Origin of the sequence: Nocardioides sp. JQ2195, assembly GCF_012272695.1 — a bacterium.
GTDB lineage: Bacteria > Actinomycetota > Actinomycetes > Propionibacteriales > Nocardioidaceae > Nocardioides.
This window is the reverse complement of sequence record NZ_CP050902.1, coordinates 1,536,994-1,594,052: the sequence shown is the minus strand read 5'-3', so window position 1 is coordinate 1,594,052 and position 57,059 is coordinate 1,536,994. Positions and strand designations below refer to the sequence as shown.

The window sequence follows — 57,059 nt, the reverse complement described above, 5'->3', positions numbered from 1 at the left end:
TCACCACGGCCTCGGCGCGCGACGTCCGCTCCTGGTCCGTCGCGGTCGAGTCGTCCACCGCGGCGATCTTGGTGGCGATGTCCTCAGGCACCCCGCCGGGCAATGTCGTCGCGCCCTCGAGGAACCACTTCAGGTTCACGCCCGGCTCGAGCCCGGGGTACGACATGAACATGAACGCGCCGGGTCGCTTGCTCTGGGAATAGCCGCCGGCCGAGAGCTGCCGAATGTCCATCAGCTCCAGGTCGATCTTGATTCCGACCTCCGCCAGGTCTGCCTGGATGATCTGCGCAGCGTCGGGGAACGGCTCGTAGTTGGCCACGTAGAACGTGCCCGCGTCCACGCCATTGGGGTGTCCCGCCGCGGCCAACAGCTGCCTGGCCTTCTCGGGGTCGTAGTCGTAGGTCGACTCGAGTGACTCGTCGAAGCCCTTTACCACCGACGCCATCGGCTGCACCCGGGCCGTCGTGGTGGGCACCAGCGCTTCGACCAGGGGCTCGCGGTTGATCGCGTAGTTGACCGCCTGCCGCACCCGCACATCGTCGAACGGCTCGACGGTCTGGTTGAGATGGAGCGCTGCGGTCGTGGAGGCGTTCTTCAACGGGCGGACCTTGAGGGTGCCCTGGTCGATCCCCGACTGCAGCTCCCTGATGTCCCCGTTGGAGAGCACCACGTCGACCTGACCACTGCGAATCGCGGCGTAGGCAGCCGGCGTCGCGCGCACCGCAATCTCGATCTTGGCGACCTTGCCGGTCTGGGGATCCCAGATGCCACCCTCGTCCGTACGCCGCTTGTAGGTGACCCGCTCGCCGGGCCGGAAGCTGTCGATCACCCAAGCACCGCTGCCGACCGGCACGGTGGTCAGGTCCGGGTTGTCGAGTGCCTTCTCGCTGATCATGATCCCCGGCGCAGCAGCGGAGATGGCACCGAGAACCGCGCGGCTGGCCGCAGCGAGCTGCAGGTCCACGGTGTGATCGTCGATCACCTCGACGCTCTTGATCGTCGAGGCCAGGTCCTTGCTCACCGGCTCCTTCTGGTAACGCTCGATGTTGGCCTTGACGGTCGCGGAGGTGAACGGAGTCCCGTCGGAGAACTTCACGTCATCGCGCAGGTTCAGTCGCAACGAGGTGCCGTCCTTGGAGAAGGCCCACTTCGTGGCCAGCATCGGAAGGTATTCGCCGTCCTCGGAGATCTGGAGCAGCCGGTCATAGACGGGCCAGGTGTTGGAGAGCATCGCCGTCGACCCTGGGGTCGCCGCCGGGTCGAGGCTCTGGACCCCGGCGTACGTGAGCCGCAACGTGGCGTTCGGGTCGGCCTCTCCACTCGCGGGAGAGCTGCCAGCGGACCCGCAGGCGCTGAGCAGGAGCGCGCCGACCCCGAGAGCAGCGCCGAGTGCAGCACGGAACCTTCTGGTCCTGGGCAGGTTGTGTGGACGTGACAACGGGATGCTCCTTCGTGAGTCGGTCACCGGGACGTGGCAGTGACCGGGGAGACGTGGCAGTGACCGGGGAGAGGTGGGTGACGTCTCCGCTCTGGGGACCCGCAACCCACCGCGCCGGTGTTCGCGAACCTAGCGACACCAGCGCTCGGCCAGCCCTGCATCCCGGTCAGCGGGAGTGCCCCAGGGCTCAGTCAGCCTGTGCGGCGAGACCGGCCCGTTCGATCCCGGCGACTGCGGCCATCTCATCGTTGTCGGAGGTGTCGCCGGTGACGCCGACCGCACCCAGCAGGATCCCCTCGTCGTCACGCACGAGCACTCCGCCGGGGACCGGGACGAGCGCGCCACCGATGGACGACGCCGCGGCCGCGATGAAGTAGGACTGCTGCTCTGCCCGTGCCATCAGGGCCCGCGACCCGACGCCCAGGGCGAGCGCCCCGTGTGCCTTGCCGAACGCGATCTCAAAACGCTTGTTGGACGCACCGTCCTCACGCTCGACGGCGAGGACATGACCACCCGCGTCGAGCACCACCACGGTGAGGGGCTTCAGGGCGGCGTCGGCGCCGGCCGCGCGTGCACCAGCGATGATCGTGCGCGCGGTCTCCAGGGTGATGCTCATGCTTCGGTCCTCTCGAGTTGCTGCTTGCGGGCCACGCGGCTGGCGTGCAGGACGGGTTCGGTGTAGCCACTGGGATGCTCGGTCCCGCGCAACACCAGGTCGCGGGCGGCGAGATAGGCCGACCCGTCGAACGACGGCGCCATCGGCACGTAGTCGGGGTCATCGGCATTCTGCTCGTCGACGACGCGGGCCATCCGCTCCAGAGCCTCCTCGACCTCGTCGAGGGAGACCACACCGTGGAGCACCCAGTTCGCGACGTGCTGCGAGGAGATCCGGCAGGTGGCGCGATCCTCCATCAGCGGTGTGCCGTGGATGTCGGGCACCTTGGAGCAGCCGACGCCCGCGTCGACCCAGCGCACGACATAGCCGAGGGTCCCCTGGAGATTGTTCTCGAGCTCCGAGCGGCGCCGGTCGGCCGACCACTCCCCCGGCCTGCCGACAGGGATGGTCAGCAGGTCGGCCAGGGCAGCACGGTCACGGTGGCGGAGCTCGCGCTGCCGCGCCCACACGTCGACCTCGTGGTAGTGCAGGGCATGAAGGGTCGCGGCGGTGGGCGAGGGCACCCAGGCCGTGCTCGCACCTGACAGTGGGTGCGCGACCTTCTGCTCGAGCATCTCGGCCAGGTTGTCGGGCGCGGCCCACATGCCCTTGCCGATCTGGGCGCGGCCGGTGAAGCCGCAGGCGAGACCCGCGTCGACATTGGCGTCCTCGTAGGCCGAGATCCAGGGCTGGGCCTTCATCTCCGCCTTGGGGACCATCGGGCCGGCCAGCATCGAGGTGTGGATCTCGTCGCCGGTGCGGTCCAGGAAGCCGGTGTTGATGAAGGCGACCCGGTCCTGCGCGGCCCTGATGCAGGCCCTGAGGTTCACCGATGTACGGCGCTCCTCGTCCATGATGCCGAGCTTGACCGTTCGTGCCGCAAGCCCCAGAGCCGTCTCCACCCGGTCGAACAGGTCGCAGGTGAAGGCGACCTCGTGCGGGCCGTGCAGCTTGGGCTTGACGACGTACATCGATCCCGCACGCGAGTTGCGCAGGTCGGAGTGGCCGCGCAGGTCATGGGTGCTCCCGAGGCCGGTGACGAATGCGTCGAGGATACCCTCGGGAATCGCGTTGCCGTCGCGGTCGAGGACCGCGTCGGTGGTCATCAGCAGGCCGACCTGGCGGACGAACAGCAGCGCGCGTCCTGGCAGGGTCAGCGTCTCTCCTGCCGGGGTGGTGCAGGTCCGGTCCGGGTGCATCGTCCGGGTGAAGGTGCGACCGTCCTTGGTCACCTCCTCCGCGAGGCGACCCTGCATCAGCAGCAGCCAGTTGCGGTAGCCGAGCACCTTGTCGCCCGAGTCCACGGCGGCCACGGAGTCCTCCAGGTCCATGATCGCGCTGACGGCAGCCTCGAGCAGCAGGTCCTTCACCCCGGCTGGGTCCGTGGCACCGATGGGGTCCGTCCGGTCGACCTGGATCTCGACGTGCAGGCCGTGGTGGACGAGCACGATCGCGGTCGGCGACTCCTCTGCGCCACGGTGCCCCACGAACTGCTCCGGTTCCGCGAGCCGTCCGACCCGGTCGCCGACCGAGATCCGCAGTCCGTCGGCGTCCGCCGCATACGCCGTCACGTCCACGTGCGACAGTCCATCCGCCAACGGGAAGTGTGCGTCGAGGAACGCACGGGAGCGACTGATCACCTCGGCGCCGCGACGGACGTTGTAGCCCGCGCCACGTTCGCGCCCCTCGGTCTCGGGGATCACGTCGGTGCCGTAGAGCGCGTCGTAGAGCGAGCCCCAGCGGGCGTTCGCGGCATTGGTGGCGAAGCGTGCGTTGAGCATCGGCACGACCAGCTGGGGGCCAGCCTGGAGGGCGACCTCCGGGTCGACACCTCCGGTGGTGATCTCGAAGGGGTCCGGCTCGTCCTCGAGGTAGCCGATCTCGCGCAGGAACGCCTCGTGGGCAGACGGGTCGGTCGTCACGGTGCCGGACTGGCCCGGTGCCCTGTGGTGGTCGTCGATGGCCGCCTGCAGCTCTGCCCGTCGCAGCAGGAGCTCCCGGTTGCGTGGCGCGAGCTCGTGGACGGCGGCGTCCAGTCCTGCCCAGAAGGACTCGGAGGAGACCCCGGAGCCCGGCAGGGCGTCCTCCTCGATGAACCGGTGGAGCGACGCATCAATCTGGAGAGTCCCGATCCGGACCCGGGCTGGCGTGGTCATGCGACCCCTTGCAATTTCGTATCGTGGAAGTTTATTTTCGTCACATGGAATCTAGGCGGGCCCTCGACCGACCGTCAACCGTCCGTCCCAGCGGCCCGCCAGCACCTCGACCCGCGACCGGAGGGGTGCAGTCGGTGCACCGCGCGCTGGACCTGGTCGAGATCGTCGCCGCGGCCGGAGGACGGCTGTCGATCGGCGAGGTCGCGACCGGGTCGGGCCTCCCGGTCCCGACGGTCCACCGCCTCCTGCGCACTCTTGTCGACCGCGGCTACATGCGCCAGCTGGCCAGCCGGCAGTACGCACTGGGCTTCCGGTTCGTCCCGCTGGGCACCACCACCGCGGCCCTGGTCGGCACCGACGCCGAGGCGGTCCTCACCGGCTTGGTCCGGGCCCTCGGTGAGTCGGCAAACGTCGCCGTGCTCTCCGGGGACCGGGCGGAGTACGTCGCCCAGGTGCCCTCCGCACACTCGATGCGCCTGTTCACCGAGGTGGGCCGTCAGGTCGAGCTGCACAGCACCGGCGTCGGCAAGGCCATGCTCGCCCAGCTCGACGACTCGCAGATCGACGGCATCGTGCGGCGGGCGGGGCTCGCCGCACGCACCGAGCACACGATCACCGATCGGCAGTCGCTCCAGGAGGCCATCACATGGGTCCGCGAGCGCGGCCATGCCATGGACGAGCAGGAGCAGGAGCTGGGGGTCCGGTGCGTGGCAGTGGGCGTGCCCGGAGACCTGCCCACCCGGATGGCCGTCTCGATCTCCGGTCCGTTGACCAGGATGAGCGACGAGGTCATCGCGCGAGCCGTTCCCCTGCTGCATGCCGGTGCGGTGCAGCTGGCCAGCGAGATCGGCGCAGCGCACTGACGTCACGCTGCGAACCGCAGCCTACCGGCGGCCGTCGTACGACTTGATTCACCGAGGGCGTGAGGGAGCCGCGATCCCGATGGACGGGATCGCTCACGGGACCGGTCAGACGAACCGATAGACAGCGGGAAACGACAAGGGAGTGGCAATGACGACGAACAAGATGTGGGACGACTTCTGTGACCAGCTCCGCGATGCAGGCCAGGCACTGCAGACCGAGTCGGCGCCGCAGAACCCGCTGGACCAGGCCGAGGGAGTCCGCTACCTGATCCGGCTGCTCCGCAACGGGACGCTCACCAGCCTCGAGCACAACGATCCGCGGTATCCGGTCTTCACCAACATCCTCGACCCGAACCTGCGCTGCAAGATCGGCGCGGACAACCCCGACAACATCTACATGAGTGCCAAGGTCTCACCCGAGCACCGCTACCGCGTCAGCGGAACCCCCGGCAACTCGACCGTCTTCAGCATCGGGTCGAAGAGCAAGCGTGACTGGAGTGCTGAGACCCAGGTCTCCCACGGCGAGATCGACGTCCACTCGCTCCCCCTCGACGAGAACGGGCGCTTCAGCTTCGTGGCCAGCAAGGAGCGACCCGACTCGGGCGCCTGGCTGCCGATCCCCGAAGGAACCGACAAGCTGACCGGGCGACAGAGCTTCGTCGATCACCCCAACAACGTTCCGGCCCAGATCACCATCGAGGTGCTCGACGAGCAGTTCCCCTTCGAGCCTCTCGACGTCGACCAGTTCGCGGACCAGCTGCGGGCCGCCACCCTCCAGGTGAGAGGCATCGCCGGGATCTTCGCCGAGTGGACACGGCTGTTCATGACGCGGCCCCACGAGCTCCCTGACTGGGGCCAGGAGCGTTTCCTCAACGCGGGCGGCGACCCGAACATCTGCTACCTGCACGGTTACTGGAACCTCGCCGACGACGAGGCCTGGGTGATCGAGACCGAGGTGCCCGACTGCGAGTACTGGAACTTCGTGCTGCAGAACTGGTGGATGGAGTCGCTCGACTACGACCGGACCAACACCCACCTGAACAACTTCACGGCGAAGCCGAACGTCGACGGCACGCTCACCATCGTGGTTGCGGCCAAGGACCCTGGCTTCGGCAACTGGCTCAGCACGGCGGGCCACCGGGAGGGCACCGCACTGCTGCGTTGGGTGAAGGCCGATCGGCACCCCATTCCGACCTGCAGGGTGATCAAGATCTGATCGGCGCCCTTCGGGGTCCCGGTGATCAGGATCCTCTCCGGGACTCCGAACCGCGGCCCTAGAGTTCCGGACATGACGATTACGCTGGAAGACAAGATCGCCGTCATCACCGCGGCGGGGCACGGCATCGGGCGAGCCAGCGCCCTCGAGTTCGCCGCGGCCGGTGCGACGGTGGTCCTGGGCGACCTGAACGGCGACACCGTGAAGGCCGTCGCCGCCGAGGTCGAGGCTGCCGGCGGCCGGGCAGTGGCCATGCAGTGTGACGTCACGTCAGCCGAGCAGGTCGGTGCTCTCGTCCAGGCCGCCAAGGACACCTTCGGGCGGCTCGACATCCTCTTCAACCACGCGGGTGGATCACCCCAGGGGCCCCTGCACGAGGTGACGGTCGAGGACTTCCACCACATCGTCGATCTCAACCTCGGCTCGATGTTCTTCGGAGTGCAGGCAGCGTTGCCGATCATGATCGAGCAGGGTGGCGGCACGATCGTCTCCACCACCTCGGGGGCCGGACTCGGTGCCGTGCGCGGCCTCGCGATCTACGGTGCGGCCAAGGCCGGCATGATCGCGCTGACCAAGAGCATCGCCGCCGAGTACGGCGAGCACGGCATCCGGGCCAACGTCATCTCCCCCGGGTCGATGGACACCGCAGGATTCCGCGGCTGGCTCGACTCCCTGCCGGGAACCGACCAGGACTACTTCGAGCAGATCCCGTCGGGACGCCTCGGCGTCGCCGAGGACATCGCCAAGGTCGCCTGCTTCCTGGCCAGCGACTACTCGGCGTACGTCAACGGCATCACGGTGCCCGTGGACGGTGGCACGGTCGGCCTGCTCGCCATCCCCCGCGTCTGAGCACTCGCACGGGCCTGCCGTGGCCGGAGCCTGGCTCCGCTGGGGCCAGTGTGGTGGCGACCCTGCACTGCAGCGACTCGTCGGGGCAGTGCACGAGGAACGCGCGGTCGCGATCAGCGCGTTGAGCTGCTCGTGGCGTGCAACCCGGCCGCGGCACGGCGCATCGCGGGAGCCCCAATGGCGGGCCCCAGTGCGAGGACGAGGAACGCGTACTGCCAACCGACCGCGCCGGCGAGCAGCGGGACGAGCTGGATGCTGGCCACGGTGAGCGCGAACCCGATGGCGGTCTGGGCACTGAGCGCGGTGCCGACGAACCTCTGGTCGGCGACCTCGGACAGGGCAGTGGAGAACACGCCGGAGTCGGCGATGACAGCGGCGCCCCAGGTCGCGAAGAAGATCGCGAGGACCGGAAGCGGGGCAAGGAACGCGAGTGGCGACAACAGACAGCAGGCACCGCTGATGCTCAGCGCGGTGACCGCCGCCGCCGAGCGGCCGTAGCGGTCCGCGGCCCACCCACCGATCAGGCACCCGGCGAGCCCGAACAGACCCATCGTGACGAACACCAGGATCGCCCTGCGGGTGCCCAGCTCTGCAGAGGCGTGTGAGTGCAACACGAACACCGAGACCCACGTCCACAGCGCGTACAGCTCCCACATGTGGCCGAAGTAGCCGAGGTTCACCCGGCGAGGCCCGGCCTCGGCGAACATCGCCAGCGCGTAGCGCGGGTGCAGCGCCACCGCACCCGTCGACAGGTGCGGTCCGGCTCGGACGACCAGCAGAGCGACGACAGCGCCGGCGAGACCGATGGCCGCCGTCACCTGCAGCACCTCGCGCCACGGCAGCGTCACGAGCCCACCGACCAGGTGCGGCAACGTCGAACCGATGGTGAGCGCACCGATGAGCAGGCCCATGGCGAGCCCACGGTTGGCGGTGGGAGCCCACGACGCCATCAGTTTGATGCCGACGGGGTAGACACCGGCAAGGAAGACCCCGGTCAGGAACCGCAGCGCCAGCGCCAGCAGCAGCCCGTCAGCCAAGGCGGCCAGCGCGAAGGTGCAGCCGGCCGCAAGGGCCGCGCTCGCCGCCATGAGGATGTGCGGTGGACACCGGTCGGCGAGGTTGAGCACGGTGGATGCCAGAGCGCCGGTGACGAAGCCGAGCTGCACGGTGCCGGTGAGCCACACCGCTTGAGCGCTCGAGATGCCCCAGTCGGCCTGCACGCTCGGAACGACCGCCGACATCGAGAACCACACGGCAAGCCCGAGCACCTGGACGGCCGCGATGGCCAGACGCTGTGTGGTGCTGTCATCTTCTCCGAGACTTTCACGCGGGCCGGCGGTTGTCGATCGATGCCGTGAGGAGCGTGCTGGTCCCGTGGAGGTCAGCTGCTGGATGCGATGACACGTCGGCCCCCATCTCCCAGTCATCTCCTCAGGTCCAGAAGCCTCCGGAAGGGATCAACTCGACTTCGATCAATAGGCTGTTCGCGTGACCACACGTGCCCTTCCCTTGCTCGACATTGCCGACCTCGACCGCGACCCCGCGGCGCTGGCCTCCTTCCGAGAGCACCTGCGGGAGGCGACCCACACGGTCGGGTTCTTCCATCTGCGCCACCGGATCCCGACCGGTTGACCGCAATCGGACGGCGACTCGTGCAGGAGTGGGCGGTCTCGCTGGGAGCCTCGCGCAACCACTTCGATGCGACGTTCGACCTGCCGTCGATCCTGATGAAGCTGGTGCGCTACCCGGGACAGGCCGATGCCGGACAGGGCGTCGGTGCACACAAGGACCCGGGCATCCTCACCCTGCTGCTCGTCGAGCCGAGCAAGGCCGGACTGCAGGTGCAGAGCGAAGGTGAGTGGATCGACGTGCCTCCGGCCGAGGGCGTCTTCGTGGTCAACATCGGCGAATTGCTGGAAGTCGCCACCGACCGCTATCTGCGCGCCACCAAGCATCGCGTGGTCTCGCCCGAGCCGGGCACCGAGCGTCTCTCGATCCCGTTCTTCTTCAACCCCAGCCTCGACGCCGAGGTGCCCCGCATCCACCTGCCCGCGGAGCTCGCCGCCGATGCCCGCGGTGTGGAGCAGGAGGCCACCAACGTGCTGGGCGTGCGTTACGGCGAGAACCTCCTCAAGGCACGATTGCGGGCCCACCCCGACGTCGCGCAGCTCCACCATCCCGACCTGGTCTGACCACTCGCCCGCTCGCACCGACGGTGCTCACTGGTCGGAGTTCTGGGTCTCGTCATTGGCCTTGCGCGCGCGATGGGTGAGGACGACGCTGCGCAGTTCGCCGACACCGGCTGCGACTCGATCACCCACCGACCAGTCGGCACTCCCGGGCCCCAGGTCGTCGACGACCCCGGCGACCTCATGGCCCGGGACTACCGGAAAGTCGTGTGCCGACCTGGCCGCGCCCGCGGTGCCGAGGTCGGCGCGACAGATGCCGCTCGCCTCGACCTTCACACGCACTTGGCCCGAACCGATGTGGCAAAGGGCAACTCCACGATGCTCACCCGACCGCCTGCCTCGCGCACTGCCGCGCTTCGATTCATGACGCCACGCCCTCTTCATCGGCAGGCGACGTGGAAGCCACCCGCCACACCGAGTCCGACCGGGTCGGGGTGGCCCGCGCCGAGACAGCGATCCCGTAGCAGGGACGGTCGTGGCGGGCCACTGGCCCGAGATAGGAGTGCCCGGTCATGCGACACCACGCAGGCAGGTCGATCGGCGCCACCGGGTCGGTGGTGAGCAGGTGGACAACGGCGCCGTCGTGCAAGCCTCGCGCCACGTTGCGCAGCAACACGAGCAGGCGCGCGCAACCGAGGTCTCCGCCGTCGACCAGCAAGCTGCCGTCGTCGTTCGACGTCACGCTGGGCTCCACTCAGGCCTTCCTCACTGGTTGTCGACGTTGGCAGGGACTGCGGCCTCGCTCGACTGGGATGGCCCAGCGTCGCCGGCCATGGATCGGCCACGCGAGAGGACCGCGACCGGCAGCACGATGATGGTCAGGGCCGCGCAGACGATGCCCAAGGTGGCATAGCTCGAGGCAGCGACAACCACACCGGAGAGCACCCCGCCACTGGCTCCGGCCAGTGCGACAAGGACGTCGATGGCGCCCTGGGTACGTGCCCGGTTGCTCGGCGACGTGCCATCGACGACCAGCGCGGTGCCGGAGATCAGGCCGAAGTTCCATCCGAGACCCAACAGCATCAGGGCGACGATGGTCAGCGTCAACGAGTCCCCCGGCGATGCCGCCGCCGTCACGCCCGAGGCGATGAGCACCGCCCCCGAGGCAACAGCCACAGCAGTCCGGCCGAACCGGTCGACCATCAGGCCCGTGATCGGCGAGGGCAGATACATCGCCGCGATGTGCAGGCCGATGACCAGGCCCACGTCGCCGAGCCCGTGCTGGTGTTCCCGCATGTGGACCGGCGTCATCGTCATGATGGCGACCATCGTGATCTGGGTCAGTACCATGATCGTCGCGCCGACGTATGCCGCACGACCCGGCCCGTGGGAGGCCTCCGGCCCACCCAGCACCGGGGAATCGGAGCTGGTCGCCGCCGACGCGTACTCGATGCTGCGCGCCAGGAGCAACGGGTCCGGTCGCAGCATCGCGACCAACGTGGCACCGGCCGCGGTGTAGGCCACAGCCGCGAGGAGGAAGGGGCCCGACAGTGCCGGGAGCCCGAGGCCGGTCGCCAGCCCACCGAGCGGCTCGACGAGGTTGGGACCCGCAACCGCACCGATCGTCGTGGAGACGAGCGCGATGCTCACCGCCGAGCCGCGTCGGTCAGGAGCGGCGAGATCGGTGCCGGCATACCTGGCTTGCAGGTTGGTCGCCGTGCCGGCTCCATAGATGAACAGGGCGACGAACAGCAGCGGCACGCTGTCGATCGCAGCCGCGAGCACCACCCCGGCGGCGCCGGCACCACCGACGATGAAGCCGAACCCGAGGCCCATCCGCCGGCCGTGACGCTGGCTGACACCGCCGACCAGATAGGCGGCCAAGGCCGATCCGAGGGTGAACAGACCTGTGGGCAGCCCGGCGAGGGACTCGGTGCCCAACATGTCCTCGGCGAGCAGGGCGCCCACCGTCACTCCAGCGGCCAGTCCCGCACCACCGAGCACCTGACTGGCCATGACGACACGGAGGGTCCGTCGCTGGACCGCCGTTCGCTCGACCTCGAGGCGAGCCAACTCACTCATCGACGGCCACTTCGGCCGTTGGGACTGTCGTGGCCGAGGAGGGTTTCACTGATTCCATGTCTTGTAGCCTAGTTGTATCCCAGTTGGAGACAAGTCAGGTGGTAGAAATATGGACAGCACCTCGCAACGCCCACTCCCCTAGGACGGTCATGTCAGTCGGCACCGAGACCGCAGCAGATCGCGCCCACGAATACCTTCGCGGAGCGATCATGCGCGGCGAACTGACCGGCGGAACGATGCTCAGCGAGAACGAGCTGGCCGCCCGACTGTCCATGAGCCGCACCCCGGTCCGCGCTGCCCTGGTCCGCCTGCAGCAAGAAGGCTGGGTCACCATCTATCCCCAGCGCGGCGCGCTCGTGCGCTCCATCGAGCTCGGAGAACTGCAGGAGTCCGCACAGATGCGGCACGCGCTCGAAACCTGCGGCGTCCACCGCTCCACCGAACACACTCGGAGCCGAGCGCGTGCGACGCTCACCGAGAACCTGGCCCAGCAGGAGTCGGTGCTGGCCTCGGGCGCCTTCGACGGCTTCGCTCCCTTGGCGTTGCAGTTCCATCGGGGGTTCGTCGAGCTGGCCCAGAACCAGCTGATGCTGGTGGCCTACGACCGACTCCAGGATCGCCAGCTGTTCTCCATCAACCAGAGTGCACCACGCATCGCAGGTGACCCGGCCCTCGTCATCGCCGAGCACCGCACTCTGATGACGGCCGCCCTCGACGGTGACCAGCACGCGTTCTCCGACGCACTCGACGCGCATCAGACGCGAAGCCACGGCTTCGAGGACGGCCGGCCGGGCTGACCTGCAACCCGCGCCCATCCTGTCGGTCAACTCGGCTGCCCGAATACGATCGCGGGCCGGCACGCGGGGGGCACGGGATCACATCATCGGGGTGTCATCGTGACCTCGGTCGGCATCCCCCAGAGCGACCCGGTGACGAAAAGAGCATTACCGCAGGTCAGAGTCATGCTTCACCAGCAGGGCAACGCACTCCACGTGGCTGGTCATCGGGAACAGGTCGAAGGCCCGGAGCCGCTCCAGCCGATAACCCGCCTCCGCGAACGTGGCGACGTCACGCGCAAGCGAGGCCGGGTCGCACGCGACGTACGCCACGGCACGCGGAGCGCGGTCCACGATCTGCAGCACCACCTTGCGACGCGCCCCCTCACGAGGCGGGTCGAGGACCACGAGATCGAAGGGTTCGTCGAAGGACTTGGCCAGCACCCGGTCGACCGTGCCGACTCCGACCACCGCGCGCCGGTGCTCGGTGAGGTTCTCGCGCGCGTGAGCGCAGGCCAGGGAGTTTCCCTCGATCGCCACCACGCGACCGGACTCCCCCACCCGCTCGGCGAGGAAGCGGGCGAAGAGGCCGACCCCTGCATAGAGGTCCAGCGCCTTCTCCCCCGGCTGTGGATCGAGGAAGTCCAGCACGGTGTCGACCAAGGTCGTCGGCGCACCGGGGTGCACCTGCCAGAAGCCATCCGCCGCCACCTGGAACTCGCGTCCGTGGACCGACTCGAGGCGCGGGGCACTGCCGGAGACCGACGTGTCGATCGCGTCGGGTGCGGCGATCAGGCACTCGTCGATCGGGACCACGGAACGCGAGCGGTGTCGTCGCATCGCGAGCCCGCCGTCCTCGGTGTGCACGTAGTCGACCCGGGTGCGCCAGGCCAGTCCGTCGACGTCGCCGGGAACCGCCTCCACCTCGACGTCCACGTCCATCTTGGCCAACCGTCGGAACTGTTCACGGACCACGACGGTCTTCAGGTCACGCTGCCCCGCGATCGAGACGTGCTGGAAGTCGCACCCACCGCAGGCGCCGGGGCCGGCGTAGGGACACGGCGCCTCGACGCGGGCTTCCGATGACCTCGTGACGGAGACCGCATCGCCACGCCAGAACCTGTCGCCCTCCGTTCCCTCGGTGATCTCGATGACCACTTCCTCGTCGGGCAACGCATGGCGGACGAAGACGACGCGCGTCTCTCCGTCGCTGCCCTCCACGGGAATGCGGGCGACGCAGTGGCCACCGTGAGCGATCGGACCGACGACGACCGTGTGCCGCTCCCCCACGTGGGAGGCACCCTTGGGGTGTCGCTGACGGGTGTGGCGGGTCATCGCTGGTCTCGCTTCCGATAGCGGGTCTGGCCCGCCATGTTGCCGCGGCGTACGTCGCCGGCGCGGGTGCGGGTGAGGTCACGTTCTTCTCGCTCGAGAGCGACTTGCGAGGAACGCAGCTGGTAGGGAACCGAGGTCACCATCACCCCGGGGGTGAACAGCAGGCGTCCCTTGAGCCGCAGGGCGGTCTGGTTGTGCAGGGCCTGCTCCCACCAGCGGCCCACGACGTACTCAGGGATGTAGACCGCGACCACGCCGCGCGGGCTGGCCCGGCGAATCTCGATCGCGTAGTCGACGATCGGCTTGACCAGCTCGCGGTACGGCGAGTAGAGCACCTTGAGGGGCACGTCGATGCCGCGCTCGTCCCACTCCGCCAACAACTTGTCGGTCGACTTGGTGTCGGTGCCGACGTAGACAGCCTCCAACGCGTTGGGGCGGCTGGCCTTGGCGAAGGCCAGGGCTCGCAGGGTGGGCTTGTGCAGCTTCGAGACCAGGACGATGGCGTGCACCCGGGTCGGCAGGACCTTGTCCTGGTCGTCGATGGCCAGCTCCGCCTCCACGAGGTCGTAGTGCCGCCGGATCGCCTTCATCAGCGTGAAGAAGACCACCATGGCCAGGATGGTGATCCATGCGCCCTCGAGGAACTTGGTGACGAGGACGACGACCAGGACCGCCCCGGTCATCGCCAGCCCGATCGTGTTGATCACCCGCGACCGCTGCATCCTGTGCCGCGTTGCCGGATCCCGCTCGGTGGCCAGGTTGCGGGTCCAGTGCCGGATCATGCCCAGCTGGCTGAGCGTGAACGAGACGAAGACGCCGACGATGTAGAGCTGGATCAGTCGGGTGACCTCGGCGTCGAAGGCGAGGATCAGCACGATCGCCACCGCCGCCAGGAACAGGATCCCGTTGCTGTAGGCCAACCGGTCACCTCGTGAGCCGAGCGCCCGCGGAGCCAGGCCGTCCCTGGCCAGGATCGAGCCGAGCACCGGGAATCCGTTGAACGCGGTGTTGGCGGCCAGCACCAGCACGATGCCGGTCATCGTCACCACGAAGTAGAAGCCCGGCGAGAAGTTGTCGAAGACGGCCCGGGCGATCTGCGCGATCACGGTGTGCTGGTCGTAGTCCCCGGGGAGCGCGTCCCCGTCGGCCGTGCGCAGTCTCTCGAGGTGGTGCGGGTCGACGTACTTCAAGCCCATCTCGCGGGCCAGCATGATGACACTCAGCATCATCGTGATCGCGATCAGGCCGAGCAGCAGGAGCGTGGTGGCCGCGTTCTTCGACTTCGGACGCCGGAAGGCCGGCACTCCGTTCGAGATGGCCTCGACGCCGGTCAGCGCCGCGCAGCCCGAGGAGAACGCGCGGGCCAGGAGGAACACCAGGGCGACGTTGGTCAGCGTGTCTTCGTAGCCGGAGGCAGGGGTGATCTGCAGGTCGGCGCTCTCCACGCTCGGAAGGTCACCGGCGAAGAAACGAACGAGGCCGATCGCGCACATGCCCAGGATGGCGAGCATGAACGCATAGGTCGGGATCGCGAAGAGCGTCCCGGACTCCCGGATCCCGCGCAGGTTCAGCGCAGCCAGCACGATGACGAGACCGACCGCGAAGCTGGCCTCGTGCCCTGACAGGAACGGCAGCGCGGAGGCGGCGTACTGCGCGCCCGAGGAGATCGACACCGCCACGGTGAGGACGTAGTCGACCAGCAGGGCAGCAGCCACCGTGACCCCGGCCGTGCGGCCGAGGTTCTCGGTGGCGACCTCGTAGTCACCACCGCCGCTGGGATAGGCGTGCACGGTCTGGCGGTACGACGCGACCACGGCGATCATCACCAGCGCGACGGCCAGACCGATCTTCCAGGACCAGGTGTACGCCGAGGCGCCGGCCAACGACAGCATGATGAAGATCTCGTCGGGCGCGTAGGCCACCGAGGAGAGCGCGTCGCTGGCGAACACCGGCAGCGCAACGCGCTTGGGCAGCAGGGTCTCACCCAACTGCGAGCTGCGGAGCTTGCGCCCCAGCAGGATCCGTTTGGAAACGTCACCGACACCCACGAGCGAACAGGCTAGCCCTCGCCGGACCAACCTGCAGCACCGACGCACCCGAGGACTCCCCCTGCGGTAGCGTCTGGCTTGTGCATGTCGTGATCATGGGTTGTGGCCGGGTGGGCTCGACGCTTGCCCGGAGCCTCGAGGACCGCAACCACACTGTGTCCATCATTGACAACAATCCCGATGCCTTCCGACGCCTGGGACCGTCGTTCAACGGCGACAAGATCACCGGGTACGGCTTCGACCAGGCGGTCCTGACCAAGGCCGGCATCGGCCGGGCCGACGCCTTCGCCGCCGTCTCCAGCGGTGACAACTCCAACATCATCGCCGCGCGCGTCGCCCGCGAGAGCTTCGGGATCCAGCAGGTGGTCGCGCGGATCTACGACCCCGGTCGGGCCGAGGTCTACCAGCGACTCGGCATCACCACGGTCGCCACGGTCAAGTGGACCGCCGACCAGGTGCTGCGGCGGATCCAGCCGGCCGGCGCCGAGCCAGACTTCCGCGACCCCTCCGGCACGGTCCGGGTGGACCAGATCCCGATCACCGAGCCGTGGATCGGCCACCGCAGCGTCGACTTCCAGCAGCAGGTCAAGGTCCGCATCGCCTGGATCGACCGGCTCGGGGAGGGCATGCTGCCGGGGCGGGAGACCGTCCTCCAGGAGGGCGACCTGCTCCACGTGGTCATGCGCGAGGAGAACGCCGCCGACGCCTATGTCGTGATCGAGAACGGTCCGGAGGACACCAACTGATGCGCGTCGCCATTGCCGGAGCAGGAGCCGTGGGTCGCTCCATCGCCCGAGAACTCATCGACAACGGCCACGAGGTCCTGTTGATCGACAAGAACGCCGCCTCGATCAAGCCGGAGAGCGTCGCGGACGCCGAGTGGCTGCTCGCCGACTCCTGCGAGCTCAGCTCCCTGGAGGAGGCGCGGCTCCAGCAGTGCGACGTGGTCATCGCCGCCACCGGTGACGACAAGGCCAACCTGGTCACCTCACTGCTGGCGAAGACCGAGTTCGGCGTCCCGCGCACGGTCGGTCGGGTCAACCACCCCAACAACGAGTGGCTCTTCACCGAGGCCTGGGGCGTCGACGTCAGCGTGTCGACGCCACGCATCATGTCGGCACTGGTCGAGGAAGCCGTCTCCGTGGGCGACCTCGTGCGACTGTTCACCTTCCGCAAGGGCAACGCGAACCTGGTGGAGATGACCCTCCCGGACGACTCGCCGTACGTCGGCCAGCCGACCGGGCTGGTTCCCTGGCCGGAGAACTGCGCCCTGGTCTCCATCCTGCGCGACGGGCAGGTCTACACCCCCGACGCCGAGCAGCCCCTCGAGTCGGGTGACGAGCTGTTGTTCGTGGTGTCGGCCGAGGTCGAGCGGGAGCTCGAGAAGCTGCTGGCGCCGAACAACAAGCGCTGAGCGCACGCGCGAGTGGGGTGGGCCCGGGTGGCCCGGAAAAGATTCTGGAAGTGGTTTTCCCCAGACCCCCGAAATGGGCTGTTCTCGGGGGTCGGCTGTCGGTGGCGCCTGCTTGACTGAGCTCATGTTGGAAGTTGATGCGGCACTCCACCCGTTCGAGGTCAGTGACCTCGGTGGTGAGGCGCTGCTCGACCTCGTGACGGATGCTCGTCATGCGGAGTGGCGGGCGGGGCGGCGCAAGCTGCGGCTGGCCTACCAGCTCTGCGTGACGAACCCTGCCGGGCCGGGGATCGACCCGGCCACGTGGGGTGACGGGCTGCCGGGGATGGCGGGTGACTACGACGCCACCCTGGGCGGGGAGGGGACCCCGTTGGTGGCCCGGTTCGTGGTCGAGGACTGGGCCGCTGCGTGTGGTGTCTCTCGTGCCGCGGCGCAGCAGTTCCTGGCCAACACCCTCGACCTGCACCACCGCCTGCCCCGCACCCACGCGAGGGTCGAGGGGTTGGAGCTGGAGTCGTGGAAGGCGCTGCGGTTGGCGGAGGACACCCACGACCTGTCCCTGGCGTGCGCCCGCTGGATCGACGCCTTCCTCCACGAGACCGGGCGGTACTCCTGTGCCGCGATGGCGAAGGCCGTCAAGCACGGGGTGGCGAAGTTCCACCCCGACAGGCTGGAGGACGGCAACGGCCTGCGGGGCCGAGATGACTGGGACGTCACCGTCGACCACGAGGCCGGTGCGGAGGGCACCAGCACCCTGGAGGCCATCGGGTCCTCGTTGGACCTGGCGAAGTTCCACGACCTGGTCTGCGACGAGGCCACCACGTTGGGCCGGTTGGGCGACGGCGACAGCCTGGGGCAGCGCAAGGCCAAGGCCTTGGCGGTGATCGCGGACCGTCAGGCCACCTTGGACCTGCTCGGCCTCCTCGACCAGGACCCGCCCGTCCACCCCGACACGGGCAAGGCCGTGGCCCGGCGCAGGTCGTACCTGAAGGCCCGGTTGTTCGTGCACCTGTCGTTGGCGGACCTGGCCACCCTGTGCGCCAGCGCTGCCACCGTGCCACCGGGTGCAGCCGGGGTGGTGGCGACGAACCTGTTCGGTCCGGCGACCACCACCTTGATCGGCGGGTACCTCAAGCAGCTCGGTGCCGATGCCCGGGTGACCCCGGTCATCGACACCACCCGCACCTGGGCGGTCGATGCGCATGACCCACCGACGGCGATGCGGGAGCAGGTGGTTGCCCGGGACCCGCACTGCGTGCATCCCTACTGCGCCCGGGCATCGACCTCGTGCGACCTGGACCACATCGTCGCGTTCGACGACACCGGGCCACCCGGGCAGACCAACCCGGGGAACCTGGCCCCGTTGTGCCGTGGGCACCACGTGTTGAAGACGCACGGCGGGTGGCGCTACCAACGCAACCGGGACGGCACCTATACCTGGACCAACCAGCACGGCCGGAGCTGGTTGGTCACCGACACCGGGACCATCGAGCTCACCGACAATCCCTGAACCGCCCGCGAAACCGAGGCGGTTCGGGAACCCGACAAGAAGCACCGGCCGAACACGCAGCACCACGACAGCAGGCCCACACCAGGGACCATCCGCACCAGGAACCCGGTGACTGGGCCACTGCCACGCCGTGCCGCCCGCGTGCCGCCCGCGCGCCGCCCCGCGTGCCGCCACGCGTGCAGCCAAAGCGTGCAGCCAACGCGTGCAGGTCGTCTCGATGGACGAGCTCGAAACCCGCCGACGTGCGCCGCTCGGGTCAGGTCCCCGCTTCCGGCGCCTCAGGTCCCCGCTTCTGGCGCCTCAGGTCCCCGCTTCTGGCGCCTCAGGTCCCCGCTTCTGGCGCAGTCTCCGGTTCCGGCCCCGGGCCGTCGGCCACAGGCGTCGAGTTCCGGGCCAGCAACCACACCATCAGCGCCAGCGACGCCAGCTGGAGCGGCCAGCCCATGACGATCTTCGCGATGCCGAGCGCGGCGACCGCCGCGTCCGGATCCATCGAACCACTTCTCCCGGCCAGGTACACCGGAGCCTGCACCAACACACGCAACACGCACGGAGCGACCAGCACCCAGGTCAGGCGCGAGCAGAGCTTCACGATCTGGGGGTCCTGTCGCCACGCCGTCGGGTCGCCGGTGACGGAACCGACCATGAAGCCGACCAGGGGCCAGCGGGTCAGGCAGGACAGGGAGAGCACCACTGCATAACCGGTGTTGTAGAGCAGCCCCGGCAGGAAGTAGGCCAGCGCCTGGTCGTTCGCGTCACCACCGGCCTTGGCGGCGCGCAGCGCGAACAGCGCGCCGATGCCGATGCCGATGAGCGCGTTGACCACGAACTGGACCGAGGATCGCTGGATGAGCCTGGCCACCAGCGCCACGAGGGCGGCGCCCACGCTCAGCACCAGCGCCAGCTTGAGGTCCTTCGTGGTCAGAAAGGTGACCGTGAAGATGATGGTGGGAAGGGCAGCCTCGAGCATCCCCCGGCGACCGCCGAGGGCCTTGGAGAGCTGCTGCCGGACGACGGCCTCGACCGAGTCGCTGGTGGGCGGCGCTGCGGCCTGTCCGGTCTCGGGGTCCACGGACTCAGCTGCCTTCACGGGACGAGTTCATAACGAGGGTTGAACATGATGCGGGTGTGCTCCTGGATTCCGATGCACCCCTCGACGGTCAGGGCCCGTCCGGGGTCGATGCCGGTGATGCGACGACGCCCGAGCCAGACGAGGGTGATCACGCCGGTCCCGTCGTACAGCTCTGCCTCGAGCGCCGGGACCCCGCCACGCGGACGGAGCGTCACGGTGCGCAGGCTCCCGGTCAGCCGGATCCGTTCCCGGTCTGGTGCGGAGTCGATCGTGGCCAGACCCGACGTGGCCACGGTCTCGCGCAGGTCCCGCGCATGCTGGTCGGTGCTGTTGGCCCAGCTGCTGATCGCCCTGCGGAGCCGGCTCCGTCCCTTCCCCTCTCCCATGACGGCAGGCTAGTCGACTCGACGCGCCTGCGGGGGCAGACTCAGGGGCAACTGCTCACCGGGCGCCATCGGACCGTCTCCGCGTCGGATCACCATGGATGCGACGGCCTCTTCCCAGGGGCCGGCTTCATCCGGGGCGACCGCGGGACGACCGAGGTAGGTGGCCCGCAGGAACCATCGCGGCCCGTTGAAGCCGACGATGCGCGACGGCTGCTGGCCGGTGGTGCCCTCGGCGGTGCGGACCGTGCGCTGGCAGACCAGCTCGGTGCCGTGGTCGCCCTCGACCTCGGTCGCCGTGCCGCCCTGGCGCGCCGTCTCCGAGGCGATCTGACGACGTACGTCGGACCACAGGTCACCGTTGCGCTGTGCGGCGAACGCCTTGACCTCGACCGCGCCGTTCGGCCCGGCGATCAGCACGCTCTGCACCTCGCGCGACGCCTCGTCGACCTGCAGCCGGAGCTCGAGCCCCTCGGCCGGTGCGATCAGGAGGGATCCGAGGTCGACCCGCTCGACACCGTCGTTCTCGATGTCCACGTCGGACAGGTCGAAGGGACCGGACTGCGTCTCGGCCTCCGCGGTCTCGGTCGCGTCGGAGCCGGTGTCGACGTCGCTCGTGGTGGCATCGGTGGGTGTCGTGTCGGTCTTGGTCTGGGACTTGCGTCCGAACTTCACTGGAAACTCCTCTGGGCATCAGCGGTGGCAAAGCCACCCGTGGAACCGTAGCCCCCTGCTCCACGCGGGGTCTCATCGAGTGCGTCGGTCTCGACGAACTCCACGCGCTCGAACCTCTGCACCACCAGCTGGGCGATGCGGTCCCCGCGCGAGAGACGGACCTCCGTGTGCGGATCGAGATTGATCAGCATCACCTTCACCTCGCCTCGGTAGCCCGCGTCGATGGTGCCGGGGGCGTTGACGATGGACAGTCCGTGGCGTGCCGCCAGTCCGGAGCGCGGGTGCACCAGGCCGACGTGGCCCTCAGGAAGGGCCAGGGCGACCCCGGTCGGCACCAGCTTCCGCTCCCCCGGTTGCAGGGCCACGTCCTGGGTGGTCATCAGGTCGGCGCCGGCGTCACCGGGGTGGGCGTAGGACGGGAGCGGGAGGTCAGGGTCCAGTCGCACGATGCGCACCGACACGGGGGGAACTGCCATGATCCCGACCCTACCTGCGCTGCCCGAGTGCGGGGATGACAGTCTTTCCCTGTGCAGTACGCCGAACGACTCACCGTGCCCCTCCGTTGGTGGGTGCAAGGAACCATGCTCGTCGCGTCCTTCTGGTTCGCGATCGCGGTGGCCGTTCCGTCCGTCCTGGCAGCTGCGCTGGTCAGCGCCGGATTCGGTGCCCTGGTGGCCTTCGGCTTCCTGGCGTACGGCGGAACCCGGATCACCGTCGACGAGCACGAGCTGCGCGTCGGCAAGGCCCACATCGAGCTCGGCTACGTCGGTCACTGCCAGGCGCTCGACCAGGAGAGCACCCGCCGTGTCGCCGGTGTCGACGCGGACGCCCGCGCACACCTCGTGCTGCGCCCCTACCTCAAGCGGTCGGTCCGCGTCACGATCGAGGACCGCAACGACCCCACGCCGTACTGGTTGGTCTCCACCCGCCACCCCGATCGCCTGGCGGCAGCCCTCAACGAAGTCAGCTCCCGCCCGGCCAATGGTGTCCTCTAGTGTGAAAGCTGCATCCCACCCCAGGAGGTTCTGATGTCAGACGGTTCCAAGGCATGGACCGCCATGTCGCTGGTCGCGGCGCTCGGCAGTGCCACGATGGCCAAGAAGGCGCTCAACGGTGGTTGGAAGGCGGCCACGGGCAAGGAGCCCCCGGCCAACCCGGCCGACCCCGACATCGACCTGTGGGAGGCAGTCATGTGGGCCGCGGTCAGCGGCACCTCGGTCGCCATCGTGAAGATGTTGGCCACCCGCAAGGCTGCGAACTACTTCGCCAAGTCCACCGGGCACCTGCCACCCGGCCTGCAGGCCGACGGCCGGACCTCGCCGTCACCCGCTTCCGACGCAGGTGACGTCGCCGGTGCGAGCGTCACTGGCTGATCCGTCCACGACTCGGAGTCGAACCGGAGCCGAACCAGGCCGAACCGGAGTCGAACCCGACTCGAACGAACGAGAGCCGCAACCCGATGGGTTGCGGCTCTCGTTGCGTTCGGTGCGCCCGGGATCAGGCGCAATCCTTGCAGATCAACTTCTTGGCGTCGGCAAGCTGGGACCGGTGGTGCACCAGGAAGCAGCTCATGCAGGTGAACTCGTCGTCCTGACGAGGCTTCACCTCCACGGCGAGCTCCTCGTGGGACAGGTCCGCGCCGGGCAGCTCGAAGGACTCGGCCGCCTCGGCCTCGTCCTCGTCGACCTTGCCCGAGTTCTTGTCGTGGCGGCGAGCCTTGAGCTCTTCAATGCTCGCTTCGCCCTGGTCTTCTTCGTTCTTGCGTGGTGCGTCGTAATCGGTCGCCATCAACTTCTCCAGTCAATCAACTGCGGTCGCGTCGTCGTCTGATGCTGCGTCAGCCCGGCGCCAGATTGTGCACCATCTGACGGGATTCTGCACGCACATTGGACACGACGTGTCCGACCCAACCGACACCGGGGGTGCTCTATTCCCGCCCCGACGCCAAAAAGCCACATTCCTCGACCGCGAGACGGAACCGCCGGAACGTCGCGGAGGGAGCACAGACCAGGGCCTCCTTGCCCGAGCGGCCGACCGTCACCTCGGTGGTGGCACCCGCCTCGCGTGCGATCAGGGCTCCTGCCGCGTGGTCCCACTCGGCGACCCCCTCCTCGACATAGGCGTCGGCGGTTCCCTCGGCCACGTGGCACAGGTCGAGGGCGCAGGATCCGAGGCGACGGATGTCACGCACCCGTGGGAGCAGCTCGGCGACCGCCGCGGCCTGCACCCGACGGGTGTGCTCCTGGTAGTTGAACCCGGTCAGCACCAGGCTCTCCGCCAGCGGCGCCGGCCGACGGACCTCGAGCCGGGTCTCGTCGCGCCAGGCTCCGGAGCCGAGAGCCGCGTGGTGCACCACTCCGGTCGCTGCGTTCGCCACCACTCCCGCAACCACCGTGCCGTCGTGCTCGGCGGCGATGGAGACGGCGTACTGCGGGATGCCGTAGAGGAAGTTCACCGTGCCGTCGATGGGGTCGACGATCCAACGCACCCCCGAGCCACCGCCCTGGCTGCCGCCCTCCTCCCCGAGGAAGGCGTCGTGCGGACGGGCCGTGAGCAGGCGCTCACGGACCAGTGCCTCGCAGTCGCGGTCGACCTCGGTGACCACGTCGACGATGCTGGACTTGGTGGCTGCCACGGACACGCCGTGGGTACGCCGCTCCGCCACGAAGCCGGCAGCCTCCACGGCCACGCTCCGGGCCAGCTCGAGCAGCGCCGGCGCCGAATCCTGCCCCGTCACCCGCTAGTCCAGCCCGCCGAGGGCTGGCAACGGTCCGCGGGGGTTGGCGCAGCAACCGGCCGCGCAGACGTCCCAGCAGGGCGCGAGACCGCCCTCACTGGCGCGGACCACCTCCTCGCCACGTTCGGTGGCGGCACGCTCCAGCAGCAGGTCGCGGACCATCGCCACGAACCGGGGGTCGATGCCGGCCGTGGCCGCGCGGACGAAGGTCAGCCCGAGCTTCTCGGCGGTGGCCGCGGCCTCGGTGTCGAGGTCGTAGACCACCTCCATGTGGTCGGAGATGAAGCCGATCGGAATCACCACGACCGGAGGCCCGTCCTCCGCGGCGAGCGTGGCGAGGTGGTCGTTGACGTCGGGCTCGAGCCACGGGATGTGCGGGGCGCCGGACCGCGAGCAGTAGACCAGCTCGTGCCGGTGGCGGTGGCCGGTCTCGAGGCGCACCCGCTCGACGATCTCCTGCATCACGCTGCGGTGCTGGGCGACGTACGCCCCTCCCTCCGGGCCGCTCGCGTCGTCCATCGAGATGGGGATCGAGTGGGTGACGAAGACGAGGTGGGCGTCCTCGCGCTCCGCGTCCGGCAGCTCCGACAGGGCGGTCAGCGTCGAGTCGACCATCGCGGTGAGGAAGCCCGGGTGGTTGAAGTAGTGGCGCAACCGGTCCAGTCGCGGAGCCCCCTCGACCGCGGCGGCGGCCTCGGCCAGGTTCTCGCGGTACTGGCGGCACCCGGAGTACGACGAGTACGCCGACGTGACGAAGCAGGCGGCGCGGGTCACGCCGTCCGCCTTCATCTCCTCGAGCGCGTCGGTCAGGTAGGGATCCCAGTTGCGGTTGCCCCAGTAGACCGGCAGGTCGATGCCGGCGCCGGCGAGGTCCTCGCGGATGGCGGCCAGGAGCTCACGATTCTGGTCGTTGATCGGAGAGCGGCCACCGAAGCCGAAGTAGTGCTCCCCCACCTCGACCAGTCGCTCGCGGGGGATGCCCCGGCCTCGGGTGACGTTCTCGAGGAACGGGACGACGTCGTCGGCCTTCTCCGGCCCCCCGAACGAGACCAGGAGGAGTGCGTCGTAGGGAAGCGGATCGGGGTGCATGGCACCCATCCTAGGAACCGGCCAAGGAGGGACGGCAGACTGTCCTGGTGTTGTCCTCCTACCGCCGTGTGCTCGCCACCCCGGGCGGTTGGCAGTTCAGCCTCGCCGGGTTCGCCGGCCGGCTCCCGGTCTCGATGGTCAGCCTCGGCATCGTGCTGCTCGTCTCGGCCCACACCGGCTCCTACGGTCTCGCCGGGACCGTCGCGTCGGCGTACCTGCTCGCCAACGCGGTCTTCGCCGTCATCCACGGCCGGTTGGCGGACCGATTCGGCCAGCACCTCGCTCTGCCGGCGGCCCAGCTGCTGTTCACGGTGTCGCTGTCGCTGATGATCTGGGCGGTGCAGGTGGAGGCCTCCCACTGGCTCGTCCACCTGCTCGCCGCTGTCTCCGGCGCCGCACTCCCCCAGGTGGGTGCCTGCGTACGTGCCCGGTGGGCCCACGTGCTGCCCGACAAGCGCTCGGTCCAGACGGCCTTCGCCCTGGAGGCCGTGGTCGACGAAGGAGTGTTCGTCACCGGGCCGACGCTGGCCACCTTTCTCGCCACCGCCTGGCACCCCGTCGCCGGCCTGGTCACCGCGATCACCTGCGGACTCATCGGCACGCTGGTCCTGGCCCTCCAACGCGGCACCCAGCCCCCTGCCCGGAGACAGCGGCCGGTCGAGACCCACCGCGCGCGCATGCCGTGGGCGACGGTCATCCCGCTGGCCATCCTGTGCCTGGCCCTCGGGACCATCTTCGGTGCGGCCGAGGTGATCACCGTGGCCTTCGCCGAGGAGCAGGGCGCCAAGCAGTGGGCCGGCCCGTTGCTCACCGCCTGGGCCCTGGGCAGCCTGACCGCGGGCGTGGCCAGCGGTGTCGTGCCCTGGCGCACACCTCCCGCCACCCGCGCCATGTGGGGCACCGTGGCCCTGGCGCTGACCATGGCGCCACTGCCGTTCGTCGACTCGATGTGGGTGATGGCCGGACTCCTGCTGCTCAGCGGCATGGCCATCGCCCCCACCCTGATCGCCACCATGTCAGCGACCGAGGAGGCCGTTCCGGCCTCGCGGGTCACGGAGGGCATGTCGATCCTGCAGACGGGCATGGGCATCGGCATCGCGCCCGGTGCGGCCATCGCCGGGCTGGTGATCGACGCACACGGCGCCTCACCGGCCTACCTCGTGCCGCTGGCAGCCGGTCTCCTGGGCGCCGCCGCTGCAGCGTCGAGCCGACGGCCAGTAACCTCCTCGACATGACGCAATGGCGCAACTGGTCTGGCCTCGAGTCCGCGACGCCCAGCGACGTCCTGACGCCGACGACCCCTGCCGACGTGGTCGACGCGGTCACCGAGGCAGCGGAACGAGGCAGCCCGGTGAAGATGGTCGGCACCGGCCACAGCTTCACGTCGATCTCCGCGCCCGAGGGCGTCATGCTGCGCCCGGACGCCCTCGCCGGCATCCTCGACGTCGACCGTGACGCGATGACGGTGACCGCGCTGGCCGGCACTCCCCTCCACGTGCTCAACACCGAGCTGGCCCGCCTCGGGCTGTCGCTGCACAACATGGGCGACATCCACGAGCAGACCCTCGCTGGGGCGACCAGCACCGGCACGCACGGCACCGGCGGGCTCAAGGCATCGCTCTCCGCCCAGGTGTCCGGGCTCGAGCTGGTGACCGGCGACGGTTCCGTGATCAATGCCTCGGCGACCCAGAACCCCGATGTCTTCGCGGCCGCACGACTCGGCCTCGGGGCACTCGGCATCCTCACCCAGCTCACCTTCGACGTCGAACCCCTCGGGGTGCTCCTCGCCCACGAGCAGCCGATGCTGTGGGACGAGGCACTCGAGCGCTACGGCGAGTTCGTCGCGGAGAGCCACCACTGCGACATGTACTGGTTCCCGCACACCGACCGGATGCAGGTCAAGCGCAACTACCGCCAGGACCTGGCACCCGCTGATGCGGAGCCGCTCTCCCGCTTCAGGGCGTGGCTCGACGACGACTTCCTGGCCAACACCGCCTTCGGCGCGATCAACGCCATCGGCAACCGGGTGCCATCCCTGGTGCCGCGGTTCAACGAGATGTCGGGCCGGCTGCTGTCGGAGCGCAGCTACAGCGACATCCCCTACAAGGTGTTCACCTCACCGCGTCGCGTGGTCTTCCGCGAGATGGAGTACGCCGTCCCACGCGAGGTCGGACTGGCCGCGCTGCGCGAGGTGCGCAGGCTGATCGAGGCCTCCGACTGGCGGATCAGCTTCCCGGTCGAGATCCGGATGACGCCGGCCGACGACCTCACGCTCGGCACTTCCACCGGACGCGAATCGATCTACCTCGCCTTCCACGTCAACCAGCACACCGACCACACGGCGTACTTCCGTGGGGTCGAGGAGATCCTGACGTCCTACGACGGCCGCCCGCACTGGGGCAAGGTGCACACCCGAACCGCCGCCGACCTCGCCCCGACGTACCCGCGTTGGCAGGAGTTCCTCGACCTGCGTGACCGGCTCGACCCGAACCGGCTCTTCGCCAACTCCTACCTGGAGCGCGTGCTCGGCAACTGATCCCGTCGCGTCGCCGACCCCGGCAGCAGCACGTGCCGGTTGATCGATGGAAGGGCGATCAGACGCTGGAGGAGCCCGTCGGCATCGGCGCCTGCCAGTTGCGCCGGAGCGCCACGAGCCGCCAGACCAGGCAGAGGCCGCCCCCGGCGACGGCCACCAACCAGATCGGCTGCTCGAACCAGTGCAGCGTCGCCACCACGGCGGCCCCCGCCAGGGCCGGGGTCGCGTAGAGCTCCCCGCGGAAGACCACCGGCACCCGGCCGGCCAGCAGGTCACGGGCCATGCCGCCACCGATGCCGGTGACCATGCCCATCAGCGCGGCCGGCGCCGGCCCCACGCCGTACTCCATCGCCTTGGTCGCACCCGTGACGCAGAAGAGGGCCAACCCGAACGCGTCGAAGACGTGCACGTAGGACTCCATCCGACCCAGAGCCGGGTGGAACACGAAGGTGATCAGCCCCGCACCGACCGGGACCAGGAGGTAGCGCCAGTCCGTCAGCGCGGCCGGAGGGGTCGCATCGATCAGCACGTCGCGCAGGAAGCCTCCGCCGAGCCCGGTGGTGCCCGCCAGCACGAGGACGCCGAAGAGGTCCAACTCCTTGCGGACGGCGACCAGGGCTCCCGAGATCGCGAACACGAAGATGCCGAGCAGGTCGAACGTGACGAGAAGCGGCATCGACGACATGGGGCGGAGTGTAGTGCGGGTCCAGCAGCCGATGCTGGCGTAGGCTCAGCGCGAAACCGGACACGGACGAACACAGATGACAGGACCACCGATGTTGCACCTCACGCTCGCAGGGTTGAGCGCGGACAACAAACGCCTGCTCCTGGTCAGCGACACCGGTGAGGAATACAGCCTCACCATCGACCGACACCTCCGGGCCGCCCTGCGCGGCGAGCATGCTCGACTCGGCCAGTTGGAGATTCAGATGGAAAGCACCCTCCGTCCGCGCGACATCCAGACCCGCATCCGCGCTGGGGAGTCGCCGGAGTCCGTGGCACAGGCGGCGCAGACAACCGTCGAGAAGATCCTGCCGTTCGCCAATCCGGTGCTGGCCGAACGCGCCCACATCGCCCAGCGCGCCCAACGTGCCTCCGTGCGCCGCAAGGCCGGCGACCAGGGTGCCCGCACCCTCGGTGAGGCCGTGGCCGCCCAGCTGAGCCCGTTGGGAGTCTCCACCGAGGTGGTCGAATGGGACTCCTGGCGACGTGAGGACGGCCGCTGGGCCCTGACCGGCGACTACACCGTCGGCAAGCGCAAGGGCTCCGCGAAGTTCGCCTTCGACGCCCCGGGCAACTACGTCACCGTCGAGAACGACGACGCACGGTGGTTGGTCGGCGAGCAGGTCTCCGGTTCAGCCAAGCCCGAGCGACGAGACGACCTGAAGCAGGCCCGCCAGCGTCGGCTGAGCGCGGTCCCGGAGGACGAGCTGCCCCTGGGTGACGATGCGATCGAGATCGCCAACGAGACCGCAGCGCCCCAGCACGAGGTCCCGCGCGACCGGGCCGCGACCGACCGGACGGCGACTGACCCGACTGCGGCCGACGCCGGCTCGCACACGGCGGACGAGGAGTCGACGGTCGACCTGACCGAGACCGCCGAGCGGGTTCGTGCCCCGGAAGCCGATGAGGAGCCGGCTCTCTCACCCACGCCCGAGCCGCTCGCCGAGACCCCCGACGACGCCGAGGCACCGTCGTCGTCGAAGGACAGCGACGACGACCGCGCTGCCGCCGCGCAGGAGGTGACCGAGCCCAAGCCTGCCCGCAAGCCGGCTCGCAAGAAGGGCCGCGCCTCCGTGCCGAGCTGGGACGAGATCATGTTCGGCGGCGGCAAGCAGGACTAGCCGCGCCCTGATCCCCGGATGCGGTTGAGACACTTAGCCACGGCCCCACCCGGATCCGTCAGTTTGCGACTACTCTCGCGCCATGTCGTATTTTGTGACCGGCGCCACGGGTTTCATCGGCCGCTTCTTCGTCGAGGAGCTCCTCGAGAACCGCGAGGGCGACATCTTCGTCCTGTGCCGTGCCTCCTCCCTGCCCCGCATGGAACGGCTCATCGCGAGATGGGGCTCGGACCGTGTGCAGCCCGTCATCGGTGACCTCGGCTCACCTGACCTCGGGGTCGACCCGCAGTGGATCGCCGAGCACGTGGGCAGCATCGAGCACTTCTTCCACCTCGCCGCGATCTATGACATGACCGCGGACGACTCGACCAACGACGCGATGAACGTCGAGGGCACCCGCTACGCACTCTCCCTGGCCGCCACCCTGGAGGTCGGGTGCTTCCACCAGGTCTCCTCCGTCGCGGCAGCCGGCAGCTACCACGGGGCCTTCGACGAGACCATGTTCGACGAGGGCCAGACGCTGCCCTCGCCCTACCACCGCACGAAGTTCGAGTCCGAGAAGCTGGTCCGGGAGTCCGGCCTGCCGTGGCGCGTCTATCGACCTGCCATCGTCGTCGGGCACTCCGAGACCGGGGCGATGGACAAGGTGGACGGCCCCTACTACCTCTTCCCCGTCCTGAAGCGACTGCGCGACGCGTTGCCGTCCTGGTTGCCGTTGGTGGGCATCGACCTCGGGGACACCAACGTGGTCCCGGTCGACTACGTCGCCAAGGCGATGGATCATCTGGCGCACGTGCCGGGCCACGACAACAAAGCGTTCCACCTGGTCAACCCCGAGCCGCAGCCGGTCGTGGAGATGCTCAACGCCTTCTGCAGTGCGGCCGGCGCGCCCCAGTTCGCCCAACCCCTGGACCGGTCGGTCACGTCGCGCCCGTTCAGTGGCCTCCCCCGGTCGCTGCGGCCCATGTCGCTGGCCAATGCCGCGATCCGCAGCACGCCCATGCAGCTGGTGCTCGGCCAGACCGTGGGGCGAGCCGGGATTCCTCCGGAGGTGTTGGCGCACACCTCGTTCGAGCCGACCTTCGACTCCCGGCGCACCGAGCAGGCCCTGGCCGGCTCGGGCATCTCGGTCCCGGTGCTGGAGTCCTACTCGCGGTTGCTGTGGAACTACTGGGAGGAGAACCTCGACCAGACCACGGGGCGCGACCCGGAGACTCGCAAGGCCCTGGCCGGCAAGCACGTCGTGATCACCGGCGCCTCCTCCGGCATCGGACAGGTCACCGCCCTCAAGGTGGCCCAGGCCGGCGGCATCCCGGTGCTGGTGGCGCGGGGCAAGGAGAAGCTGGAGGACCTTCGCCTGACCATCGAGATGCGCGGCGGAACGGCCCATGTGTTCCCCTGCGACCTGTCCGACCTCGAGGCCATCGACACGTTGTGCGAGCAGCTGAGCACCGAGCTGCCCAGCATCGACTTCCTGGTCAACAACGCCGGACGCTCCATCCGTCGGTCGATCAAGCTCAGCCACGACCGGTTCCACGACTTCGAGCGCACCATGCAGCTCAACTACTTCGGCGCCATCCGACTGATCATGGGCCTGTTCCCGACGATGCGGGAGCAGAGGCGGTCCCACATCGTCAACATCAGCTCGATCGGCGTCCAGACCAACCCCCCGCGCTTCTCGGCGTACGTCGCCTCGAAGGCAGCGCTCGACGCGTGGAGCAACGTGGTGGCCTCCGAGGTCGTCGGCGACGGCATCACCTTCACCAGCATCCACATGCCGCTGGTGAAGACGCCGATGATCGCCCCGACCAAGCTCTACGACAAGTTCCCCACCATCTCACCGGCCCAGGCCGCGGACGTGGTGATCAAGGCACTCGTCGAGAGACCGCACGAGGTCAACACCGCGCTCGGCAACGCCGGCGCGGTCGCCCACACCGTGGCACCGAAGGCGGCGTTCCGGTTGCTGAACATGGCCTACCACGTGTTCCCCGACTCCGCCGCCGCCCGGGGCGACGAGGACGGCAAGCGCGAGAGCGAGCAGATCCTCCTGGCCCGCCTCTTCAAGGGCGTGCACTGGTGAGCGGCGCCTGAGCCCGATGTCGTGGGTCCCACGCAGGGCCCGCGTGGACCTGCACGGTGACCGACCGCTGCGCCTCAGCCGGTCTCGACCGGCCGGTTCGGGTCGGTGATCCACCCGCTCCACGATCCCGGGTAGAGCGCAGCCGGGACGCCGATCACCTCGAGGGCGAGCACGTCGTGGGCTGCGGTGACCCCGGAGCCGCAGTAGGCGGCCACGGTCGCGTCCCGAGACGCACCGACCCCGGCATAGAGCTCACCCAGCTCGTGCGGGTCACGGAAGTGGCCGTGGTCGTCGAGGTTGCGGTCGGTCGGCACGTTCACTGCTCCCGGGATGTGACCGGCGACGGGATCGACCGGTTCCTGCTCGCCCCGGTAGCGCTCGGGCGCCCGGGCGTCGATCAGCACGTCCACCCCGGTCACCGACTCCGCATCGACCACGGGCATGGAGCCCGGCTCACCGGTGAAATCGCCGGGCTGGCACGAGACACCGCCGTTCTCCTGCTCGCCTCCGGCGGCAACCCAGGCTGCCCACCCGCCGTCGAGGACCCGCACGTCCTGGTGCCCGTGGTGCCGGAGCAGCCACCAGGCCCGGGCGGCAGCGTGGCCGGACCAGTCGTCGTACGCCACGACCGGACGCCGGTTGCTGACCCCCGCCCGTCGCATCGCCTCGACGAAGACGTCGGCGTCAGGCAAGGGGTGCCGGCCGCCCTCGCCAGCGGGCGCGGCGAGGTCCAGGTCGAGGTCGACGTACGCCGCGCCCGGGATGTGCCCGGCCTCGTGCTGGGTGCGTCCCGTCGGATCACCCATGCGGTAACGGACGTCCAGCACGGTGACGTCAGCGAGGACTCGTTGCAGCTCTGGGACGGAGATCAGTGGGCCGGTCATGGGTCCATCGTGCCCGCTGCGGCGCGCGGTGCCCAGCGTCCCCGGCCACGGCTCGCGTGGCATCATTGCGCCCCGTGGCTGAACTTCACTTCTTCACCGGGACCATGGACTCGGGCAAGAGCACCTTGGCGCTCCAGACGAACCACAACCACGCGGCGAGGGGCCGGATCGGCCGGATCTTCACCACCCACGACCGGGCCGGCGAGGCACTGTTGTCCTCGCGCCTCGGGCTGACCCACCAGGCCCTCGAGGTCACCGCCGACTTCGACTTCTGGAAGTACGTCGTCGACACCCTCACCCAGGGTGGGCGCATCGACTACCTGATCTGCGACGAGGCCCAGTTCTACACACCGGAGCAGATCGACCAGCTCGCCAAGGTCACCGACGAGCTCCAGATCGACGTGTTCGCCTTCGGGATCCTCACGGACTTCCGCTCGCGACTGTTCCCCGGCAGTGCCCGGCTGGTGGAGCTGGCCGACCGGATGAACGTGCTCCAGGTCGAGGCGCTCTGCTGGTGCGGCAAGCGAGCCACCCACAACGCCCGCACCGAGAACGGCGCCATGGTCACCGAGGGTGATGTCGTCGTGGTCGGCGACGTCGAGGAGCGGGACGCCGAGCCTGCCGAGGTGTCCTACGAGGTGTTGTGCCGTCAGCACCACCGCCGCAAGCTCACCTCGGCCCGGGCCAAGGCCGTCTCGCTCGCCCCCGACCCGCTGCCCTTCGGCTGACCGGGCCCGTCCCAACGGCCCCGGGCACCCGGGGGAGACGGGCAGGGCCCGAGGAACGGCGGGATCAGTCGACGATGATCGGGATGGTCATCTCGTCGGGGGTCAGGGAGCCGTGCAACCCGACCAAGGTGTTCTCGTAGGCGAAGTCGCGGGTCGAGACCACCGCGGTGTCACCGTGGCAGGCGACCATGACGTCGCCGAGCCGTGCGCGGACCCGCGACTCGACCGGGCCGAGCCAGCCACGCTCGATCACCTCGTCACGGGTGAGGACGCTGGCCCGGTCGCCGAGCACCTCCTGCCAGGTGGTCACCACGTCGGCCACGGCTCCGGGGCGGCAGTAGAGGTGGCGGAACCGGGCCTCGCCACCCATCAGCGCGAGGCCGTCACGCAGCTGCAGGCGGTCATCGACGTCCACTCGCGAGGACTGGGGACTGTCGACCATGCCGTGGTCGGCGACCACCACGAGGCGCACGGAGCCGGGCAACGCCTCCCGCATCCGCTCGGCCGCGTCGTCGATGGCGGAGAGCTCCTGCAGCCACTCGCGCGAAGCGATGCCGTGCTTGTGGCCGGTGTGGTCGAGGTCGCCGTCGTAGACATAGGTCAGCGAGGGCGATCGGCCCGCCGCGTCGAGCACGCCGGCCAGTCGTTCCGCCACGTTGTCCGCACCCACGAAGTTCGCGCCACGATGACCGGAGCGGGTCAGGCCCGAGTTCACGAACGCGCGTCGGTTCACCGCGGTCACGTGCACGCCGGCCGATGACAGGTGGTCGAACGCCGTCGGGTGGGGTTGCCACTCGACGGGGTCGACGTCCTGGTCCCAGAACAGGTGGTTGAGCAACGTGTCGGTGCCCGGGACCCGAGCGGTGAACCCCACCAGGCCGTGCTGCCCGGGCGTCAGCCCGGTGCCCAGCGACGTGAGCGACGTGGCCGTGGTCGACGGCACCCCGGCCGTGCCCGGGGTCGCCGCGATCTCCGAGAGGTACGGCGCGGCGTGGGCGTAGCGCTCGAGGAGTCGCTGCCCGAGCCCGTCCACGAGGAAGACGACGTAGCCGCTGGCCTCCGGGAGGGTGAGGGCGGAAGGCAGCGCGCCGAGTGGTGAACCCAGGGCAGCGGCGACCGCCGGAACCACGTCGCCGAGTGAGCGACTTCCGTAGGCGGGCTCGACGAACCCCGCGTTCACGACGCCGCGTTGGGGTGTGTGGCCGCAGAGAGGCTGGCCGCGAACTCCAGCAGCGAGGTGACCGCGTCGTGGCCCTCAGCCGCAGCAGACACCCGGAGCGAGAAGTCGTCCGAGGCCAACATGCCGGTGTAGCCGTGGTCGGCCTCGCACTGGGGGTCGGCGCAGGCGGCGGGCTCGAGGTCGATGCGACCGACGCCACCCCACCCGACCGTCAGCACGGCCTCAGCGGCAGGCTGCGGACCCGACGTCGGGTTGGCGACCATGCGGGTCACCACGACCGACCGCACCGACGAGAGCGAGATCGCCTCGGTGGAGGTCGAGGTGTAGGGCTGGGGCAGCAGGTCGTCGCCAGCGTGCTCATCGGTGTGGGCCAGGATCAGGCGGCTGGCCGTCAGCACCACGACCGTGATGTGCCGGCGCACTTCGTCCCGCTCGATGGTCGGCTCATGGTGCACGTAGAAGGCGGTCACCGACTCCCCGGCCACTGCGTCGGAGACACCGCTGGTGACCACGTCGGGGTAGTAGCCGGTCCGGTCGATGGCGGCACGCAGGGCAGCGAACGTGTCGGAGGGGTCGGTCAGGCCTCGGTTGCGCATGGCACGAGTCTGTCACGACGCGTCGAAGCACCGGCATCGTGATCCACAGCAGCACCTGCTCAGTCGGGGATGGTGTCCTCGACCTGTGCGTTGAGGCGGCGGACGAACCAGTCCGAGCGCAGGTCCGCCACCGGCTCGACGCGGGCGTGTGCCGAGAGCACGGTGGACGCGGCGGCACCGGCCAGCACCAACGACAGGTCGATCGATCGCAGCTGCGGGAAGTCGTTCTTGAGGCGGGCGACGAGCTGGATCAGCTGCTCGACCCGGTCCACGTCGACGACTTCACTGCCGCGGTAGCCGAACAGCATCGGCGAGCTCTTGATCTCGCGGGTCATGGCCCGGGCATCGTGCTCGCTCAGCGGCGGGATGCGGTAGGCCTTGTCGCCCACCAGCTCGGTCAGCGGGCCGGAGATCCCGAAGGACACCACAGGGCCGAACAGGGGGTCCTCGACGGCCGCGATGGCGACCGGGACCCCCGGCGGGGCAGACTTCTGCACGACGAAGCCGGCGCTCTCAGGGTCGGTGATCAGCTCCGACAACGACGCGAAGCCTTCGCGCATGTCCTCTTCGTCGTCGATGTTGCGCCACACGTGGGCCAGGTCGGGGCGGTTGCGCAGGTGCTCGGCGGTGGCCTTCAGGATCACGTCCCATCCCAGCTCCACCGCGGCCGCGACCGCTTCGTCGGCATTGCGCACTGCTCGCGGTTCCCAGAGGTCGATGCCGTAGGCACCGAGGAGCGCGTGCAGCTCGTGGAAGTCGAGGTCACGACCCTCGGGGTGCTGCATGAGGATCGTGTTGATCAGCTTCTTCGCGCTCAGGACGTCGACCTCGCCGCGCTCGTCACTCCCCGACTGGGGAGTGCGCAACCACATCGCGTACTCCACGACGTGGGCCAGGGCACGGACAGCAGACTCCACGGCCGGGTAGGAGGGCACGGAGCCTCGTCCTGCGGTCGACCCGGCGACGTCCGGGACCCGGAGCAGCTCGGGGACGCCCTCGGAGCCGAGGAACGTCGAGACCAGTGGCTTGTCGGACTGCTCCCCCACGGCCGCGAGGACGTTGGCGACCTCCTCGCCGCTCACGTTGAGCGGTGGGATGTAGACCGCGACCACGGAGTCGACGTCGGGGTCGTCGATGGCGGCGTCGAGGGCGTCCTCGAAGTCCTCGGCTGTGGCGTTGGCGCCGAGGGCCACCGACTTGCTCACCACCAGGCCCACGGAGGCGGCCGCGTCGGTGGCGAGGAGCCCGAGTGCGTCGGAGTTGCCCACGACGGCCACCCGGCGCCCGTTCGGCAGCTGCTGGTGGGCCAGCAGCTGGGCGACGTCGAACATCTCCTCGAGGGTGTCGACCTGCATGATGCCGGCCTGGCGGAACATGGCGTCGACTGCCTGCTGCGGTGCGGCGATGCTGCGCACGGAGTGGCCCATCGGCACGCCCTGGGTCGTGCGCCCGGAACGGACGGCGACGATCGGCTTGCGCCGCGAGACGCGACGCGAGATGCGGGAGAACTTGCGCGGATTTCCGATCGACTCCAGGTAGAGCAGGACGACCTCGGTGGTGTCGTCCTCCTCCCAGTACTGGAGGAGGTCGTTGCCCGAGACGTCGGCACGGTTGCCCGCGCTCACGAAGGTGGACAGCCCCAGTCCGCGCTTGTCGACCTTCTCGAGGATGGCCGAGCCGAGCGCACCGGACTGGCAGAAGAACCCGGCTCGACCACGCGGGGGCATCAGGCCGGACAAGGAGGCGTTGAGGGAGACCTCCGGGTCGGTGTTGATCACGCCGAGGCAGTTGGGACCGATCAGCCGCAGGCCGTAGGAGCGGGCCAGCCCGACCAGCTTGCGCTGCCGACGACGCCCCTCGTCGCCGGTCTCGGCAAAGCCCGAGGAGATCACGATCATGCCGTGGACGCCCTTGGCCGCGCAGTCGAGGACGACGTCCTGCACCGCGTTGGCCGGCACCGCGACGATGGCCACGTCGACCTCACCGGGGATCTCCGTCACCGAGGAGTACGCCGGTAGGCCGGACACCGGGTCGGAGTTGGGGTTGACTGCGTGCACGACACCGGTGAAGTCAGCCGTGATCAGGTTGCGCACCAGCGCCTGCCCGATGGTGTCCTGGCGGCGACTGGCGCCGACCACGGCGACGGACCGTGCGTTGAAGAACTTCTCGATCGAGGCCGACTCGGCCCGGTGCTCGCGGTTCTCCATGACCCCGATCGCGGTGGTCGTCGGGTCGATGTCGAAGGCGAGGCTCATCACGCCGTCCTCGAAGCCCCCGGCCACGTGGTAGCCGGCGTCCTTGAAGGTGGTGATCATCCGGCGGTTGTCGGGCAGCACCTCGGCGACGAACCGTTCGATGCCCAGCTCACGACCAGCCTGCGCGAGGTGCTCGAGGAGCACCTGTGCGATCCCACGGCCGTGGTGGCGGTCCTCCACGAGGAAGGCCACCTCGGCCTCACCGGGCTTGATCAGGTCGAAGCGGCCGACGGCGATCATCTGGTCGGCCAGGACCATCACGAACGCGACCCGGGCGATGTGGTCGACGTTGGTGAACCGCTCGATGTCCTTGTTGGACAACGTCGGCATCGGTGAGAAGAACCGGTAGTACTTCGACTGGTCGGAGACCCGGGAGTAGAACTCCACGAGCAGCTCCGCGTCGTCGGGCCGGATCGGGCGGATGTGGGCCGTGCTCCCGTCGATCAGCAGCACGTCGGCGGACCAGTGCCTGGGCGGCACGGGCGTGGTGTTGCTCGCTGGACTCACACCCCGAAATCTAGCCTGTCGCCGAAGTGTTGTCCGGCCCAGGCTCCCACGGTCGATGTGTGGATCCGGGCACAGGCGGCGAGCCCCCGCGCGTTTCCTTGGGCCGACGGGGAACAATGCGCCCCATGGCTCGCCGTACGACGCAACCGCCCCTGCCCGAAGACTTCGAGGAACACATCCTCGACATCGATGTCGGCGACGAGATGCGCGCCTCGTTCCTCGAGTACGCCTACTCGGTCATCTACTCCCGGGCCCTGCCCGACGCCCGGGACGGCCTCAAGCCGGTCCAGCGACGCATCCTCCACACGATGAACGACATGGGCCTGCGCCCCGACCGCGGTCACGTCAAGAGCGCCCGGGTGGTGGGTGAGGTGATGGGTCGCCTCCACCCCCACGGTGACTCGGCGATCTATGACGCCCTGGTCCGGATGGCACAACCCTGGTCGATGCGCCTGCCGTTCATCGACGGGCACGGCAACTTCGGTTCGCCCGACGACTCCCCCGCCGCCATGCGCTACACCGAGTGCCGGATGGCGCCGGCCGCGTTGGCGATGACCACCTCCATCGACGAGGACACCGTCGACTTCAAGCCCAACTACGACTCCCGCGAGCAGGAGCCGTCGGTGCTACCGGCCGCCATCCCCAACCTGATCGTCAACGGCACCACGGGCATCGCGGTCGGCATGGCGACCAACATCGCACCGCACAACCTCATCGAGGTCGTGCAGGCGTTGCGTCACCTGATCACGCACCCGAAGGCCACGGTGGATGACCTGATGCGGTTCATCCCCGGTCCCGACCTGCCCACCGGCGGCAAGATCGTCGGCCTCGACGGCATCCGCGACGCCTACGAGACCGGTCGCGGCACCTTCAGGATGCGGGCCACTGCCCGCATCGAGAACGTCACGCCCCGCAAGAAGGGCATCGTGGTCACGGAGCTGCCGTACGGCGTCGGCACCGAGAAGATCATCGAGCGGATCAAGACCCTGGTGCAGACCAAGAAGCTCCAGGGGATCTCCGACATCAAGGACCTCACCGACCGCGAGAAGGGCCTCAACCTCGTCATCGAGGTCAAGAACGGCATCAACCCCGAGGCCCTGCTCGAACAGCTCTATCGCCAGACCCCGATGGAGGACTCCTTCGGCATCAACACCGTCGCGCTCGTCGACGGACAGCCGCGGACCCTCGGGCTCAAGGAGCTGCTCGAGGTCTTCCTCGGCCACCGCTTCGACGTCGTTCGCCGACGCACTGTGTTCCGCCGCGGCAAGGCGGCCGACCGACTGCACCTCGTCGACGGCCTGCTGATCGCCATCCTCGACATCGACGAGGTGATCCAGGTGATCCGCGGCTCCGACAACGCTGCCGCAGCGAAGGAACGCCTGATCGAGATCTTCGAGCTCTCCGAGATCCAGGCCGACTACATCCTCGACATGCCCCTGCGCCGGCTGACCAGGTTCAGCAAGCTGGAGCTGGAGAAGGAGCAGGACGAGCTGCGACGGACGATCGAGGAGCTCGACGCGATCCTGGCCGACGAGAAGCTGCTCCGCAAGGTCGTCTCCGACGAGCTGGCCGAGGTGGCCAAGACCTACGGCACGCCTCGCCGCACGGTCCTGCTGGAGTCGTCCGGCGTCACCGCCAAGACCACCCAGCCCCTCGAGGTCGCCGACGACCCGTGCCTGGTCTATCTCTCCTCGACGGGCCTGCTGGCGCGCACCAATGACGCCAGCGCGCCGGGCACCGGTGGCGGCCGGTCCAAGCACGACGTCATCGTCTCCGCCGTCCACAGCACGGCACGCGGCGAGGTCGGCGTCCTGACCAGCCGCGGGCGGGTCATCCGTCTGGGCGTGCTGGAGCTGCCGACCCTGCCCCCCACGGCGAACCACCCCCACCTCAGCGGCGGCCTGCCGCTCAGTGAGTTCGTCCAGCTCGAGAGCGGCGAACAGGTCCTCGGCCTCACGTCGCTGAGGGCAGACGGCCCGGGCCTTGCCGTGGGCACCCGGGACGGCATCGTGAAGCGGGTGAATCCCGACGTCCCGAACCGGGACGACTGGGACTTCATCTCGCTCAAGGACGGCGACGAGGTGGTCGGCGCCGTCGAGCTCACCGACGAGGACGTCGACCTGTGCTTCATCACCAGCGACGGGCAGCTGCTCCACTTCGCGGCCGACCTGGTCCGCCCCCAGGGCCGTGCCGGCGGCGGCGTGGCCGGCATCCGCATCAGCGACGACCAGCGTGCCGTGTGGTTCGGCATCGTGTCGGGAGATGCCGTCGTGGTGACGGCCTCCGGCTCGAGCACCGCCCTCCCGGGCACCGAGGCCGGTGCCGTGAAGGTCACCCCGTTCACCGAGTACCCCTCCAAGGGCCGTGGCACCGGCGGCGTGCGGTGCCACCGCTTCCTCCGGGGCGAGGACACCCTGGTCCTGGCCTGGGCCGGGCCTGCTCCGGCCCGAGCGGCCGCGGCAAGTGGCGCCGCTGTCGACCTGCCCGAGGCCACGGGGCGCCGCGACGGCTCCGGCGTACCGTCTGCGCAACCCATCGCTGCCTGTGCCGGTCCTGTTGCCGCGCGGTTTGACTCCGACTCCCCTGTGGAAGGCTGAGCCCATGCTGAAGACCCGACGCGCGTTCACCGCGACCGCCCTCGTCGCCACGCTCGCCCTCGCTGGCTGCTCCGGTGACGACAACGGTGACCCGATCAGCAAGGACAACTCGCCCGAGGAGGCCCTTGCCCTTGCCAAGAAGACCCTCGACGAGACGTCCGGTGTCCACCTGGAGCTGCGGTCCGAGGGCTTGCCCGACGGTGTCTCCGGGGTCACCGACGCCGAGGGGATCGCCGTCCACCCGGCGGGCTTCGACGGCACGGTCACCGCATCCCGAAGCGGCCTGACCGTGGACGTCGACGTCGTTGCTGTCGACGGCAAGGTCTGGATGAACATCCTCGGTGCCGGCTTCGAGGAGGAGAACCCCGCCGACTACGGCGCGCCCGACCCGGCCCTGCTGATCGCCACCGAGGGCGGCATCTCCGACCTGCTGCTCGAGACCGAGGACCTCGAGCAGGGCAAGGACGTCCGTGGCGGGTCCAACAACGACGAGGTGCTGACCGAGTACACCGGCACCCTCTCCGGCGACCAGGTCACCCGGATCATCCCGAGCGCCTCCGGCGACTTCGACGTGACCTACCAGGTCAGCTCCGACGAAGAGCTGCGCGAGGTCGAGGTCAGCGGCAAGTTCTACCCCGACGTCGACTCGATGACCTACACCATCAGCTTCGACAGGTACGGCGACTACGACGAGTCCGACGTCCAGGCTCCCTGAGGTCCTCGTGTCGATGCCCGCAGTGGCCTCCGGCAGGGCTCGTCTGCTGCTGGTCCTTGCCTCGATCGCCGTGGCCTTCGCCGCCGCCGACACCTATGTCGTCGTGCTGGCGCTGCCGGAGATGATGGGGACCGCCAAGATCCCCATCGCGGAGCTCCAACGAGCTGCTCCGATCATCTCGGGCTTCCTGCTGGGCTACGTGGCGATGCTTCCGCTGATCGGTCGCATCGCCGACCTGCGCGGGAGGGTGCCGGTCCTGGTGATGTCGCTGGTGGTCTTCGCCATCGGCTCACTGATCACCGCCCTGGCCTACGACCTGCCCAGCATGGTCAGCGGGCGATTCCTGCAGGGCGTCGGAGGCGGTGGCCTGGTGCCGGCGACCCTCGCCCTGGTGGCCGACATCTACCCCGCGGAGCGACGTGGTCTGCCCCTGGGCGTGGTGTCCGGGGTCCAGGAGCTCGGCAGCGTCCTCGGGCCACTGTTCGGTGCCCTCGTGCTCGCCTTCGCCCCCTGGCAGTTCATCTTCGGGATCAATCTGGTTGCCGGTGTGCTGCTGGCCCTGGCCATCCGCGCCGCTGCCGGCGCCCACCCCGCGCAGGAGGACTCCGCTCCCCCGGGTCGACCGGACTGGATCGGCATGCTCGCCGCGGTGGTCGCCCTCGGGGCAGCCGTGGTCACGATGATGCGGCCCGGCGCGCTGCAGCGCGACCTCACGTGGGGCCAGCTCTTCATCCCCTACACCGGCGACGGGCGTTGGCTGACCCCGATCGGAGTCATCGCGATGGGAGCCGGCCTGGTCCTGCTGCTGCGCTGCACCTTCGCGCGCAGGCCGTGGGTCGACCTACGTGCGTGGATGCGTCACCTCATCGACGCGGACCTGGTCGGTGCGCTGCTGCTCGCGGTGGCGCTGGGCGGGGTCATCCTGGCCTTCGCCACGGCCGACCCCGAGGTGCAGGTCTTCTCCGAGCGCGGACCGTGGTTCCTGCTCGGCTCGGCCGTGGCCACGTTCGCCTTCATCGTGCACCTGCGCCGCGCCGAGCGACCCTTGATCCCGCGCGGTGCGATCAACGCGCAGCCGGCCTGGGGATCGCTGCTGGTCAGCTTCTTCATCGGTGCTGCCCTGATCGCCGCGCTGATCGACATCCCGATCTTCGCGCGCACGACCGTCCACCGCGACTCACAGCTGCTCGCTGCCCTGGTGCTGCTCAGGTTCCTGGTGGCGCTGCCGATCGGCGCCGTGATCGGCGGCCTGCTCACCCGCCGCTGGCCCTCGGGTGTGGTGACCGCACTCGGCATGCTCGCGGCGGCGGCCGGCTTCGTGCTGATGACCCGCTGGGACGAGCATGCGCTGGAGCACCCGAGCTCCACCATCGCCCTGGTCCTGGCCGGCTTCGGATTCGGACTCGCACTGGCCCCGGTCAACGCCGCCCTGCTGGCCAGCACTGCTGACTCCGTGCACGGTGTCGCCGCCGCACTGGTGGTGGTGGCCCGGATGATCGGCATGCTGGTCGGCATCTCGGCGCTGACCACGATCGGCGTGCGGTGGTTCTACCAGGCCAACGTGGACTGTCTCGACACCCACCCCGGCAAGACGTCCTTCTGTGGCACCCAGGCCGCCCTTGCCCAGGAGCACACCGTGTTCTTCGGCGCCGCCGTCTGTGCCCTGGTCGCTGCCGTCCTGGCGCTGTGGCTGTTCCGCGGCGCGGCAACGCGTGGTCTGGAGACCCGCGAGCTCCTCCGCGCCGCCGGCTGACGAACCGCCACCGCCGCTCCTTGCTGCGCGAACGGGCAACTCTTGCTGCGCGAACAGGCACTTCTTGTTGTCCACGGAGCGACCCTGGGTCGGCGGCCTCCAGGCTGTCCGCTAAGTTGAAAAACGTGAGCGACTTCGACGACCTGATCTCTGCCAACCGCACCTTCGCCGACGACTTCCAGCTCGGTGGATTCGACGGCGTCGCCCATGCCGGCGTCGCGATCGTGACGTGCATGGACTCGCGGATCGACCCCCTCAACATGCTCGGCCTCAAGGCTGGAGACGCCAAGATCTTCCGCAACCCCGGTGGTCGTGTCACCGACCAGGCCCTCGAGGCGCTGGTCCTCGGTGTTCACCTGCTCAACGTGAACCGCATCCTGGTCATCCCCCACACCCGCTGTGCGATGGCCTCCTCGACCCTCGACCAGGTCCGCGAGAAGGTGGGCGCCTCCGCCGGCCAGGACGTCTCCTGGCAGACGTTCAGCATGGTGCCCGACCAGCAGGCCGCGCTCGGCGACGACGTGCACAAGGTGGTCTCCCACCCGTTGATCCCCGACTCGGTCAAGGTCGGCGGGTTCATCTATGACGTCGACTCCGGCCTGATCGACCAGAAGTTCTGACCGGTCCCGCCTCTGTGTGGTCCTTCCGGCACCCAGTGCCGGGAGAACCACACACCGGGGGTGGCCCCGGTCAGGTCACGCGTCAAGCGCCTCGACGTCGATGTCGTAGGCACCTTGGACGATGAACTCCTTGCGAGGTGCCACCTCGGAGCCCATCAGCAGCTCGAACACCTTCGACGCCTCGTCGGCATCGTCGACGGTGATGCGCCGAAGCGTGCGGTGCCGCGGATCCATCGTGGTCTCGGCCAGCTGGTCGGCATCCATCTCGCCGAGGCCCTTGTAGCGCTGCACCGGGTCCTTCCAGGTGACGTTCTTCCGCTTGAGCTCGGCGAGCTTGCGCTGCAGCTCGGCGTCGGAATAGGTGTAGACGTACTTGTCCATCCCCTTCTTGGGACGGTTGATCTCGATGCGGTGCAGGGGCGGCACCGCCGAGTAGACCCGGCCCTGCATCACGAGCTCAGGCATGTACTTGAAGAACAGTGTGGCCAGGAGTGTGCGGATGTGGGCGCCGTCGGAGTCGGCGTCGGCCATGAAGATGATCTTGCCGTAGCGCGTCGCGTCGATGTCGAACGTGCGGCCGGAACCGGCCCCCACCACCTGGATGATCGCGGCACACTCGGCGTTCTTGAGCATGTCGCCCACCGAGGCCTTCTGCACGTTGAGGATCTTGCCTCGGATCGGCAGCAGCGCCTGGAACTCGGAGTTGCGCGCGAGCTTGGCGGTGCCGAGCGCTGAGTCACCCTCGACGATGAACAGCTCGCTGCGCTCCACCTCGTTGGATCGGCAGTCGGCCAGCTTCGAGGGCAACGCGGAGGACTCGAGCGCGTTCTTGCGCCGCTGGGTCTCCTTGTGCTGGCGGGCCGCGATGCGCGTCTTCGAGGCGCCCACGACCTTCTCCATGACCAGCTTGGCCTGAGCCTTCTCAGCCCTCTTCGTCGAGGTGAGGAACGACTTCAGCTCCGCGGCGACCACCTTGCGGACGACGCTGCGCGCCGCGGAAGTGCCGAGGATCTCCTTGGTCTGGCCCTCGAACTGTGGCTCGGCCAGCCGCACCGTCACCACGGCGGTCATGCCCTCGAGCACGTCGTCCTTGATGACGTCCGCGTCGTTGACCTTGAGTGCCTTGGAGGAACGCATGACGTCGTTGAAGGTCTTGGTCACGGCCTGCTCGAAGCCGCTGACGTGGGTGCCGCCCTTGGGAGTGGCGATCACGTTGACGTAGGAACGAAGCGTGGTGTCGTAGCCCATGCTCCACCGCACCGCCACGTCGACGGTCAGCTCGCGCTCGACCTCCTGGGGCGTCATGTGACCGTTGTCATCGAGCATCGGCACGGTCTCGGTGAAGGTGTCGGCGCCCTGCAGGCGCAACACGTCAGTGACCGGATCGCCCTCGGAGAGGAACTCGGCGTACTCGCCGATGCCGCCGTCGTGGCGGAACTTCTCCTCCACCGGGTCCGGGCCACGCTGGTCACGGATCACGAGCTCCAGCCCGGGCACGATGAACGAGGTCTGCCGGGCCCGGGTGATCAGGTCGTCGTAGACGTAGCCGGCGTCCTTGGTGAAGATCTGGCGGTCGGGCCAGAACCGGATGCGGGTGCCGGACTTCCCCTTGGCGACGCGCTTCCCCTTGCGGGTCAACCCCGACTGAGGGGTGAACGCGTCGGTTGGACCGTCACCGTCGAAGACACCCGGGATCCCACGCTGGAACGACAGGCCCTGGGCGGACGGCGACCTCTCCACGTCGATGTCCATGCGTGCGGAGAGGGCGTTGACCACGGAGAGGCCGACGCCGTGCAGTCCACCGGTGGCGACGTAGGAGCCACCACCGAACTTGCCGCCGGCGTGCAGCTTGGTGGCCACCACCTCGACGCCGGGGAGCCCGGTCTTGGGCTCCTTGTCGGTCGGGATGCCGCGGCCGTCGTCGTGGACCTCGACGGAACCGTCCGGGTGGAGCGTGACCTCGATGTGCTGCGCGACGCCGGCCAAGGCCTCGTCGACACCGTTGTCGATGATCTCCCAGACGCAGTGCATCAGTCCACGGGTGTCGGTGGAGCCGATGTACATGCCCGGACGCTTGCGGACAGCTTCGAGTCCCTCGAGCACCAACAGGTGTGCTGCGTTGTACGTGTTGTCGATGACGGTTTCCTTGCTCGGTTGCTTCTCCCCCTGAATCTATCCCGGGCGGTGCGCTGGCGCGCGAAGGGCACGCCCGGCACGCCCACCGGCGTACGGCGACACGCGGCGTTGCGCGGCTGCGGCCTGCCACGTGAAGGAGCGACCCCGGCCTATGTTGAGCCTGTGAGCACGGTCACGAAGCAGACACGATCTGGTGGAACTTGGCTGGAACCGCAACCAGGAACACCGGTACCGCGTCACACTTGTGGGTACCGTGCGTTCCAAGCAGTGCAGGATGAAGCGGATGCAGGTCCACGGTGTGGGAGTCCGGTGATCCGGGTACACCCAGATCATGGTTGGATGGATGTGTCAGGTGACACGGCGAAGCGGGAATCAATTCCGGCTCCGGCTCGTTGAACCCGACAACGACAGAAAGAGAGGCCGAAGTGACTACAGCAGTTGCCCCCAGTTCCGCCACACTGACGGCGCTTGACCGTTGCGACCGTTGCGGCGCCCAGGCCTACCTTCGCGTGGAGCTTGCCTCCGGACTCGAACTTCTCTTCTGCGCTCACCACGCCCGTGAGCACGACGAGAAGTTGCGCGAAGTGGCCGTCACCGTCGTCGACGAGACCCACAAGTTGCAGGACAAGCCGACAGTCGAGTCCGACTGATCCCGACCTTCATGAATGGCCCCGACCTGACCAGGTCGGGGCCATTCGCGTGCTGTGGTGTGGGAGGCTGACGCCGTGACTCTCGTGGACGTGATCGCTGCCCTGGCCATCGCCATCGGCCTGGTCGGCATCATCTTCCCGGCTCTTCCCGGGTCGCTGCTGATCCTGGCCGCCGCACTGGTCTGGGCCGTCCAGGTGGACCAGGGCGCCGGATGGGTGGTCTTCGCAGTCATCACGGCGCTGCTCGCGGCGGGAAGCATCGTGAAGTACACCGTCCCCGGGAAGGGCATGAGACGTGCCGGCGTGCCCGGCTCCACCCTCGCCCTCGGCGCCGTCCTGGGTGTGATCGGCTTCTTCGTGATCCCCGTGCTGGGGCTGGTCGTGGGCTTCGTCGTGGGCGTGTACGCCGCCGAGGTACGCCGGGTCGGGCAGGTGGCGGCACGTCGTACGACGATGACGGCCCTCAAGGCGGTTGGCGTCTCGATCCTGATCGAGCTGGCCGCCGGCATGCTGGCCGCGCTCACCTTTGCCGTCGGTGTCGTCGTGACGTGAAGGGGCTCAGCCCCTGGTCAACCACTCGGTGAACTGTCGCCGGCCGGTCATCCAGTCGGTGATGAGGTGGGAACGATCGGTGAAGTCGTCCATCCGCATGGCCACGCGCACCCTGCGCGGGTCCTCGAAGCACGACCGGGCCACCCTGAAGGTCATCAGGTCGCGCCGGTAGTCCAGCCGGAGCCGGTGGTCGCAGGTGATCGGTTCACCGACGAACTTCCACCGGCGCACCTTCACCAGGGTGTAGTCCGTGCCGTACTCCAGCCCGGTGACCAGCGCGAGCTCGGGCCCCTTGCGGCCGGGCCTGGTGTCGATGAACACCGCGGCACTGGTGACTCCCCCACCGTGCTTGCGCAGGTCGGTGAAGGTGGCCCGCACCCGCACCTGGTCCACACCGTGACGCACCCGCACCGTGCGGATGTCGGCGAGCGATCCCGTGGCATCGGCCGGGTCGTCGACCTTGGTCGTCTGCGCATGGGCGGTGCCCATCGGCATCAGCAGGACGCCGGCCGTCGCGACGGCGGCGATGGTGCTGGCCATGCGGTTCATGCTCGACATCATGATTGCTCCTCGAGTAGCGGGTCCGGTCTCACCTGTCCAGGAGGCCCGATCACCCAGTCAGATGCACCCACGCGCTGATTGGTTGCACGAGCCGCCCCGGCCTCCTGCCAGCGCGCCATGACCCTGGCCAGCCGGTGCCTCACCGCTGACCGATGCGTTCGAGCTCCCGAGCCTGTCCTGCAGCCTGTGGTCCACCTGCCTCGATGTCCGACGAAATGACACCAGCCCCCGTCTCGAGACGGGGGCTGGTGCGTGCGGTTCGTGGAGAGCTCAGTCCAGGTAGTCGCGGAGGACCTGCGAGCGGCTGGGGTGGCGCAGCTTGCTCATCGTCTTCGACTCGATCTGCCGGATCCGCTCTCGGGTCACGCCGTAGACCTTGCCGATCTCGTCGAGCGTCTTCGGCTGGCCGTCCGTGAGGCCGAAGCGCATCGAGACGACGCCGGCCTCGCGCTCGGAGAGCGTGTCGAGCACGGCGTGCAGCTGTTCCTGGAGGAGCGTGAAGCTGACCGCGTCGGCCGGGACGATGGCCTCGGAGTCCTCGATCAGGTCACCGAACTCGGAGTCACCGTCCTCACCCAGCGGGGTGTGCAGCGAGATCGGCTCGCGGCCGTACTTCTGCACCTCGATGACCTTCTCCGGGGTCATGTCGAGCTCCTTGGCCAGCTCTTCCGGAGTGGGCTCGCGACCGAGGTCCTGGAGCATCTGGCGCTGCACGCGGGCGAGCTTGTTGATGACCTCGACCATGTGCACGGGGATGCGGATGGTCCGGGCCTGGTCGGCCATGGCGCGGGTGATCGCCTGGCGGATCCACCACGTCGCGTAGGTGGAGAACTTGTAGCCCTTGGTGTAGTCGAACTTCTCGACCGCACGGATCAGGCCGAGGTTTCCCTCCTGGATCAGGTCGAGGAAGAGCATGCCGCGGCCGGTGTAGCGCTTGGCCAGCGAGACCACGAGACGGAGGTTGGCCTCGAGCAGGTGGTTCTTGGCACGACGACCATCGTCGGAGATCCACTCGAGCTCCTCGAGGATCTTCGGCGTGATGCGACCGCCCTTCGCCATCTTCTCCTCCGAGAAGAGCCCAGCCTCGATCCGCTTGGCGAGCTCGACCTCCATCTCGGCGTTGAGGAGCGGCACCTTGCCGATCTGCTTCAGGTAGTCCTTGACCGGGTCAGCGGTGGCGCCGGCGACCATGACCTGCTGCTCGGGCTCGTCGGTCTCGTCGGCCGCGGAGACGGTGAAGGCCTTCTTCTCGTCCTCCTTGATGGTCGGGTCGGACTTGACGTCCTTCTCGAACTGCTCGTCCGGCACGTCGGGCAGCACCTTCTTGCCATCGGGGCCGATGACCGTGGCCTCGACCAGCTCGGTGGCGGCCTTGGCGGCAGCATTCTTCGCGGGTGTCTTCTTCGCGGGTGCCTCGGCCTCGACGTCGGCCGCAGCCTTCTTGGCGGGAGCCTTCTTCGCCGGCGCCTTCTTGGCGGCCGTCTTCGACGTGGTGGTGCTCTTGCGCGGCGCAGCGGCGGCCACGGCCCGCGCGTGGTCATCGCTGTTGAGGACCACCGTGATGCCCTCGGCAGCCAGGTGCACCATCAGGGCGCGCAGGTGGCGTGGCTCGATCGCGGCTGCCTCACTGGCACGGCGGACGGCGTCGGGGGTCAGGGTGCCTGAGGGGGCCGCCTGCTCCAACAGCCCGATGATCTCGGGGTGGGCCAGAACCTCGGCGGGGAGCAACTTGCGCGAGCTCGAAGACACGAACACCTCTCGGAAAAAGCATTTGGGGCGCGGCAAGGCCCGGTAACGTCAAGAGCCGCTCTCGTATTCTGCCACGGCGGTGCCGCAAACCAAGCCTCGGCCCTCACGGCGCGTCATCAGGTCGCCTTCGCCGCCTTCGCGGCGGCCTTCATCTGCTTCTTGTGGTCGCGAACTTCCTGCAGGCTCTGCTCGTCCACGACGTCCGCCACGGAGCGGCGCCCCGGCTTCGCGTAGTCACCGGCCGCGGCCTCCCAGCCCGCCGGGCGTACGCCGAGCTGCTTGGCCAGCAGCGCCACGAAGATCTGGGCCTTCTGCCTGCCGAAGCCGGGGCACTCCTGCACCCGCTTGAGCAGCTCCTTGCCGGTGGCCGCCTCGTTCCACAGGCGCGCCGTGTCGCCGTCGTACTTCTCGACGACGAGCGCGGCCAGGGCCTGGAGACGCCCGGCCATCGAGCCCGGGAAGCGGTGCACGGCCGGAGTGGTGGCGCACAGGTCGGCGAACTCCTGCGGGTCGGCCGACGCGATCTTCGCGGGGTCGAGACTGCCGAAGCGGTCCAGCACCTTCGCCGGACCGCGGAACGCGTGCTCCATCGGGTACTGCTGGTCGAGCAGCATGCCCGCGAGCAACGCGAACGGATCGTCGGAGAGCACCTTGTCGGCAGCCGGGTCACCGGTGATGTTGATGGCCATGGCCCCATCCTGCCACCGCCCCGCCGCAGACCTCACGAACCACCGGTCCACTGCGGGCAGGTGACGTGGTACGGCCGACTGGGGAGGAACCGCTGCCACTCCGCCTTGGTGAGATTCCGACCGGCGATGTTGCAGGCTCGCTCGTGCCACGTGGCCGTACGCGTGTCGGTGGCCCAGGTCCGTCCGTCCCGAGCTGCGATCAGGACGCCGGAGCTGTCGGGCAGGTAGCGGATGGATGCATCGGTGGTCAGCATCGGCAACGGCAGGGTGCCCTGGTACTCCGCGGTGTGCCCGTCCCAGAGCCCGATTCCCTGGGGCTGCAGCACGGCGAACTGGCTGCCATCCGGGGCAAAGACGACCTCTCCGACCGCCCCCGCGAGCGGCCCGGACTCGGCGTCGGAACCGACCCGCTCGAGGGTCTCGACGTCGAGCAGGCTCATCCTCCGATCCCCGTCCGGGGCGGCCAGCAGCGAGCCGTCGGGCGACAGGTCGCCCGGGGCATCCGCGGGGTCGATCACGGTGCCCGCGGGGGCACTCCCGAGGATCTCCCCGGTCTCGGGTCGGACCCGCACGAACGACCCGTCGAACCTCACGAGGAGGACGACGCCGTTCCGGACGCCCATCGTGGTCACGCCCGACCCGACCCGGATCCGCACGCCGACCCGGCGCAGCGTCGTGCGGTCGTACGTCGCGAGCTCCCCGCTGCGATCGACGACATGGACCCGGTCGCCGTCCGCGCTGAACGCGGCCTGCAGCGCAACTCCCCTCGGGAACTGCCTGACCGCGACCTGGCGACCGGTCGCCGCATCCCAGATCCGCAGGCGCTCGTCGCCGGCCGTGGTCAGGAACCACCGCGAGTCGGAAGACCACTGCGGTTCCCAGATCTCGCGCAGAAGCACCGCGCGTGGTGTCTCCCGGCCGGTCTCGAGGTCGAGGAAGCGGAGTCGTCCCGATCGGACCCGGGCGAGGGTGTGTCCGTCTGGCGCCGCCAGCGAGAGGCCATAGGGGGTACCCGCGACGGAGGGGGTGTCCTCCCCGAGGGTCAGGAGCCCGGGAGGGCCGTCGAGACGCCACTTCATCAGGTGCTCCCCCGCCGCAAAGAGGGTCCGGTCGTCCGCGGACCAGTCGATGCTCGATCCCCACACCCCGCCCGGCACCGAGAATCGATGCAGCAGCTCGCCCGTGGACACGTCCCACACGACCACACTGTCGTCGCTCGACGCGGTCGCCAGGAGGTTCCCGTGGTGCGAGTAGCGGCCACCTTGGGCCAGGCCGGGCCCGTGCAGCTCGGGAGAACGCATGCGCAGGGTCCGCGAGTCCAGCCGGACTATCCGGTCACCGCTGACCAGGGCCACCGTGGACCCGTCGGGGCTGACGTCGAGACCGCCAAGAGCCTCAATGGTGAGATGCAGGTGCTTGGCCGAGGCCGCCAGGGCACCGGAATCGACGTCGAAGGCGCGCACCGACCCCCGCCCGTTCCTCGCGACGTACAGGGTGCGACCGTCGGGAGTGAGGGCCACGCTGGCGAACTCCGGGACCCTCAGCTCGAAGATCGGGCGAGCGGGGTGAGCCACGTCCCAGACGGTGGCCGTGCCGCGTCCCGTCCAGTGCCCGGCGTTGACGTCGTAGTGCTGGACCACGGCCGCGAGTCGTCGCCCGTCGTCGCTGTATTCCATGGCGTACTCCACGCCGCTGGCGGGGTCCATCCCGCCCAGCTGGTGCGAGACGAGGGTGCCCGTGCGGAGGTCGTAGAGCTGGATGGGTTGCTCGTCGATCCGCGATGGCCCTTCACTGACCCACTCGTTGACCGCCATCGCGAGCTGGCTGCTGTCGGGCGAGAACCGGATGATGCTCGAGGGAGCGGTCTGCGCGAAGCGGACCGGCTCCAAGGTCGTGCTGTCGAACAGGTGCACACCGGGCTCCGGTGCATCCGGGGCGAGACTGACCGCCAGCAGCGAGCCGTCCGGGCTCGCAGCCATGGACACCGGGAGGCCGTCGAGATCGCGGACCCTCTCCACGAGGCCGGCTCCGGTCAGCAGCCCGGCCAACGTGTCCCGGGCCTGGGCGGAGTGGTCGACGCTCAACGCCTCGAGCGCGAGGAGAAGTCCAGTGGACGGGTTCTCCAGACCCAGTGCCTGAGCCTCGGCGCGTCGGGCCTCGGCCAACCTGCCCGCAGCCTCGCTGGCGCGCCGGTTCTCGTCCGCCCGGTACCCGGCGCGCACGGCGAGAAGGCCGGCGACCACTGCGACCACGAGGAAGAGGCCCACCCCGACCAGGGCACTCCGCAGCCGTCGCCGCGACCCACGTTCGCGAGCCGCCGTGGTCTCGGCGGCGCGTTCCTCGGCCTCCGAGAGTGCGACGGACGCATCCAGGAAGGCATTCTCGACATCGTTCAGGTCCGGCGCCGCGTGCTGATGCCACTCGCGGGCCCGCCTCAGACGGATTCCCCGGTAGAGCTCCGACTGGGGCCTTCCCATCGCGTCCCACGCCTCGGCAGCTCCGGCCACGTGCCGGAACAGGCGATGACCGTCAAGGTCGTCGTCGAGCCAACCGCGAAGCCGCGGCCAGACCCGCACCAATGCCTCGTGGGCGATCTGCACGGCATCCCCGTCGACACTGACCAACCGCGCGGCCACCAGCAGCTCGACGAGTCGTTCGTGGCTGGCGTCGGCGGCGACCCTGGCTCGGGGGACTCGGGTGCGGACCGGATCCCCGTCCCCGGTGGGCATGACCAGACGGAGCAGCAGACCACGCATCTGGTGGCGCAGCTCGGAGTCCATGGAGTCATAGAGGGACTCGGCAGACTGGGCCACTGCCTGCCGGATCCCGCCGCTGGCCCGATAGGCCGCCACCGTGAGGGTGGGTCCCTCGCGCCGTTGCCAGGTCTCGCGCAACGCGTGCGAGAGCAGCGGAAGCGCGGCCGGTTCCCCCTCGACGTCGCGGACCAGCAGGTCGACAAGTCCCGGCTCCAGGCGTAGGCCGGATCGATGGGCCGGTCCCTCGATCGCGCTGCGCAAGCCGGCGCCCCCGAGCGGACCGAGCAGGTAGAGGCCCTCCTCCACCACTCGCGCGATCTCGGGGTACGCCGCCAGCTCGCCCAAGTGATCGGCCCGAACCACCAGCACCAGCGCCCCGCCAGCGCCGACATGCATCGCCAGCGCCTCGAAGTAGCGCGCCCGCTCGACCAGGTCGGCGCACGTCGTGACCACCTGCTCGACCTGGTCGACCACCAAGGTCTGTCGCCCCCGGGGCTTCAGTGCGGCGAGCGAGTCCACGGGGTGCTCTGCAGGGGTGGTGAGCAGCACCGGAGCTCCGCTCCGGACGAGCGACGCGACCACCCCGGCGCGGACCAACGAGGACTTCCCCACGCCGGAGGGGCCCACCACGGTCAGCACCCCCGTGTCGCGCAACCGTCGCAAGCACGCGGAGATGTCGTCGTGCCGCCCGAAGAAGGTGTCCGCGTCACCGAGGTCGTAGGGAAGCAGACCCCGATAGGGACAGACCGCACTGGCTCGCGGCGACCGAGTCGGCAGGAGACACGGATCCTGGCGCAGCATCATCGCCTCGAGGTCAGCCAGGTTGGCGCCCGGGTCGAGGCCGAAGTCATCGACCAGCATCGCGCGAGCTCTCCGGATCGCACCCAGGGCCTCGGGCTCGCGCCCCGACAGGTGCAGCCCACGGGCCAGCAGGGCCCACCGCCGCTCCCGACCCGGGGCCTGCGCGACCAGCACCTGGGCTCGGTCCACCACGTCTGGGGCGTGGCCGGCCTCGATCCCGGCCTCGACCAGCACCTCCTCGGCATCCATCCGCAGTCCCTCGAGGCGCATTGCCTCCACTTGACCGGACGACCATTCCTCGAGGTCAGGAAGCGCCGGTCCGCGCCAGAGGTCGAGCGACTCCTGTGCGAGGAACGAAGCTCGGGCCGGATCGCCGCCCGCCAGTGAGTCCCGGGACTGCTGCAGGAGCCGCGCGAACACGCGGTGATCCATCTCGTCGTCGGTGAGGACCAGTCGATAGGCGTTGCCGGCGGACTCGATCGCGGCACTGCCGAGCCGCTTGCGCAGTCGCACCACGCATCCCTGCACCACCTTCGCCCACGACACCGGCAGCTCCTCACCCCACAGTGCGTCGGCGAGCGTCTCCGTGGAGATCGTGCTGTGGGCCCGCACGATCAGAGCCGACAGCACGACCCGGTCCCGAGGGGCCAGGCCGTCTGCCTGCCCGTCGACCTGGAGCGGACCCAGCACGGCGACACCCATGCAATCGACTGTCCGCCTGTCCGTCTCTTCCGTCAACGAGGCTGATACCCGGCTGATACCGCTCTGGAGGCGAACCGGAACCGGGTGGATGCAGAACGGAGTCGTGCAACCATCCGCGACTCCCAGGAGACCATCATGATCAGCCAACCCGCTCGCTGCCTTCTCCCGATGTTGGCAGCCCTCTCCCTGCAGCTCACCGCCTGCAGCGATGACGCGACCACCGCCAGCTCGGACGAACCGTCGTCACGTGTGAGTCCGACTGACACGGAAGAAGATCCTGCGTGGACCCTCCTCGGGGACACTCCCGAGCAGGGCACCCTCGAGGCCGGCGCGTACGCGCTGACTGCCTACACCTCGGTGCACCACTTGGCTGTCGTCCAAGCGCCCGAGGGTTTCGCGAGGTACGACGACTGGACGTTCATCTCGGGCGAGCAGACCCCGGGTCAACCGTTCCGCGGCATCGGCTACCTCACGACCGAGGTCGTCCTCGGGGACCCGTGCGGTTCGAAGGGGCGTCCGAAGACCGACACCATCCGCTACGCCGGTGAGACAGTGGCTGACCTTGCCCAGGCTCTCGTCGCACAGCGTGGGGCCATCACCTCTGATCCGACCCCGGTGACGATCGATGGGCACGACGGCTTGTACCTCGACTACCGGATCCCCGACGTCGACAAGTGTCAGGAGGCAGCCTGGGACATCTTCCCGGGCTGGTCCCTGTTGGAGACCGGGGAACGAGCCGCCCTGTGGATTCTCGATGTGGAAGGCGAGCGAGTGCTCCTCGGGTGGGTCGCCACCCGAGACGTGACGGCAAGCCAGGTCGACGAGATGACGCGCATGGTGACCTCGACCCGGTTCGTCGATCCGCGGTGAGCTCGCCATGGCTCTGTCCACGCTGAACGGCGACGCCACACGGAGGGCCGGTCTCGGCCTCGCTGCCGGGCTGTGCATGCTCGGCAGTGTCTCCTCCGCGGTCTCGCTGGACCCGACCACGCATCATCCCGCCCTGCGCCCGATGACGCAGGTGGACCCGGGTGAGGACCGCCCAGTGGTCGACGATCCGAGTGCACCGGCGGGACCACACAGCACCGTGGAACTCGCCTTCGCCGGTGACCTCCACTTCCAGCTGCAGCTCGCCGCTCTGCTCGACCACCCCCGTGGAGCGCTCGGACCTGCCGCGCGGCCCCTCGCCGAGGCCGACCTCGCGATGGTGAATCTCGAGTCCGCCATCGCCGAGGCGGGGCGCGCGCCTGCGGCGAAGGAGCTGGAAGACCCGAGCCGACGTTTCCACTTCCGGACATCCCCTGCCGCGCTCGAGCTACTCGACGCAGCCGGGGTCGACGTGGTCTCGATGGTCAACAACCACGGCGCCGACTACGGACGCACCGGGCTGCGCGACACCCTGCGCGCCGTCCGTCGCAGCCCGATCCACGTGGTCGGCGTCGGGATGAACCGTCGGGCAGCCTTCGCGGCGTACCGGGTCTCGGTGGGAGGCACCGCATTCGCCTTCCTCGCGGCCGACGCCTCGATGCGGGAGGGCTCGAGCAACGTGTGGGCGGCAGGCCCCACGACGCCTGGCATCGCGGCGGCTCACGCCGACCGCCCTCGGGCCCTCACCACCGCGGTCCGGGAGGCATCGAGGCGCGGCGACGTCGTGGTCGTCTACATGCACTGGGGTGAGGAGCTCCGGCACTGTCCCACCTCCCGGCAGCGGATCACCGCGCGGGCCCTCGCCGACGCCGGAGCGGACGTGATCGTGGGCTCTCACGCCCATGTCCTGCTCGGCTCCGGATGGTTCGGCACGACGTACGTCAACTACGGGCTCGGCAACTTCCTCTGGTATCACGACCATCAGCCCGAGACCGGCGTCCTCCGGCTGACCGTCCGTGACGGACACGTGGTCGATGACGCCTGGGCCCCGGCACGGATCCACGGTGACGGGCGTCCCCTCCCCCTCACCGGCCCCGCACGTGTCCACGCCAACGCCGCCTGGCGCGCGCTGAGAAGTTGTACCGGGCTCGCCGCCGAGGCCCGGTGGCCGATCCGTCGGAGGCGCCCGGTCGACGACCATCAAGGCGACGTCGTGGTCCGCGCCTTCGTGCGGAAGCATGCATCGAGCTGCTTGCCCACGAGGGCGCGATGAGACGGGCCGCACCGTCACCCGTGTGGGCGTGATGGGAGAATGCTGCTCACTGCCGTGCTGGCACCGTGATGAGCGAGCAGTGGAGTGGAACAGGCGTGAACCCGAGCGAGACCTCTGCGGAACCCCGCACGCGCCCTGGCCGACGACCTCGGGTGGTTGCCACTTCCGTGGTCCTGCTGGTGATCGGCGGCTGCGCCATGTACCTCTCCTGGGGCGCGTGGGGCGTGTTCGTGACCTGCAGCGTCCTGACCCTGGCCGGAGCGTGTGCCCCGGTGTTCCTGCTCCTGCCGCGTTCGAACGCGGCGTGGTTGCTCCTCCTGCGTCTGGCGATGTCCGCACTCCTGCTCATGCTCGCGGGGTGGGGGCTGGTGGCGCTGTTGAATCCCGCCTACGTGATCGGCTGGTGGGTGCCGGAGAAGCACAGCCACGTCGACGAGATCAGCAACGAGTTCGAGGCCCTCTTCATGGGCGCGGCCCTCCTTGCGCTGGGGGGACTGCTCAGTGTGGCGGTGATCGCCACGTCCATCAGCGCCTACCGCAAGGACGTGCGAGGACCAGCGCAGCGAGACTTGCTGGGTGCGGCGTCCCGCAATCCAGTCGTCAGGAACGCGGGCCAGCATCGGCCGGTGAGCCGCCGGCTGCGCAGGGCCCGCGCGCGACAGGCCCGTCGCCGTTGATCGGACGGCCACGAGCTGTGGCCTGTGGACACAGCGTCCCCGCTCGGTCCGAGTTTTGGCACAGTGGTCGCCATGGTGGATCCGGAGCTCCGCGCCGAGCTGCGCCTGGCCGTGCACCGACTGCGCAGGACCACCCGGCAACGGGTGTTCGCCCCGACGCTCCACGTCGGGGCGCTGTTCGGTGAGTCGATCACCTGGCCACTCGCCGAGATCGGCGCGATCCGACCCACCGACGCCGAGCCGGTCGATGTCGGGCTCGCCGGCGAGATCGTCGCGGCCCTGCTCAGCCGGGCCCTCCTCGTCGAGGACCGTCCGGCTGCCTGGCTGACCAGGGTCGGGTTCCCCGAGCCCCACGACCTGGATCTGGCCTGGCTGCCGGTGGCGAGCCGCGTGTTCACCGAGGCCGGGATCCGACCCCGCGGCCTGGTCGTGGTCACCAAGAACGGCTGGTACGAACCCTTGGGCGACGACCGGGCGACATGGGCCCGGTTGCGAGTGCGCACACCAGTGCCGTCCGCGCGGTGACGGGGGCTCAGGCCTCCCAGGTGTGCACCGGCTCGTTGGTGTGCATCAGCTCCCGATAGTCCACCAGGGTGTGCCGCAACGCCTCGGCACGATCCAGGTCGACCGCATGCCGGCGGAAGCGGCCGGCGAACCACTCCGCGCCGTTCGTCCCGAGCAGGCACCGCTGCTCGATGATGCCGAGGTAGCGGTCGATCTCCTCGGGCGAGGAACCCCAGTCAGTCAGACCCTCCCGAGCCATCGGCAGCAGGCGCCGCAGCACCAGCTCAGCGGCAGAGACCTGCCCGACGCCGGGCCAGTAGACCTGGGCCTCGATCCCCATCCGGGCCGCGACGTGGAAGTTCTCCTCGGCCGCACTGAACGACATCTGCGACCACAACGGTCGTTCGGCCAGGGCGAGGC

General features: G+C 69.2%; 53 protein-coding genes (2 of these 53 only partly in view). 26 read left to right on the top strand and 27 right to left on the bottom strand.

Annotated elements, in window-relative coordinates; all coding sequences use genetic code 11:
• The 3 genes from ncot_RS07575 to ncot_RS07565 all read right to left on the bottom strand — a co-directional run.
• Positions 1–1,438: the 5' portion of an ABC transporter substrate-binding protein gene (locus ncot_RS07575; protein WP_168617062.1), read on the bottom strand. Its footprint begins 152 nt before the window's first position; 1,438 of the gene's 1,590 nt are visible here — the first part of the coding sequence; its start codon is at positions 1,436–1,438; its stop codon lies beyond the left edge, outside the window.
• A 187-nt stretch (positions 1,439–1,625) separates the two neighbouring features.
• Complete coding sequence (locus tag ncot_RS07570; RefSeq protein WP_168617061.1) at positions 1,626–2,054, bottom strand: heme-binding protein; 429 nt, start codon at positions 2,052–2,054, stop codon at positions 1,626–1,628.
• Entirely contained in the window at positions 2,051–4,249 is a 2,199-nt protein-coding gene (locus ncot_RS07565; RefSeq protein WP_168617060.1) for a malate synthase G, read from the bottom strand. Before ncot_RS07565 ends, ncot_RS07570 begins: the two co-directional genes overlap by 4 nt.
• A gap of 134 nt (positions 4,250–4,383) precedes the next feature.
• On the opposite strand from ncot_RS07565, the gene ncot_RS07560 reads away from it, so the two are divergent.
• From ncot_RS07560 to ncot_RS07550, 3 genes are all read left to right on the top strand, one after another.
• Positions 4,384–5,112, top strand: coding sequence for an IclR family transcriptional regulator (locus ncot_RS07560; RefSeq protein WP_240938124.1), 729 nt, complete (start codon positions 4,384–4,386; stop codon positions 5,110–5,112).
• 148 nt (positions 5,113–5,260) lie between these two features.
• Positions 5,261–6,328 carry a DUF1214 domain-containing protein gene (locus ncot_RS07555; RefSeq protein WP_168617058.1) on the top strand — a complete coding sequence of 356 codons (1,068 nt, stop codon included), beginning with the start codon at positions 5,261–5,263 and terminating at the stop codon, positions 6,326–6,328.
• A gap of 72 nt (positions 6,329–6,400) precedes the next feature.
• The gene (locus ncot_RS07550) at positions 6,401–7,177 is read left to right on the top strand and encodes an SDR family NAD(P)-dependent oxidoreductase (protein WP_168617057.1); all 777 of its coding nucleotides are present in this window, start codon (positions 6,401–6,403) and stop codon (positions 7,175–7,177) included.
• A 113-nt stretch (positions 7,178–7,290) separates the two neighbouring features.
• On the opposite strand, the gene ncot_RS07545 is transcribed toward ncot_RS07550, so the two are convergent.
• Positions 7,291–8,604 (bottom strand): MFS transporter, encoded by a 1,314-nt coding sequence (locus tag ncot_RS07545; protein WP_168617056.1) that lies wholly within the window; start codon positions 8,602–8,604, stop codon positions 7,291–7,293.
• A gap of 61 nt (positions 8,605–8,665) precedes the next feature.
• Between ncot_RS07545 and ncot_RS19630 the strand changes: the two genes are divergently transcribed.
• Positions 8,666–8,809: a hypothetical protein gene (locus ncot_RS19630; RefSeq protein ID WP_240938123.1), complete on the top strand. Its 144-nt coding sequence runs from the start codon at positions 8,666–8,668 to the stop codon at positions 8,807–8,809.
• Complete coding sequence (locus tag ncot_RS07540) at positions 8,806–9,369, top strand: 2OG-Fe(II) oxygenase family protein (RefSeq protein WP_240938122.1); 564 nt, start codon at positions 8,806–8,808, stop codon at positions 9,367–9,369. Before ncot_RS19630 ends, ncot_RS07540 begins: the two co-directional genes overlap by 4 nt.
• A gap of 27 nt (positions 9,370–9,396) precedes the next feature.
• On the opposite strand, the gene ncot_RS07535 is transcribed toward ncot_RS07540, so the two are convergent.
• The 3 genes from ncot_RS07535 to ncot_RS07525 form a co-directional block, all read right to left on the bottom strand.
• A complete protein-coding gene (locus ncot_RS07535; RefSeq protein WP_206065206.1) occupies positions 9,397–9,648 on the bottom strand; it encodes an alcohol dehydrogenase catalytic domain-containing protein in 252 nt (83 codons plus the stop codon).
• 79 nt (positions 9,649–9,727) lie between these two features.
• Complete coding sequence (locus tag ncot_RS07530) at positions 9,728–10,048, bottom strand: sulfurtransferase TusA family protein (protein WP_168617053.1); 321 nt, start codon at positions 10,046–10,048, stop codon at positions 9,728–9,730.
• A gap of 23 nt (positions 10,049–10,071) precedes the next feature.
• Complete coding sequence (locus ncot_RS07525) at positions 10,072–11,388, bottom strand: MFS transporter (RefSeq protein ID WP_168617052.1); 1,317 nt, start codon at positions 11,386–11,388, stop codon at positions 10,072–10,074.
• A 149-nt stretch (positions 11,389–11,537) separates the two neighbouring features.
• Between ncot_RS07525 and ncot_RS07520 the strand changes: the two genes are divergently transcribed.
• Positions 11,538–12,185, top strand: a complete 648-nt coding sequence (locus tag ncot_RS07520) for a GntR family transcriptional regulator (RefSeq protein ID WP_168617051.1) — start codon at positions 11,538–11,540, stop codon at positions 12,183–12,185.
• 147 nt (positions 12,186–12,332) lie between these two features.
• Here ncot_RS07520 and ncot_RS07515 read toward each other — a convergent pair whose 3' ends face one another.
• Positions 12,333–13,499 (bottom strand): methyltransferase, encoded by a 1,167-nt coding sequence (locus ncot_RS07515; protein WP_168617050.1) that lies wholly within the window; start codon positions 13,497–13,499, stop codon positions 12,333–12,335.
• The gene (locus ncot_RS07510) at positions 13,496–15,547 is read right to left on the bottom strand and encodes an APC family permease (protein WP_168617049.1); all 2,052 of its coding nucleotides are present in this window, start codon (positions 15,545–15,547) and stop codon (positions 13,496–13,498) included. The genes ncot_RS07515 and ncot_RS07510 overlap by 4 nt, the downstream gene beginning before the upstream one ends.
• Positions 15,548–15,627: 80 nt before the next feature.
• On the opposite strand from ncot_RS07510, the gene ncot_RS07505 reads away from it, so the two are divergent.
• The 3 genes from ncot_RS07505 to ncot_RS07495 all read left to right on the top strand — a co-directional run bounded on the left by ncot_RS07505 (position 15,628) and on the right by ncot_RS07495 (position 18,471).
• Positions 15,628–16,293: a TrkA family potassium uptake protein gene (locus ncot_RS07505; RefSeq protein ID WP_168617048.1), complete on the top strand. Its 666-nt coding sequence runs from the start codon at positions 15,628–15,630 to the stop codon at positions 16,291–16,293.
• Positions 16,293–16,961 carry a TrkA family potassium uptake protein gene (locus ncot_RS07500; RefSeq protein ID WP_168617047.1) on the top strand — a complete coding sequence of 223 codons (669 nt, stop codon included), beginning with the start codon at positions 16,293–16,295 and terminating at the stop codon, positions 16,959–16,961. The genes ncot_RS07505 and ncot_RS07500 overlap by 1 nt, the downstream gene beginning before the upstream one ends.
• 124 nt (positions 16,962–17,085) lie before the next feature.
• Positions 17,086–18,471: an HNH endonuclease signature motif containing protein gene (locus ncot_RS07495; protein ID WP_168617046.1), complete on the top strand. Its 1,386-nt coding sequence runs from the start codon at positions 17,086–17,088 to the stop codon at positions 18,469–18,471.
• Positions 18,472–18,793: 322 nt separating this feature from the next.
• On the opposite strand, the gene ncot_RS07490 is transcribed toward ncot_RS07495, so the two are convergent.
• From ncot_RS07490 to dut, 4 genes are read right to left on the bottom strand one after another with little or no spacing between them, the layout of a single operon-like run.
• Positions 18,794–19,561, bottom strand: a complete 768-nt coding sequence (locus ncot_RS07490) for a DUF3159 domain-containing protein (protein ID WP_168617045.1) — start codon at positions 19,559–19,561, stop codon at positions 18,794–18,796.
• The gene (locus ncot_RS07485; RefSeq protein WP_206065204.1) at positions 19,558–19,929 is read right to left on the bottom strand and encodes an OB-fold nucleic acid binding domain-containing protein; all 372 of its coding nucleotides are present in this window, start codon (positions 19,927–19,929) and stop codon (positions 19,558–19,560) included. Before ncot_RS07485 ends, ncot_RS07490 begins: the two co-directional genes overlap by 4 nt.
• Before the next feature lie 9 nt (positions 19,930–19,938).
• Positions 19,939–20,601, bottom strand: a complete 663-nt coding sequence (locus tag ncot_RS07480) for a DUF3710 domain-containing protein (protein ID WP_168617044.1) — start codon at positions 20,599–20,601, stop codon at positions 19,939–19,941.
• A complete protein-coding gene (dut, locus tag ncot_RS07475; protein ID WP_168617043.1) occupies positions 20,598–21,077 on the bottom strand; it encodes a dUTP diphosphatase in 480 nt (159 codons plus the stop codon). Before dut ends, ncot_RS07480 begins: the two co-directional genes overlap by 4 nt.
• Positions 21,078–21,128: 51 nt before the next feature.
• On the opposite strand from dut, the gene ncot_RS07470 reads away from it, so the two are divergent.
• Both ncot_RS07470 and ncot_RS07465 read left to right on the top strand, forming a co-directional pair.
• Entirely contained in the window at positions 21,129–21,596 is a 468-nt protein-coding gene (locus ncot_RS07470) for a DUF3093 domain-containing protein (RefSeq protein ID WP_168617042.1), read from the top strand.
• Positions 21,597–21,629: 33 nt separating this feature from the next.
• Entirely contained in the window at positions 21,630–21,974 is a 345-nt protein-coding gene (locus ncot_RS07465) for a DUF4235 domain-containing protein (protein ID WP_168617041.1), read from the top strand.
• Between the two features lie 124 nt (positions 21,975–22,098).
• Here ncot_RS07465 and ncot_RS07460 read toward each other — a convergent pair whose 3' ends face one another.
• The 3 genes from ncot_RS07460 to ncot_RS07450 all read right to left on the bottom strand — a co-directional run bounded on the left by ncot_RS07460 (position 22,099) and on the right by ncot_RS07450 (position 24,427).
• Positions 22,099–22,389 (bottom strand): DUF4193 domain-containing protein, encoded by a 291-nt coding sequence (locus tag ncot_RS07460; RefSeq protein WP_168617040.1) that lies wholly within the window; start codon positions 22,387–22,389, stop codon positions 22,099–22,101.
• 139 nt (positions 22,390–22,528) lie between these two features.
• A complete protein-coding gene (locus ncot_RS07455) occupies positions 22,529–23,338 on the bottom strand; it encodes an inositol monophosphatase family protein (protein ID WP_168617039.1) in 810 nt (269 codons plus the stop codon).
• A gap of 3 nt (positions 23,339–23,341) precedes the next feature.
• On the bottom strand, positions 23,342–24,427 hold the full coding sequence (locus tag ncot_RS07450) for a ferrochelatase (RefSeq protein WP_168617038.1): 1,086 nt from the start codon (positions 24,425–24,427) through the stop codon (positions 23,342–23,344).
• Positions 24,428–24,474: 47 nt separating this feature from the next.
• Here ncot_RS07450 and ncot_RS07445 point away from each other — a divergent pair, with 47 nt between their 5' ends.
• Complete coding sequence (locus ncot_RS07445; RefSeq protein WP_168617037.1) at positions 24,475–25,662, top strand: MFS transporter; 1,188 nt, start codon at positions 24,475–24,477, stop codon at positions 25,660–25,662.
• On the top strand, positions 25,659–26,963 hold the full coding sequence (locus ncot_RS07440; RefSeq protein ID WP_168617036.1) for a D-arabinono-1,4-lactone oxidase: 1,305 nt from the start codon (positions 25,659–25,661) through the stop codon (positions 26,961–26,963). The genes ncot_RS07445 and ncot_RS07440 overlap by 4 nt, the downstream gene beginning before the upstream one ends.
• 58 nt (positions 26,964–27,021) lie before the next feature.
• Here the strand turns inward: ncot_RS07440 and ncot_RS07435 are convergent, their stop codons facing one another.
• Positions 27,022–27,648: a trimeric intracellular cation channel family protein gene (locus ncot_RS07435; RefSeq protein ID WP_168617035.1), complete on the bottom strand. Its 627-nt coding sequence runs from the start codon at positions 27,646–27,648 to the stop codon at positions 27,022–27,024.
• A 91-nt stretch (positions 27,649–27,739) separates the two neighbouring features.
• On the opposite strand from ncot_RS07435, the gene sepH reads away from it, so the two are divergent.
• Together sepH and ncot_RS07425 are read left to right on the top strand one after the other, a co-directional pair.
• Positions 27,740–28,807, top strand: coding sequence for a septation protein SepH (gene sepH / locus ncot_RS07430; RefSeq protein ID WP_206065202.1), 1,068 nt, complete (start codon positions 27,740–27,742; stop codon positions 28,805–28,807).
• 82 nt (positions 28,808–28,889) lie between these two features.
• Entirely contained in the window at positions 28,890–30,887 is a 1,998-nt protein-coding gene (locus ncot_RS07425) for an SDR family oxidoreductase (RefSeq protein WP_168617033.1), read from the top strand.
• Between the two features lie 74 nt (positions 30,888–30,961).
• Here ncot_RS07425 and ncot_RS07420 read toward each other — a convergent pair whose 3' ends face one another.
• The gene (locus ncot_RS07420) at positions 30,962–31,771 is read right to left on the bottom strand and encodes a sulfurtransferase (protein ID WP_168617032.1); all 810 of its coding nucleotides are present in this window, start codon (positions 31,769–31,771) and stop codon (positions 30,962–30,964) included.
• 74 nt (positions 31,772–31,845) lie between these two features.
• On the opposite strand from ncot_RS07420, the gene ncot_RS07415 reads away from it, so the two are divergent.
• A complete protein-coding gene (locus tag ncot_RS07415; RefSeq protein WP_168617031.1) occupies positions 31,846–32,499 on the top strand; it encodes a thymidine kinase in 654 nt (217 codons plus the stop codon).
• A 64-nt stretch (positions 32,500–32,563) separates the two neighbouring features.
• Here ncot_RS07415 and ncot_RS07410 read toward each other — a convergent pair whose 3' ends face one another.
• Genes ncot_RS07410 through ncot_RS07400 form a run of 3 tightly spaced genes read right to left on the bottom strand, consistent with a single transcriptional unit; the run spans position 32,564 to position 37,037 of the window.
• A complete protein-coding gene (locus ncot_RS07410; RefSeq protein ID WP_168617030.1) occupies positions 32,564–33,679 on the bottom strand; it encodes a nucleotide pyrophosphatase/phosphodiesterase family protein in 1,116 nt (371 codons plus the stop codon).
• Positions 33,676–34,275: a DUF5998 family protein gene (locus tag ncot_RS07405; RefSeq protein WP_168617029.1), complete on the bottom strand. Its 600-nt coding sequence runs from the start codon at positions 34,273–34,275 to the stop codon at positions 33,676–33,678. The genes ncot_RS07410 and ncot_RS07405 overlap by 4 nt, the downstream gene beginning before the upstream one ends.
• A 59-nt stretch (positions 34,276–34,334) precedes the next feature.
• The gene (locus ncot_RS07400; protein ID WP_168617028.1) at positions 34,335–37,037 is read right to left on the bottom strand and encodes a GNAT family N-acetyltransferase; all 2,703 of its coding nucleotides are present in this window, start codon (positions 37,035–37,037) and stop codon (positions 34,335–34,337) included.
• A gap of 125 nt (positions 37,038–37,162) precedes the next feature.
• Here ncot_RS07400 and ncot_RS07395 point away from each other — a divergent pair, with 125 nt between their 5' ends.
• The 4 genes from ncot_RS07395 to ncot_RS07380 all read left to right on the top strand — a co-directional run bounded on the left by ncot_RS07395 (position 37,163) and on the right by ncot_RS07380 (position 42,722).
• A complete protein-coding gene (locus ncot_RS07395; protein WP_168617027.1) occupies positions 37,163–39,634 on the top strand; it encodes a DNA topoisomerase (ATP-hydrolyzing) in 2,472 nt (823 codons plus the stop codon).
• A 4-nt stretch (positions 39,635–39,638) separates the two neighbouring features.
• Positions 39,639–40,349, top strand: coding sequence for an LppX_LprAFG lipoprotein (locus ncot_RS07390; RefSeq protein WP_168617026.1), 711 nt, complete (start codon positions 39,639–39,641; stop codon positions 40,347–40,349).
• A gap of 13 nt (positions 40,350–40,362) precedes the next feature.
• Positions 40,363–42,102: an MFS transporter gene (locus ncot_RS07385; RefSeq protein WP_168617025.1), complete on the top strand. Its 1,740-nt coding sequence runs from the start codon at positions 40,363–40,365 to the stop codon at positions 42,100–42,102.
• 125 nt (positions 42,103–42,227) lie between these two features.
• Positions 42,228–42,722, top strand: coding sequence for a carbonic anhydrase (locus ncot_RS07380; RefSeq protein WP_206065200.1), 495 nt, complete (start codon positions 42,228–42,230; stop codon positions 42,720–42,722).
• Positions 42,723–42,797: 75 nt separating this feature from the next.
• Here ncot_RS07380 and ncot_RS07375 read toward each other — a convergent pair whose 3' ends face one another.
• Positions 42,798–44,894: a DNA topoisomerase IV subunit B gene (locus ncot_RS07375; RefSeq protein WP_168619221.1), complete on the bottom strand. Its 2,097-nt coding sequence runs from the start codon at positions 44,892–44,894 to the stop codon at positions 42,798–42,800.
• 389 nt (positions 44,895–45,283) lie between these two features.
• Between ncot_RS07375 and ncot_RS07370 the strand changes: the two genes are divergently transcribed.
• Positions 45,284–45,508 carry a hypothetical protein gene (locus ncot_RS07370; protein ID WP_168619220.1) on the top strand — a complete coding sequence of 75 codons (225 nt, stop codon included), beginning with the start codon at positions 45,284–45,286 and terminating at the stop codon, positions 45,506–45,508.
• A gap of 75 nt (positions 45,509–45,583) precedes the next feature.
• Complete coding sequence (locus tag ncot_RS07365; protein ID WP_168617023.1) at positions 45,584–46,060, top strand: DUF456 domain-containing protein; 477 nt, start codon at positions 45,584–45,586, stop codon at positions 46,058–46,060.
• Positions 46,061–46,066: 6 nt separating this feature from the next.
• Here the strand turns inward: ncot_RS07365 and ncot_RS07360 are convergent, their stop codons facing one another.
• From ncot_RS07360 to ncot_RS07345, 4 genes are all read right to left on the bottom strand, one after another.
• Positions 46,067–46,609 carry a hypothetical protein gene (locus ncot_RS07360; RefSeq protein WP_168617022.1) on the bottom strand — a complete coding sequence of 181 codons (543 nt, stop codon included), beginning with the start codon at positions 46,607–46,609 and terminating at the stop codon, positions 46,067–46,069.
• A 282-nt stretch (positions 46,610–46,891) separates the two neighbouring features.
• Complete coding sequence (locus ncot_RS07355) at positions 46,892–48,376, bottom strand: RNA polymerase sigma factor (protein WP_168617021.1); 1,485 nt, start codon at positions 48,374–48,376, stop codon at positions 46,892–46,894.
• 110 nt (positions 48,377–48,486) lie between these two features.
• The gene (locus ncot_RS07350) at positions 48,487–49,059 is read right to left on the bottom strand and encodes an HhH-GPD-type base excision DNA repair protein (RefSeq protein ID WP_168617020.1); all 573 of its coding nucleotides are present in this window, start codon (positions 49,057–49,059) and stop codon (positions 48,487–48,489) included.
• Between the two features lie 32 nt (positions 49,060–49,091).
• Positions 49,092–53,318, bottom strand: a complete 4,227-nt coding sequence (locus ncot_RS07345) for a BTAD domain-containing putative transcriptional regulator (RefSeq protein WP_168617019.1) — start codon at positions 53,316–53,318, stop codon at positions 49,092–49,094.
• Positions 53,319–53,453: 135 nt separating this feature from the next.
• On the opposite strand from ncot_RS07345, the gene ncot_RS07340 reads away from it, so the two are divergent.
• The 4 genes from ncot_RS07340 (at position 53,454) to ncot_RS07325 (ending at position 56,660) form a co-directional block, all read left to right on the top strand.
• Positions 53,454–54,188 carry a hypothetical protein gene (locus ncot_RS07340; RefSeq protein WP_168617018.1) on the top strand — a complete coding sequence of 245 codons (735 nt, stop codon included), beginning with the start codon at positions 53,454–53,456 and terminating at the stop codon, positions 54,186–54,188.
• Positions 54,189–54,195: 7 nt separating this feature from the next.
• A complete protein-coding gene (locus ncot_RS07335; protein ID WP_168617017.1) occupies positions 54,196–55,458 on the top strand; it encodes a CapA family protein in 1,263 nt (420 codons plus the stop codon).
• A gap of 152 nt (positions 55,459–55,610) precedes the next feature.
• A complete protein-coding gene (locus ncot_RS07330) occupies positions 55,611–56,135 on the top strand; it encodes a hypothetical protein (protein WP_168617016.1) in 525 nt (174 codons plus the stop codon).
• 72 nt (positions 56,136–56,207) lie between these two features.
• On the top strand, positions 56,208–56,660 hold the full coding sequence (locus ncot_RS07325; RefSeq protein ID WP_168617015.1) for a hypothetical protein: 453 nt from the start codon (positions 56,208–56,210) through the stop codon (positions 56,658–56,660).
• 7 nt (positions 56,661–56,667) lie between these two features.
• Here ncot_RS07325 and ncot_RS07320 read toward each other — a convergent pair whose 3' ends face one another.
• A protein-coding gene (locus ncot_RS07320) for a glutamate-cysteine ligase family protein (protein WP_168617014.1) crosses the window boundary here: on the bottom strand, positions 56,668–57,059 show its 3' end. It continues 1,078 nt past the right edge of the window; the window shows 392 of its 1,470 coding nt (coding positions 1,079–1,470); its start codon lies off the right edge, out of view — the gene reads right to left on this strand; the stop codon is at positions 56,668–56,670.

Coding starts and splice junctions, on each gene's coding strand:
- ncot_RS07335 (WP_168617017.1), top strand. CDS start 54,196: ATGGCTCTGTCCACGCTGAACGGCGACGCCACACGGAGGGCCGGTCTC.
- ncot_RS07360 (WP_168617022.1), bottom strand. CDS start 46,609: ATGAACCGCATGGCCAGCACCATCGCCGCCGTCGCGACGGCCGGCGTC.
- ncot_RS07515 (WP_168617050.1), bottom strand. CDS start 13,499: ATGACCCGCCACACCCGTCAGCGACACCCCAAGGGTGCCTCCCACGTG.
- ncot_RS07520 (WP_168617051.1), top strand. CDS start 11,538: ATGTCAGTCGGCACCGAGACCGCAGCAGATCGCGCCCACGAATACCTT.
- ncot_RS07460 (WP_168617040.1), bottom strand. CDS start 22,389: ATGGCGACCGATTACGACGCACCACGCAAGAACGAAGAAGACCAGGGC.
- dut (WP_168617043.1), bottom strand. CDS start 21,077: ATGGCAGTTCCCCCCGTGTCGGTGCGCATCGTGCGACTGGACCCTGAC.
- ncot_RS07555 (WP_168617058.1), top strand. CDS start 5,261: ATGACGACGAACAAGATGTGGGACGACTTCTGTGACCAGCTCCGCGAT.
- ncot_RS07525 (WP_168617052.1), bottom strand. CDS start 11,388: ATGAGTGAGTTGGCTCGCCTCGAGGTCGAGCGAACGGCGGTCCAGCGA.
- ncot_RS07435 (WP_168617035.1), bottom strand. CDS start 27,648: ATGTCGTCGATGCCGCTTCTCGTCACGTTCGACCTGCTCGGCATCTTC.
- ncot_RS07465 (WP_168617041.1), top strand. CDS start 21,630: ATGTCAGACGGTTCCAAGGCATGGACCGCCATGTCGCTGGTCGCGGCG.
- ncot_RS07350 (WP_168617020.1), bottom strand. CDS start 49,059: ATGGCCATCAACATCACCGGTGACCCGGCTGCCGACAAGGTGCTCTCC.
- ncot_RS07420 (WP_168617032.1), bottom strand. CDS start 31,771: ATGACCGGCCCACTGATCTCCGTCCCAGAGCTGCAACGAGTCCTCGCT.
- ncot_RS07390 (WP_168617026.1), top strand. CDS start 39,639: ATGCTGAAGACCCGACGCGCGTTCACCGCGACCGCCCTCGTCGCCACG.
- ncot_RS07550 (WP_168617057.1), top strand. CDS start 6,401: ATGACGATTACGCTGGAAGACAAGATCGCCGTCATCACCGCGGCGGGG.
- ncot_RS07345 (WP_168617019.1), bottom strand. CDS start 53,318: ATGGGTGTCGCCGTGCTGGGTCCGCTCCAGGTCGACGGGCAGGCAGAC.
- ncot_RS07325 (WP_168617015.1), top strand. CDS start 56,208: ATGGTGGATCCGGAGCTCCGCGCCGAGCTGCGCCTGGCCGTGCACCGA.
- ncot_RS07450 (WP_168617038.1), bottom strand. CDS start 24,427: ATGCACCCCGATCCGCTTCCCTACGACGCACTCCTCCTGGTCTCGTTC.
- ncot_RS07340 (WP_168617018.1), top strand. CDS start 53,454: ATGATCAGCCAACCCGCTCGCTGCCTTCTCCCGATGTTGGCAGCCCTC.
- ncot_RS07495 (WP_168617046.1), top strand. CDS start 17,086: ATGTTGGAAGTTGATGCGGCACTCCACCCGTTCGAGGTCAGTGACCTC.
- ncot_RS07385 (WP_168617025.1), top strand. CDS start 40,363: ATGCCCGCAGTGGCCTCCGGCAGGGCTCGTCTGCTGCTGGTCCTTGCC.
- ncot_RS07500 (WP_168617047.1), top strand. CDS start 16,293: ATGCGCGTCGCCATTGCCGGAGCAGGAGCCGTGGGTCGCTCCATCGCC.
- ncot_RS07405 (WP_168617029.1), bottom strand. CDS start 34,275: ATGCGCAACCGAGGCCTGACCGACCCCTCCGACACGTTCGCTGCCCTG.
- ncot_RS07485 (WP_206065204.1), bottom strand. CDS start 19,929: ATGGGAGAGGGGAAGGGACGGAGCCGGCTCCGCAGGGCGATCAGCAGC.
- ncot_RS07570 (WP_168617061.1), bottom strand. CDS start 2,054: ATGAGCATCACCCTGGAGACCGCGCGCACGATCATCGCTGGTGCACGC.
- ncot_RS07395 (WP_168617027.1), top strand. CDS start 37,163: ATGGCTCGCCGTACGACGCAACCGCCCCTGCCCGAAGACTTCGAGGAA.
- sepH (WP_206065202.1), top strand. CDS start 27,740: ATGTTGCACCTCACGCTCGCAGGGTTGAGCGCGGACAACAAACGCCTG.
- ncot_RS07440 (WP_168617036.1), top strand. CDS start 25,659: ATGACGCAATGGCGCAACTGGTCTGGCCTCGAGTCCGCGACGCCCAGC.
- ncot_RS07425 (WP_168617033.1), top strand. CDS start 28,890: ATGTCGTATTTTGTGACCGGCGCCACGGGTTTCATCGGCCGCTTCTTC.
- ncot_RS07565 (WP_168617060.1), bottom strand. CDS start 4,249: ATGACCACGCCAGCCCGGGTCCGGATCGGGACTCTCCAGATTGATGCG.
- ncot_RS07545 (WP_168617056.1), bottom strand. CDS start 8,604: ATGACTGGGAGATGGGGGCCGACGTGTCATCGCATCCAGCAGCTGACC.